Origin of the sequence: Neobacillus vireti (assembly GCF_036962345.1) — a bacterium.
GTDB lineage: Bacteria > Bacillota > Bacilli > Bacillales > Cytobacillaceae > Neobacillus > Neobacillus vireti_A.
In genome coordinates, this window is record NZ_JBALNB010000018.1 from 172,792 (window position 1) to 230,462 (window position 57,671).

The 57,671-nt window shown below is 37.2% G+C and carries 55 protein-coding genes, 2 pseudogenes and 1 riboswitch (2 of these 58 only partly in view); of the genes and pseudogenes, 25 read left to right on the forward strand and 32 right to left on the reverse strand.

What is annotated here, in order from left to right; genetic code table 11:
* From V7108_RS21600 to V7108_RS21610, 3 genes are all read left to right on the forward strand, one after another.
* Positions 1-1,306 carry the 3' portion of an aromatic amino acid hydroxylase gene (locus V7108_RS21600; protein ID WP_335569367.1) on the forward strand. It extends 422 nt beyond the left edge of the window, so the window shows 1,306 of its 1,728 coding nt (coding positions 423-1,728); the start codon falls outside the window, past its left edge; it ends in the stop codon at positions 1,304-1,306.
* 175 nt (positions 1,307-1,481) lie between these two features.
* A complete protein-coding gene (locus tag V7108_RS21605; RefSeq protein ID WP_335512126.1) occupies positions 1,482-2,396 on the forward strand; it encodes a CBASS cGAMP-activated phospholipase in 915 nt (304 codons plus the stop codon).
* Between the two features lie 111 nt (positions 2,397-2,507).
* On the forward strand, positions 2,508-3,683 hold the full coding sequence (locus V7108_RS21610; RefSeq protein WP_335569368.1) for a DHH family phosphoesterase: 1,176 nt from the start codon (positions 2,508-2,510) through the stop codon (positions 3,681-3,683).
* Positions 3,684-3,734: 51 nt separating this feature from the next.
* Here the strand turns inward: V7108_RS21610 and V7108_RS21615 are convergent, their stop codons facing one another.
* Positions 3,735-4,100 carry a carboxymuconolactone decarboxylase family protein gene (locus V7108_RS21615; protein ID WP_335512130.1) on the reverse strand — a complete coding sequence of 122 codons (366 nt, stop codon included), beginning with the start codon at positions 4,098-4,100 and terminating at the stop codon, positions 3,735-3,737.
* 168 nt (positions 4,101-4,268) lie between these two features.
* Between V7108_RS21615 and V7108_RS21620 the strand changes: the two genes are divergently transcribed.
* On the forward strand, positions 4,269-5,063 hold the full coding sequence (locus V7108_RS21620; RefSeq protein ID WP_335512132.1) for an alpha/beta fold hydrolase: 795 nt from the start codon (positions 4,269-4,271) through the stop codon (positions 5,061-5,063).
* Between the two features lie 32 nt (positions 5,064-5,095).
* Here V7108_RS21620 and V7108_RS21625 read toward each other — a convergent pair whose 3' ends face one another.
* Positions 5,096-5,350, reverse strand: coding sequence for a DUF2533 family protein (locus V7108_RS21625; RefSeq protein WP_335512134.1), 255 nt, complete (start codon positions 5,348-5,350; stop codon positions 5,096-5,098).
* Positions 5,351-5,420: 70 nt separating this feature from the next.
* Here V7108_RS21625 and V7108_RS21630 point away from each other — a divergent pair, with 70 nt between their 5' ends.
* Both V7108_RS21630 and V7108_RS21635 read left to right on the forward strand, forming a co-directional pair.
* Positions 5,421-5,705 carry a DUF3219 family protein gene (locus V7108_RS21630; RefSeq protein ID WP_335512135.1) on the forward strand — a complete coding sequence of 95 codons (285 nt, stop codon included), beginning with the start codon at positions 5,421-5,423 and terminating at the stop codon, positions 5,703-5,705.
* 21 nt (positions 5,706-5,726) lie between these two features.
* Complete coding sequence (locus V7108_RS21635; RefSeq protein ID WP_335512137.1) at positions 5,727-6,725, forward strand: LLM class flavin-dependent oxidoreductase; 999 nt, start codon at positions 5,727-5,729, stop codon at positions 6,723-6,725.
* A gap of 12 nt (positions 6,726-6,737) precedes the next feature.
* Here V7108_RS21635 and V7108_RS21640 read toward each other — a convergent pair.
* Both V7108_RS21640 and V7108_RS21645 read right to left on the reverse strand, forming a co-directional pair.
* A pseudogene (locus V7108_RS21640) lies at positions 6,738-6,822 on the reverse strand.
* A gap of 52 nt (positions 6,823-6,874) precedes the next feature.
* Positions 6,875-7,171 (reverse strand): hypothetical protein, encoded by a 297-nt coding sequence (locus V7108_RS21645; RefSeq protein WP_335512139.1) that lies wholly within the window; start codon positions 7,169-7,171, stop codon positions 6,875-6,877.
* Between the two features lie 235 nt (positions 7,172-7,406).
* Between V7108_RS21645 and V7108_RS21650 the strand changes: the two genes are divergently transcribed.
* Entirely contained in the window at positions 7,407-8,174 is a 768-nt protein-coding gene (locus V7108_RS21650; protein ID WP_335512141.1) for a hypothetical protein, read from the forward strand.
* Between the two features lie 507 nt (positions 8,175-8,681).
* Here V7108_RS21650 and V7108_RS21655 read toward each other — a convergent pair.
* A complete protein-coding gene (locus tag V7108_RS21655) occupies positions 8,682-9,689 on the reverse strand; it encodes a DUF3231 family protein (RefSeq protein WP_335569369.1) in 1,008 nt (335 codons plus the stop codon).
* Positions 9,690-10,349: 660 nt separating this feature from the next.
* Here V7108_RS21655 and V7108_RS21660 point away from each other — a divergent pair.
* On the forward strand, positions 10,350-11,093 hold the full coding sequence (locus tag V7108_RS21660) for an SDR family NAD(P)-dependent oxidoreductase (RefSeq protein ID WP_335519150.1): 744 nt from the start codon (positions 10,350-10,352) through the stop codon (positions 11,091-11,093).
* A 301-nt stretch (positions 11,094-11,394) separates the two neighbouring features.
* Here the strand turns inward: V7108_RS21660 and V7108_RS21665 are convergent, their stop codons facing one another.
* Complete coding sequence (locus V7108_RS21665) at positions 11,395-12,633, reverse strand: IS110 family transposase (RefSeq protein ID WP_335569370.1); 1,239 nt, start codon at positions 12,631-12,633, stop codon at positions 11,395-11,397.
* A 559-nt stretch (positions 12,634-13,192) separates the two neighbouring features.
* On the opposite strand from V7108_RS21665, the gene V7108_RS21670 reads away from it, so the two are divergent.
* Together V7108_RS21670 and xerS are read left to right on the forward strand one after the other, a co-directional pair.
* Positions 13,193-13,567: a VOC family protein gene (locus V7108_RS21670; protein ID WP_335569371.1), complete on the forward strand. Its 375-nt coding sequence runs from the start codon at positions 13,193-13,195 to the stop codon at positions 13,565-13,567.
* A gap of 346 nt (positions 13,568-13,913) precedes the next feature.
* The gene (xerS, locus tag V7108_RS21675) at positions 13,914-15,002 is read left to right on the forward strand and encodes a tyrosine recombinase XerS (RefSeq protein ID WP_335569372.1); all 1,089 of its coding nucleotides are present in this window, start codon (positions 13,914-13,916) and stop codon (positions 15,000-15,002) included.
* 209 nt (positions 15,003-15,211) lie between these two features.
* On the opposite strand, the gene V7108_RS21680 is transcribed toward xerS, so the two are convergent.
* The 7 genes from V7108_RS21680 to V7108_RS21710 form a co-directional block, all read right to left on the reverse strand.
* Complete coding sequence (locus V7108_RS21680) at positions 15,212-15,973, reverse strand: hypothetical protein (RefSeq protein ID WP_335569373.1); 762 nt, start codon at positions 15,971-15,973, stop codon at positions 15,212-15,214.
* A gap of 86 nt (positions 15,974-16,059) precedes the next feature.
* A complete protein-coding gene (gene parC / locus V7108_RS21685) occupies positions 16,060-18,501 on the reverse strand; it encodes a DNA topoisomerase IV subunit A (RefSeq protein WP_335569374.1) in 2,442 nt (813 codons plus the stop codon).
* Positions 18,498-20,477, reverse strand: coding sequence for a DNA topoisomerase IV subunit B (gene parE / locus V7108_RS21690; RefSeq protein ID WP_335569375.1), 1,980 nt, complete (start codon positions 20,475-20,477; stop codon positions 18,498-18,500). Before parE ends, parC begins: the two co-directional genes overlap by 4 nt.
* 278 nt (positions 20,478-20,755) lie before the next feature.
* A complete protein-coding gene (locus tag V7108_RS21695) occupies positions 20,756-21,169 on the reverse strand; it encodes a CoA-binding protein (protein ID WP_335510379.1) in 414 nt (137 codons plus the stop codon).
* Positions 21,170-21,278: 109 nt separating this feature from the next.
* On the reverse strand, positions 21,279-22,208 hold the full coding sequence (locus tag V7108_RS21700) for a sensor histidine kinase (RefSeq protein WP_335569376.1): 930 nt from the start codon (positions 22,206-22,208) through the stop codon (positions 21,279-21,281).
* Between the two features lie 12 nt (positions 22,209-22,220).
* The gene (locus V7108_RS21705) at positions 22,221-23,510 is read right to left on the reverse strand and encodes a GGDEF domain-containing response regulator (RefSeq protein ID WP_335569377.1); all 1,290 of its coding nucleotides are present in this window, start codon (positions 23,508-23,510) and stop codon (positions 22,221-22,223) included.
* A 253-nt stretch (positions 23,511-23,763) separates the two neighbouring features.
* Positions 23,764-25,503, reverse strand: a complete 1,740-nt coding sequence (locus V7108_RS21710) for a glycosyl hydrolase family 18 protein (protein WP_335569378.1) — start codon at positions 25,501-25,503, stop codon at positions 23,764-23,766.
* Between the two features lie 157 nt (positions 25,504-25,660).
* Between V7108_RS21710 and plsY the strand changes: the two genes are divergently transcribed.
* From plsY to V7108_RS21725, 3 genes are all read left to right on the forward strand, one after another.
* Positions 25,661-26,248, forward strand: a complete 588-nt coding sequence (plsY, locus tag V7108_RS21715; protein WP_335569379.1) for a glycerol-3-phosphate 1-O-acyltransferase PlsY — start codon at positions 25,661-25,663, stop codon at positions 26,246-26,248.
* A gap of 463 nt (positions 26,249-26,711) precedes the next feature.
* On the forward strand, positions 26,712-27,863 hold the full coding sequence (locus V7108_RS21720; protein WP_335569380.1) for a CapA family protein: 1,152 nt from the start codon (positions 26,712-26,714) through the stop codon (positions 27,861-27,863).
* Positions 27,864-27,902: 39 nt separating this feature from the next.
* The gene (locus V7108_RS21725) at positions 27,903-28,679 is read left to right on the forward strand and encodes a CPBP family intramembrane glutamic endopeptidase (protein WP_335569381.1); all 777 of its coding nucleotides are present in this window, start codon (positions 27,903-27,905) and stop codon (positions 28,677-28,679) included.
* A 68-nt stretch (positions 28,680-28,747) separates the two neighbouring features.
* On the opposite strand, the gene V7108_RS21730 is transcribed toward V7108_RS21725, so the two are convergent.
* The 11 genes from V7108_RS21730 to acnA form a co-directional block, all read right to left on the reverse strand.
* Entirely contained in the window at positions 28,748-29,038 is a 291-nt protein-coding gene (locus V7108_RS21730; protein ID WP_335569382.1) for a hypothetical protein, read from the reverse strand.
* Between the two features lie 26 nt (positions 29,039-29,064).
* A complete protein-coding gene (locus tag V7108_RS21735) occupies positions 29,065-29,493 on the reverse strand; it encodes an acyl-CoA thioesterase (RefSeq protein ID WP_335569383.1) in 429 nt (142 codons plus the stop codon).
* Positions 29,494-29,521: 28 nt separating this feature from the next.
* A complete protein-coding gene (locus V7108_RS21740; RefSeq protein ID WP_335569384.1) occupies positions 29,522-31,858 on the reverse strand; it encodes an AAA family ATPase in 2,337 nt (778 codons plus the stop codon).
* 112 nt (positions 31,859-31,970) lie between these two features.
* Positions 31,971-32,186, reverse strand: a complete 216-nt coding sequence (gene tlp, locus V7108_RS21745; RefSeq protein ID WP_335512957.1) for a small acid-soluble spore protein Tlp — start codon at positions 32,184-32,186, stop codon at positions 31,971-31,973.
* 136 nt (positions 32,187-32,322) lie between these two features.
* Positions 32,323-32,469, reverse strand: a complete 147-nt coding sequence (gene sspN, locus V7108_RS21750; protein ID WP_335512958.1) for a small acid-soluble spore protein N — start codon at positions 32,467-32,469, stop codon at positions 32,323-32,325.
* Between the two features lie 66 nt (positions 32,470-32,535).
* Positions 32,536-32,667, reverse strand: a complete 132-nt coding sequence (locus V7108_RS21755; RefSeq protein WP_335512959.1) for an FbpB family small basic protein — start codon at positions 32,665-32,667, stop codon at positions 32,536-32,538.
* A 143-nt stretch (positions 32,668-32,810) separates the two neighbouring features.
* Complete coding sequence (locus V7108_RS21760; protein WP_335512960.1) at positions 32,811-33,344, reverse strand: redoxin domain-containing protein; 534 nt, start codon at positions 33,342-33,344, stop codon at positions 32,811-32,813.
* A gap of 342 nt (positions 33,345-33,686) precedes the next feature.
* Complete coding sequence (gene abc-f, locus V7108_RS21765; protein WP_335569385.1) at positions 33,687-35,393, reverse strand: ribosomal protection-like ABC-F family protein; 1,707 nt, start codon at positions 35,391-35,393, stop codon at positions 33,687-33,689.
* Between the two features lie 256 nt (positions 35,394-35,649).
* Positions 35,650-36,615, reverse strand: coding sequence for a phosphotransferase enzyme family protein (locus V7108_RS21770; protein WP_335569386.1), 966 nt, complete (start codon positions 36,613-36,615; stop codon positions 35,650-35,652).
* A gap of 32 nt (positions 36,616-36,647) precedes the next feature.
* Positions 36,648-37,013 (reverse strand): DUF1992 domain-containing protein, encoded by a 366-nt coding sequence (locus V7108_RS21775; protein ID WP_335511323.1) that lies wholly within the window; start codon positions 37,011-37,013, stop codon positions 36,648-36,650.
* A gap of 103 nt (positions 37,014-37,116) precedes the next feature.
* Positions 37,117-39,828, reverse strand: a complete 2,712-nt coding sequence (gene acnA / locus V7108_RS21780) for an aconitate hydratase AcnA (protein ID WP_335569387.1) — start codon at positions 39,826-39,828, stop codon at positions 37,117-37,119.
* 354 nt (positions 39,829-40,182) lie between these two features.
* Here acnA and sspO point away from each other — a divergent pair, with 354 nt between their 5' ends.
* Entirely contained in the window at positions 40,183-40,332 is a 150-nt protein-coding gene (gene sspO / locus V7108_RS21785) for a small acid-soluble spore protein O (RefSeq protein ID WP_132086590.1), read from the forward strand.
* Between the two features lie 104 nt (positions 40,333-40,436).
* Here the strand turns inward: sspO and V7108_RS21790 are convergent, their stop codons facing one another.
* Complete coding sequence (locus V7108_RS21790; protein ID WP_335569388.1) at positions 40,437-40,715, reverse strand: hypothetical protein; 279 nt, start codon at positions 40,713-40,715, stop codon at positions 40,437-40,439.
* A 117-nt stretch (positions 40,716-40,832) separates the two neighbouring features.
* Between V7108_RS21790 and V7108_RS21795 the strand changes: the two genes are divergently transcribed.
* Positions 40,833-40,973: a small acid-soluble spore protein P gene (locus tag V7108_RS21795; RefSeq protein ID WP_179595556.1), complete on the forward strand. Its 141-nt coding sequence runs from the start codon at positions 40,833-40,835 to the stop codon at positions 40,971-40,973.
* A 59-nt stretch (positions 40,974-41,032) separates the two neighbouring features.
* Here V7108_RS21795 and selA read toward each other — a convergent pair whose 3' ends face one another.
* Positions 41,033-42,439, reverse strand: a complete 1,407-nt coding sequence (selA, locus tag V7108_RS21800; protein ID WP_335569389.1) for an L-seryl-tRNA(Sec) selenium transferase — start codon at positions 42,437-42,439, stop codon at positions 41,033-41,035.
* Positions 42,440-42,534: 95 nt separating this feature from the next.
* On the opposite strand from selA, the gene V7108_RS21805 reads away from it, so the two are divergent.
* Positions 42,535-42,927, forward strand: coding sequence for an Hsp20/alpha crystallin family protein (locus tag V7108_RS21805; protein WP_335569390.1), 393 nt, complete (start codon positions 42,535-42,537; stop codon positions 42,925-42,927).
* 96 nt (positions 42,928-43,023) lie between these two features.
* Here V7108_RS21805 and V7108_RS21810 read toward each other — a convergent pair.
* Positions 43,024-43,209: pseudogene (locus V7108_RS21810) on the reverse strand (Rdx family protein); the annotation flags it as partial.
* A 193-nt stretch (positions 43,210-43,402) separates the two neighbouring features.
* Here V7108_RS21810 and selD point away from each other — a divergent pair.
* Entirely contained in the window at positions 43,403-44,470 is a 1,068-nt protein-coding gene (selD, locus tag V7108_RS21815; RefSeq protein WP_335569391.1) for a selenide, water dikinase SelD, read from the forward strand.
* 213 nt (positions 44,471-44,683) lie between these two features.
* Here selD and V7108_RS21820 read toward each other — a convergent pair whose 3' ends face one another.
* The 3 genes from V7108_RS21820 to V7108_RS21830 all read right to left on the reverse strand — a co-directional run bounded on the left by V7108_RS21820 (position 44,684) and on the right by V7108_RS21830 (position 48,183).
* On the reverse strand, positions 44,684-45,652 hold the full coding sequence (locus tag V7108_RS21820) for an L-threonine 3-dehydrogenase (protein ID WP_335569392.1): 969 nt from the start codon (positions 45,650-45,652) through the stop codon (positions 44,684-44,686).
* 60 nt (positions 45,653-45,712) lie between these two features.
* Positions 45,713-46,903, reverse strand: coding sequence for a glycine C-acetyltransferase (locus V7108_RS21825; protein ID WP_335569393.1), 1,191 nt, complete (start codon positions 46,901-46,903; stop codon positions 45,713-45,715).
* 281 nt (positions 46,904-47,184) lie between these two features.
* A complete protein-coding gene (locus tag V7108_RS21830; protein WP_335569394.1) occupies positions 47,185-48,183 on the reverse strand; it encodes an NAD(P)H-dependent flavin oxidoreductase in 999 nt (332 codons plus the stop codon).
* A 215-nt stretch (positions 48,184-48,398) separates the two neighbouring features.
* A riboswitch (purine riboswitch) is annotated at positions 48,399-48,500 on the forward strand.
* 112 nt (positions 48,501-48,612) lie between these two features.
* On the opposite strand from V7108_RS21830, the gene V7108_RS21835 reads away from it, so the two are divergent.
* Both V7108_RS21835 and V7108_RS21840 read left to right on the forward strand, forming a co-directional pair.
* Entirely contained in the window at positions 48,613-49,209 is a 597-nt protein-coding gene (locus V7108_RS21835; RefSeq protein ID WP_335569395.1) for a xanthine phosphoribosyltransferase, read from the forward strand.
* Complete coding sequence (locus V7108_RS21840) at positions 49,206-50,507, forward strand: nucleobase:cation symporter-2 family protein (RefSeq protein ID WP_335569396.1); 1,302 nt, start codon at positions 49,206-49,208, stop codon at positions 50,505-50,507. Before V7108_RS21835 ends, V7108_RS21840 begins: the two co-directional genes overlap by 4 nt.
* Positions 50,508-50,654: 147 nt before the next feature.
* Here the strand turns inward: V7108_RS21840 and V7108_RS21845 are convergent, their stop codons facing one another.
* Entirely contained in the window at positions 50,655-50,831 is a 177-nt protein-coding gene (locus V7108_RS21845; RefSeq protein WP_335569397.1) for a spore germination protein, read from the reverse strand.
* A gap of 346 nt (positions 50,832-51,177) precedes the next feature.
* Positions 51,178-51,699, reverse strand: coding sequence for a methylated-DNA--[protein]-cysteine S-methyltransferase (locus tag V7108_RS21850; protein ID WP_335569398.1), 522 nt, complete (start codon positions 51,697-51,699; stop codon positions 51,178-51,180).
* Between the two features lie 365 nt (positions 51,700-52,064).
* On the opposite strand from V7108_RS21850, the gene V7108_RS21855 reads away from it, so the two are divergent.
* The 6 genes from V7108_RS21855 to cccB form a co-directional block, all read left to right on the forward strand.
* Complete coding sequence (locus tag V7108_RS21855) at positions 52,065-52,973, forward strand: putative selenate ABC transporter substrate-binding protein (protein ID WP_335569399.1); 909 nt, start codon at positions 52,065-52,067, stop codon at positions 52,971-52,973.
* Positions 52,974-52,986: 13 nt separating this feature from the next.
* Positions 52,987-53,739 carry a phosphonate ABC transporter ATP-binding protein gene (locus V7108_RS21860; protein ID WP_335569400.1) on the forward strand — a complete coding sequence of 251 codons (753 nt, stop codon included), beginning with the start codon at positions 52,987-52,989 and terminating at the stop codon, positions 53,737-53,739.
* A 1-nt stretch (position 53,740) separates the two neighbouring features.
* A complete protein-coding gene (locus V7108_RS21865) occupies positions 53,741-55,378 on the forward strand; it encodes a PhnE/PtxC family ABC transporter permease (RefSeq protein WP_335569401.1) in 1,638 nt (545 codons plus the stop codon).
* A 271-nt stretch (positions 55,379-55,649) separates the two neighbouring features.
* Entirely contained in the window at positions 55,650-56,816 is a 1,167-nt protein-coding gene (locus tag V7108_RS21870) for an MFS transporter (RefSeq protein WP_335569402.1), read from the forward strand.
* A 64-nt stretch (positions 56,817-56,880) separates the two neighbouring features.
* The gene (locus tag V7108_RS21875) at positions 56,881-57,270 is read left to right on the forward strand and encodes a hypothetical protein (RefSeq protein ID WP_335569403.1); all 390 of its coding nucleotides are present in this window, start codon (positions 56,881-56,883) and stop codon (positions 57,268-57,270) included.
* A gap of 69 nt (positions 57,271-57,339) precedes the next feature.
* Positions 57,340-57,671 carry the 5' portion of a cytochrome c551 gene (gene cccB / locus V7108_RS21880; protein WP_335569404.1) on the forward strand. Its footprint extends 28 nt past the window's final position, so the window shows 332 of its 360 coding nt (coding positions 1-332); the start codon lies at positions 57,340-57,342; the stop codon falls past the right edge of the window.

Below are 57,671 nucleotides of genomic sequence, written 5' to 3' on the forward strand. Positions count from 1 at the left end.
TGTAAAGCTATTTGGTCAAATTGGCTCAAAGGCATTGGCTATAAGCGAGGAGCATGAGTTATTTGAAGCTGTTCGCTCCTATTCCAATTTATTAGAAAGCGGAACAGCTACAAAAGCTGAAATCGAAGCAGCAAAAGCAAACTTTGAAGAAAAGCAAGCAGCTGTTACGGAACTGTCAGAAGCGGAACAAATTTCTCGGCTATATTGGTGGACAGTCGAGTATGGACTCATTGGGACAGTTGAAAAACCACAAATTTATGGTGCAGGTTTGCTGTCTTCTGTTGCAGAAGGCAGAAGCAGCCTAACAGCTTCTGTTAACAAGATTCCTTTTGAACTACAAAAAGTGATTGCTACGGGTTTTGATATTACCAAGCCGCAGCCACAGCTTTTTGTATGTGACAGCTTTGACCAATTAATTGATGCTGTGATTGAGTTTTCGAAAACCATGGCCTTTCATGTTGGAGGAACGCAAGGCTTGGATAAAGCACTTCGTTCCAATCATACTGCCACGATTCAATATAATTCCGGTCTGCAGCTGACGGGAACATTACGAAGAATCCTAAAGGATGAGGACGGGGTAGCAATTTACATTCAAACCGAAGGTCCTTCAGCCTTAGCATATGAAAATACAGAGTTGCTTGGTCATGGGAAAAACAGTCACCAAGATGGCTTTGGAGCCCCGATTGGAAGAATTAAAAATCTGAAAAATCCACTCGAGCTGCTTACAGATGAAGAACTCGAAGAAATCGGGATCTCATTCGGAAAGAATTGTACCTTCGAATATGAGAGTGGAGTTAAGGTAAAGGGTACTCCAGTTCAATTAATAAGAAAAGACGGCAAATTACTGCTTATCACCTTCAAAGATTGTACGGTTTCAATAAAAGAACAAATCTTATTCCAACCTGAGTGGGGTACTTACGATTTGGCGGTTGGTGAAAGTATAACATCGGTTTTTGCAGGTGCTGCGGATTCTGATCAATTTTATGCAGATATAGGTGAGGTTGAGACAAAACCTCTTGTTAAAAGGGACCTAACCAAGTTAGAAAAGTTATACGGGAAAATAAGATCTATCCGAGAATCAATGAGTAACGATATAGAAGCAGAGTTGGCAGAAGTGATTGATGTATTAACAAATGATTATAAAGATGATTGGTTATTACGAATTGAAATTATGGAGCTTCTAGTAAAATATAATCTTTTGCCAGATAAACAGCTATTGCTGAGAAAGCAATTTGACGAAATAAAAGATTTACACGACGGATATTCCGTGTTAATTGAAAGAGGGCTCAGGTTAACAAATTCCTAAGCAGCAATAAGTTCGTATCAATAACAACCTGCCGCCTATTGAACAACTTTACCAAAGGTTGAATTGATGGGCGGTATTTTTATGGAGCAGGAATGAAGACATTCAATAGCAAAACGTGATAAGTGTAACTCATAAAGGGCACACTTTATTAAAAGGTAAAATTAGGTGGAGACTAATGAAGTTACTATGTATAGATGGCGGTGGAATCCGGGGAATTTTCTCGATTGCGATTTTACAAGCACTAGAAGAAGAAGTGGGTTACCCTGTAGGGAAATTATTTGATGCTGTTGCAGGGACAAGTACGGGTGCCATCATTGCTGCTTCTGTTTCATTGGATAAAAAAATGAAAGAAGTTCATGAAAATTACATGTTGTATGGAGAGAAGATATTCAAAAGACAGGCAAAAGTAGGGATCTTTAAAAGTGTCTATAGTGATCGGTCACTCCGGAAACTATTAAAAAAGTCCTTTGGTGACCTCCAATTGGAGGATATTGAAAAACCTCTGCTTATCCCGGCTGTCGACATTACCCATGGAAAACCATTTATCCACCGCTCCAACTTTGGACACCCGGGAAATGATGATTTATCGATAAAGCTTTGGGATGCCGTTCTTTCCTCTTGCTCCGCACCTGTCTATTTCCCGCCCAACAACATTGGGAATGAATATTTATCAATTGATGGTGGTTTATGGGCAAATAATCCATCATTAGTAGGTTTAACGGAAAGTATTCATTATTTCCAAAAAGGAATGGAAGATATCCATATCTTATCACTTGGCACGGGACTGCAAAATATTGATTTTACGTATGATAAGGAAAAGTATTGGGGCATAAACGAATGGCTGCCTTTTCGTTTTCCCTCTATGAAGGTGACCCCGAAACTTCTCGATTTAGCCCTTCATTTATCTTCAGAATCGGTTACCTATCATTGTCAGCTTCTATTAAAGGATCAATATCTTCGAATTAATGAAGAGTTAGGGGAGGAAGTACCATTTGATGAAGTAAAGTACATGGATTTCCTTAGTGAACTTGGCCGAAGGACGTTTTACAAACAGAAAAATGAAATCATGGCCTTTTTAAAGAAGATATAACCAAAAACTCGGTTTATAAAGTACCGAGTTTTATTCTATTCAAAAAAGCTGCTATATCTTTGCCAATATTTTTGACCATTTGAACTCATACTATTTCATGAGGTGAAGAACATGTACAAACTGTTGTCTCACAATGATCTGGATGGTGTGGGGTGTGGAATTCTAGCAAAACTTGCTTTTGGAGAAGACGTGAAAGTCCGCTACAATTCTATTTCTGGTTTAAATCGCGAGGTTGAATGGTTTTTAGAAAATGATGATCGCAATACCTTTTTATTTATCACAGATTTGTCTGTAAATGAAAAAAATGAACAAAGTCTCAAAGAGTTTTATGATAATGGGGGCAAAGTACAGCTTATTGACCATCATAAAACCGCTTTACATTATAACGAATATGATTGGGGACATGTTGTCGTTGAGGATGAGGAAGGAAAATTAACATCAGCAACTTCCTTATTGTATGAATATCTTATTTCGCACCAATTGATTGTGCCTACAGACGTGATAACAGAATTTGTTGAGCTCGTTAGACAATATGATACATGGGAGTGGGAAAAAAACGATAACCAAGAAGCGCAGCGTCTGAATGCTCTATTTTTCCTTGTTTCGATCGATGAGTTTGAAGAAAAAATGATCGCCCGGCTTCAAACAAGCGAACATTTTCACTTTGATGAGTTCGAAAAGAGAATACTGGACATGGAAGAAGATAAAATTGATCGCTATATCCGCAGGAAAAGAAGAGAGCTTGTTCAGACACAGCTAGATGGACTTTATGCAGGTGTGGTTTATGCGGAATCGTATCACTCTGAACTTGGAAATGAACTTGGTAAGGAATACCCTCATCTGGATTACATAGCGATTTTAAATATTGGCGGTAAACGAATGGGCTTCCGTACTATTCATGACCATGTGGATGTATCCGCAGTGGCTGGACAATACGGAGGAGGCGGTCATGCAAAGGCATCAGGCTGCTCTCTAACCGAGGAAGCATATATAAACTTTGTAACGGAAACCTTTCATCTAGATCCAATTCCAGAGGACGCAAGGCGAAATCGCTATAACCTAAAACAGTCAACGTTTGGCACGCTGTATAAAAGCCGCAGGGAAGACGAGTTCCTTCTATACCAGTTAAATGAGGAAAAATGGATAATTAAACGAAATAACACAAGATTGGAGCAAACCTTTTCTAGTTTTGAAGATGGGGAGAGCTTTTTAAAAAGATATTATGAGGTTTGGCTCGTAAAGGACGAAGACTTTGTTCATTACCTAATGAAAAAGTTTGAAAAGTGATGTACGAAAACAAATCCACCCAAGAAGCCTGGGTGGATTTGTTCGTAATTGTTACTGTTTCAATTGATTTAAATCCTGAATGCATTCTTGCACAAGTGTAACCGCCTGGCTCATTGCTGCGCCGCCGCCAAATGCAGCAGTTACTCCTACTGCTTCTAAGATTTCCTGTTCCGAACATCCTTGGTCTAGGCAGCCTTTAGTATGATAGATGATACAATATTCATCTTGTGAGTATAGACTAATTCCTAACGCAATCAACTGCTTTTCGCGTTGTGATAATGCACCTTCTTTAAAGCATTCTTCTGTAAAAGCATTGAAGTGTTTAGCAAACTCCGGCATCTTTTGCGTAAAAACACCTAAACCAGATTTATACTCGTGAAGAGCAGCCTCAGTAGAATTTCTAGCTTCAAAATCCATTCTTCATTCAACCCCATTTCCAAAATTCATTAAACAAAATATAGTATAAGCAATATAAGAGTCACTTAACCAAACAAAATGAGGTAACTGATTTTTAATGTGAAAATAGGGTAGAGTATAGTGAAAGAGGGTATAAAAACTATATATAAAAGATTGGGAGGAGAAAACATGAAAAAAAATACTATAAATTTGAATGGAAAATCTGTCTGTTACAACGAAAAAGGGAAGGGAAGCCCAATTGTCCTTCTGCACGGCTTTTGTGGCAGCAATGGTTATTGGGATAATATATTAAGTAAGTTATCAGAAAATTATCGAGTGATTGCTCTAGACCTTCCAGGTCATGGTGAATCTGCTAACCTTGAGGGGGACGTTTCGATTGAAGACATTGCTGATCATATTAAGGATGTATTAGATTATTTGAATGTAGCTCAAGTAACAATGTTCGGGCATTCCCTAGGTGGGTATATTGCCCTTGCTTTTGCGGAGAAGTATAGTCAAATGGTAAACGGATTTTCACTGATTCATTCGACTGCTTACCCGGATTCAGAGGAAGCCAAGAAGGGAAGAGAGGCAGGTGTTGAAAAAGTTCGACAGGAAGGAGTACCGGCTTTTATTGATGGGCTGATACCAAAACTCTTCTCACCTGACAACATAGAGAAAAATCAAAATGAGATCACGACAGCTAAAGAAATAGGATATACCACCTCACCAAAAGGTGTCATGAAAACGCTTATTGCGATGAAAAACCGACCGGACCGTAATAGTGTGTTAGAGAGGGCAGAGATTCCAGTCCTATTAATTGCTGGTGAAAAGGATCAAATTATTCCTTCTGAAAAGACATTTTCAGTTAGTAAATCAAATATTAAACATGTCTTACTAAAAGATTCTGGGCATATGAGTATGTATGAGAATCCATCTGAGCTAGCCAAAAAGATGATTGAATTTTTGAGCACGGTTAAATAATAATAATCAAAAAATCCACCCTTTGGTGGATTTTATTTTTTAGAGTTTACAAACTCCTTGACCATTTCAACGGTAACATTTTTTCTCATTGATATAATTCTTAAGTTAATTTTATTCATTTTATTGGTTACATCATTAATTTTAGCAGTTGAAAAAGGTTTACCTTGTTTACATAATTCGATGGCTTCTTCAATATATTGTTCACGCAGCTGATCCCAAGCTAAAAACTGCTGATAACTCTTATTTTGATTTTCTGCATGTTTCATTAAATCCTTATGTACGCTCATGATTTCACTCCTCAAAATGTTAACTGATATAATAATACCATAAATCTATGGATATAAAGGAGATGCTTTTTTGGTAAAGAGTATTGTCTTAGATGAAACACCAATAAAAGTCTACAAGTATGAGGAAGAAATCGAGCATGGTTTAATTAAAATCTCCGTTCAGTTTAATGTATCAAGTGAGGAGTATCATGATATTACGACACTATTGTATAAAGGAACATTTAATGTAGAAGTTCCTGAGAGGGAGTTATCATTTAGAGCAAGTATTCATCAATACTCTACTTCATTTACAAATTTATATATTAAAGGCCAGGTTGGAGTATTTACATTAAGTTTGCTTGAAGTAAAAGAATAGGAAGGAAGGGGTGGTGTGAGAATGAGGTTAAGTATTTTGGATCAGGCGCCTATCTCTTCTAATCAGACTGCTGCTGAGGCACTAAGAGAATCGATGGAGTTAGCTCAAGCAGCGGAAGAGTTAGGCTACATACGGTATTGGATTGCGGAACATCATGATTTACCAGGACTAGCATGTTCTGCTCCTGAAGTAATGTTAGGTTATATTGGAGCGAATACAATTAAAATACGAATTGGCTCTGGGGCGGTATTATTACCGCATTATAAACCATATAAAGTTGCCGAGTTATACAATATGCTGGCTACTTTGTTTCCTGGCCGAATCGATGTCGGGATTGGCCGAGCACCTGGTGGATCTGCAGAAGCTACAAATGCTTTATCAGATAACTTTTTACAGCAGGTATGGAATATGCCGAGTTCCGTGAAAGATCTGCTCTATTTTTTAGACAATACGATTCCTCCTGAACATCCGCATGCGAAAGTATCTGCGTCTCCGGTTCCGACTGTGGCACCTATCCCATGGCTGCTTGGTACGAGTAAAAAGAGTGCATTACTTGCTGCAGAAAATGGACTATCGTACGCGTTTGGACAGTTTATGAGTGATCAAGACGGTTTCGAAATTATTCAACTATATAGAAATCACTTCAAACCTAGGAAACCAGATCAAGTTCCTGAAGTCATTCTCACAGTGTCAGCCATTTGTGCAGAAACATCTGAAAAAGCAATGGATGTTGCATTAAGCTCACTCGTATGGGGGTTACAAAGAAAAAGAGGAGAGGGACAGGAAGGGGTTCCATCGATTCAAAAGGCGAAGGAATATTTTCAAAACGAAAGAGAAGACCTCTTAGGAGAAATGAGGCAAGGTATTATTATAGGTAATCCGCATGAGGTAGCACAGAGCATTCAAGAACTTCAGGATAAATATAATGCAGATGAAATCATGATTGTTACCATAACACATTCACCATTAGACCGAATTCAATCTTATAAACTAATCTCAGAAGAAATTTTAAGTAAATGACTAATTAATAATAGGGCTTGGCGGGACTTTAACCCGCAAAATACGCGGCAGTTTACGGTTAAAACTGCTGGTTGCTCTACAGTTGAGCTACAAGCCCTGTTTTTATTTTTGTTCCAAAACCAAATATTATTCATTGTTTGTTCGGAAACTTATTTAATTTTAGCTATTTCCTCCGTCACAACAAATGCAAGATCATCGTTTCCAAACAAAGATAAGACACCAAGAAGGGTTTCGTGACCAATTTCTCCAGCTTCCTCTTTAGGGACCACTAATTCCATTGCTTCCATTAAAGCCATATTCGAGGCCTGATTAGGGTAGGCACGTAAATACAATTCCTCAGGATTTAGATCATGATTGATGCACCATTGAGCAAATACGAGGATCATCATTTTTTCCTCACCTTGATAGTGCTGAATAATTTTTTCTTCTAATTGTTTTTTATCCATAAGAATTCTCCTTTAAAACATCATCATTTTATTATATAGGATTCCAAGACTTAGCGAGTAAAAAGATAAATCAACTTTTCAAAAAGTAGGGGCTAGTCCAATCAAAAATTGCAAAAAATTAATATTATTTAGAATAAACTGGAATTTTCGTGAGGCGTTGAATCAAATGAAAAAAGCTACATGTAGGACTAATTAACCGAACAACAAAACGTTGAAAAGGAAAATGGTGAGGTAGTTGAAAAAAAACAAAAAGACTGAGAGTTCTGTAAAAAAAGAAAACTTCAATTCAATTTTAGTTGCGACTTCGATTGGACCTAATAGGATAGAAATACAAAGGAGTGCCATTAATACATGGATAACTGCAGGTTTAAATGTTGTTTCTTTGAATACGAAAGAAGAAGTAGACAAACTTAAACCATATTTCCCTGATATCGAGTTCCGTGTAGTAGAAAGAAATGCTAAAGAAAAATACGGAAAACCATATATTTATATCTATGATATTATGAGCTATCTAAAGAGTACAGATTATAAGGTTGTTGGGATAATCAATTCTGATATCCAATTTAGGGATCTAGAAAAAGGCCTCGTGAAGATTATTTACAAAGAAGCATTGGACAGTCTCGTTTACGGACATCGACTGGATGTCAAACATATTAACGATTCCTATGGCACTCTTAGTAATGGTGTTGACTATTTCTTTATTAATAAATATTTACTTCATATTTATCAGGATGATGGGCTCTGCATGGGACGACCTGCTTGGGACTGGTGGATGGTCTGTGTTCTAGCTTCTAAAAATATACCAACGAAACGAATATTAAACCCACTTGGATTTCATGTAACTCATCCTCAACAATGGAATGAAAACCTTAATCAAGATCTTATTGAAAGTATTGTTAAGAAAAAGTATCTAAGTAAAATGTATCCGGGCTTAAATTCTTATGAATTAAATAGTAAAATGTGGGAGATCGTCATTTCAAAAAATGGAATTATAATTAAATAATAAAATCCATTTACATTTGTTTAAAAAAGAATTGCTGTTTACAAGTAATATAAATTGAGTAAAAATCATAGTTCTTTCAATAAGAGAGAAGCCCATGTGGCTTTTTTTCTTTTTTTGAAATGTCTAATGACACAAACATTAATTCACTCAGGAAAGAAATCGACAACTTACGAGTGACACAAAAGTACTTAATACCTTGTTAAAATGCTAATGTATGTGTTTTTTTATTCTGTTCAATAAAGTATGGCCATCATTGTGAAAGTTTTCACTTAAACTAATGTGGCAGATTAGTTCAACTAGAAACTATACTAATTTATGGAAATATTTATTAACACTTTGCTAAAGTTGGATGGATATTTACAAGAATTGCTAAAATTTATGATTTAAGGTCGCCATATAACTGGTAGAGCTAATGAACATAATAATGTTCCGATCGTATCTTTATACACATCGATAAATCCTACTTTCTTTCATAGTTATAAAGTTGTATCACACCCCTTAAACACTTTAATCCTGAGCCAAACCTTTATGGTTTGGGGCCTGCGGAGGTTGTTCCAACCATTCGTTTTCAATCATTAAGTTTACACCATCTTTAGCGTATTGAGCATTTTCTGCTGTTAAACGAACATAAGATGCTGCAATATCCATTCTTAAACTTGCGGCTGAAGAAGTTGCATAGTTCGAAATACTTGAAGCAATTAACAATGTAATATGAAACATGATTAATTTATCAGAAAAAGGTGTGAAAGTTGAATCTGTGACTTCAAGGTCCCATGCTGCCGGTGCTGGAATGTCATCCTCAGTTAACATGGATGAAAATAGTTGAATATGTTTTTTAGCTATTTCTTTACCTCTATTACAATAATCACTAACCTTTTCAGACTTCGCTACTTGGGCAAAACCTTCTAAAAGAGCTCTACCAACTGCATTTGCCTCAATATTTGCTGCAATATGAGTAATTTCGATTACATTTAGAGGTCTATTATTTAAATTTAAAAAACCACCTAAATACTTCTTTTTATCAATGAAATCAACACTATTAGGAGTTGAAACATAAGGTGGTCTTACAAATAATCCCTTTGATAATAAAACGTTGGCTGTTTTATTATATAGTTCTATTGAGGATTGTATTGCTTGACTTAGGAAATCACGGACATCAGAATGTGCGGAAGTTGCCAAAGCCACACCATATATAGATAAACCAACTTTTGACATATTTTTAAGATAATATAAGTAAAAAGCATCTGAAAATAGACGTGGAGAACTTGGACTTACATCTTCGTCAGAAAAGCCAACTGGAATTGGTTGATTATCTTTTTTTAGTATTTCTTTACTCGTATTTAACATGTTTTGTGATATATTAAGTGCAAATTCTAAAATTGATTTTATATCTGGTTCATCCACATTAGCCAAAAAATATTCCATAATACATTTAGAAAAACTGTTGTTCACATAGCTACTCCACATAATTGATATTTCAGAAGATGTCAATCTTGGATTATGTTCTCCCTCCATTTTATACCCTCCCATAAATCGATAATTATAATATCCACTATTAACTGGTAGTATATTCAAATTCCAAGAAAATTATATTAACCGATTAAGTCTTTATAAAATCAGAGAATCATTGTTTTATTCACCTACCGATACAAAAGACCTGATTGAATTTCATTTTAACCATCATAGACATTTTGATCCGTTTAATGATAATCCAAATTCATTGTATTTACCTGATAATTGGATACCACATTGTACATTTGCTAATAGATTGACTTTAGAAAAACTATCCCAAGCCTTTAATTATTGTTCAGAAATAAACACTATATGCGGAAAGATAAAAGAAGTGGCTTTAATAGATATTTCCGATAAAGGTAAAGCACCAATAATTTACTGGAAAAGGATTAACAGAATAATGTGGTCTAATTATGCTAACGGGGAGTTTAGTTTAACAAGAAAAGAAAAATTTTCGAGAATTTTGGGAATTATAACCTTTGAGGATAAATCAAGAAGAAAGAGCTCCTTTGGTATATATCTTTGATTCAAGACTCTTTAATTGAAAGTAATTAACAGAAGGTTTATTATTAACTTGTTCACCAAAAGTACATAATAGAAATTGTACTGAAGTTGTTTTCTTAACTGAAAATGACTTGGAAATTTCGAAAGGAGAAATTCAAAATGGGAAAATTAGATGGAAAAGTAGCAATCATTACAGGGGCAGCACAAGGTATGGGTGCTATGCATGCTCGTAAATTCGTGGAAGAAGGCGCAAAAGTAGCGATTACTGATCTTAACTTTGAAGGTGCGCAAAAACTAGCCGATGAATTAGGAGAAAACGCAACCGCTCTTAAATTAGATGTTTCTAGTGAAATGAACTGGGTAGAAGTTGTAGCAAAAACAGAAGAAACATTTGGTCCTATCAACGTTTTAGTAAACAACGCAGGAATTGGTATCTTTAAAACATTAGAAGAATTAACTGTAAAAGACTTCGAATTAACATTTAAAGTAGACGAGCTTGGCGTATTCTTAGGAATGCAAAAAGTGCTTCCTTCTATGAAAAAGGCTGGGGTAGGTTCTATTGTTAACATTTCTTCTGTAGATGGTTTAGTAAGTGCGCCAACAGCAATTGCTTATAGTGCTTCTAAACATGCTGTAACTGGTATGACTAAAGGTGCGGCTGCTGAGCTTGGACAGCATAACATCCGTGTAAATTCTGTGCATCCAGGAATTATCAAAACGCCAATGGCTGACCAACCAGATGTTGAAGAATACCTAAAACAACTTGAGCAAGATATTCCACTAAGAAGAAGGGCAGAAGTAGAAGAAGTATCTAATTTAGTTGTATACCTTGCTTCTGACGATTCTAGTTATTCAACTGGAGCACAATTCGTTGTCGATGGCGGTATGATTTCAGATTTGTAATAAAAATAAACTTATATACCCCAACATTTGGTAGTTGGGGTATTATATTGTCATCATTAGACGCACAACTAAATAATGCTGATTATTTATTAAACTGCCCTTCTAACACAAATATTCAGAACGGAGTAATCATAGTGTTTAGTCATTCGCTTTTTTTATTCAAGTAAACCAGCTAATAGTTTGTCAACATTTTTCAATAAAAAGTTTAATAACCTCATGATATACTAAAAATGTTCATGCCAAATAACCTTCCTAAATTCTCTTATTGGAAGGTTTTGCTGTATTTAGTTAGATATAGGTCCTATGCTATATCTTGGAAAGGAGTTCTGCTTTTTAGTAAGGCGTAAATCCAATGTAAGAGTTTGTTTGCACATGCAATAATCGCTACTCTAAAGGGTTTTCCTTCGTCTCGTTTCTTATCGTAAAACTCTCGTAGTCTTCTATTGCGTGGAATGATCTCATCAGTCGTTTTCTTTTTACGGGAATCCCGAATACCACTTTGAACAGCCATATACAAGGCGTGGCGAAGCCTACACGAGCCACGTTTGGTTATACGGTTTACTGATGCAGTAAACTTTCCTGAAGAGTACACACTAGGATCTATTCCAGCGAATGCAACTAACTTCTTGGCACCATTAAACCGATCTATCTCCCCAATTTCAGAAAGAATCGTTGCAGCGATTTTTTCTCCGACTCCAGGGATAGATTGAAGGATTTCATATTCTTCAATTTCGCTAGCGAGGGCATCTATTTCATCCGCAATATTGGATAGATGCTCTTGATATTGAAGAACTATCTTAACCAAGATTTCAAGGTTAAAAATATGACTATCGTAGAGATTGTTTTGAAAAGGATCACGAAGGGCTGCTTCTCTTAACTTCTGTGCCTTTTCCTTTGCCCATGACTCCGAACGACTCATACATAATGAAGCTATTTTATCCGTTAACTCTCTTTCACTCACACTTAATACAGCCTTAGAAGTAGGGAACTCTAGTAAAGTAAGTAATGATACTTTCGAATACAGGCTTCCAAATACATCTCGATACTCAGGAAAAACCTGATCAATTAAAGAATGAAGCTGTATCTTTGTTTTAGCTGAAATTTCCGCAATACTCTCTTGCTGCCTTGTCAGATTACGAAGGTTTAATAGTTGAACACCACGCTTCTTGTAAGGCTCCAGTTCCTCTTTATAAAACAGTTCACAAAGGTGATAAGCATCAATTGCATCAGTTTTTACCTTTCGAAGGCTGGAGCTCTTGGCTCTATGAGAGATGAGAGGATTGACGATAATATAAACATAATTTTGTTCCTCTAGAAACTGAATAACGGGAATATGATAATGACCAGTTGATTCTAAAACAACCGAAGGTTGATGACTACCAGCAGCCTTTTCAACATCTTGAAGGAACTTTAATAAACATCCTAATCCTTTAAGATCGTGAGTAATAATAAAACTCTTACGATATGGTATACCTTTATCTAAAAACGCTTGAACCTGACTTTCTCCTTTTGATACATCCAGACCAATCACTGGATTCATTAATTTTCTCCTCCTTCTAGAAATACAAATTAGTCGGTAACCCCTAATGCTCCTTGTAATGTCATAGGTTCGCTTGTTAAACGGGATCATAGTCCCAACCAGCCTGAAACATGATTATACAAGTAGGGGGTGGACAGTTTACTTGACGGGATCAAAGTCCCACGGGTGCTACGTCCTCCCCCGACTACCGATATAATAAAACTATATAAAAAAAGGTCAACCAGAAAAATCTGGCTAACATTATATTACGAACGGGTGCAAGAGTGAGTTAAAGCAACGCAATTCGAAATGCGTTGCTTATTTATTTCTAAAAATACTTCCTATAAGACATACTCCCTAGAGTGTAAATTTTTCATTGTAGTTAAAATTGAAGATGGAGAAGCACCCGCTTTGTATCTATCTAAGCATTGAAGCTGAAATTGACTTTGATTTATATGCTAATCCTTATGAAAGTGATTATTAAACAAACGGGGCAGGCTAGTTCAATAAATCGGAAGGGAAAAGGGATATAAAAAGGGAATTACTTGATAAACCATACTAAATAAAGGAGAGGTAGTTTATGAGTAAATCATTTATTGACCAAGTACATTATATTAGAATTCCGGTAAAAAATTTAGAGCAGTCTGCACAATGGTATAGAGATATATTAGGGCTTCAATTATTAACCATTACTGAGGATCCATTTGCCATTATAAAAGTTAATGAGGGACCTTTTTTACTTATCTTAGTTCCTACTGAAGATGATACATTTGCACATTTTACAGTTGGTAATGTCCCAGCCTTTAGCATTGGTTTTACAAGTCCAGAATTATCTAAATTTCATACACACCTTATTGAAAATGGTGTTAAGGTTGAGGATATAAAAGGGGATAATGGACATGCCTATTTCCACTTTTTTGATTTAAATGGCAATAAACTCCAAGTACACTGGTAACAAATATATATAAAGGTATATTTAGTGAAAGGACACACTTAAACTAAAAGGGGCATTCTTTAATTAAGGTTTAGTTAAACTAATTTTTTAAAATATTATTAAAGGATTTAATCAATAAAAAAATGACACAAAAGTCCTGAATTTTAAGGACTTTTGTGTCATTTTAATTTTTTCCCAAAACACTAATCAAGTACAAATTGAAGAGTTAAGGACTTTTGTGTCGCACGTCAGTCGACAACAAATTCAAAGAATAATTTCAGCATAACGATAAAAAAACATAATTACGTAAAATATAAATTTGACGTAATTAACCTAGTTAGGTAAAATATAGAAGTGAGGTGATTTTATGGTAAATCAGTCAAAACAAGAAAATTTTAAAAAATTGCAGTCGCTCTTATCTGAGTTACCCTGGTATGTTGATGAATATATCAATTATAAATTAAGAAAGCTTTCGACGGCTTCTTTATTTAATTATTGCCATGATTATAAGATCTTTTTCAATTGGATGATTCGTGAGCAATTATATACTGGAGCTGCTAAAGATATCCCATTGGAACGTTTAGAGCAAATGACGGTTATTGAGATTGAAAGTTTCTTAAACTTTCTTCATTACGAATTAAATAATAAAGAATTAACCGTTAATCGGAAATTATCAGCTTTAAAGTCCCTGTTTAATTATTTGCAAAACATTGCCGAAACGCCTGATTTACAACCTTATTTGAACCGTAATGTATTAGCAAAAATTGAATTTAATGAAGTGAAAGAAAATCTGGAAACAAAAGCTGCTAAAATGGAAGGCAAAATCCTGCTTGGTGATGAATACGAAAAGTTCCGTTTATTTGTCGCAAATGACTATGGTGAATTAAACAAGGAAAATAAAAAACTCTATAACTTTCACCAATTAAATAAAGAGCGTGATACTGCCATCGTCTCATTAATTTTAGGTTCCGGCCTTCGTCTGTCTGAACTAATTGGCATTGAATTAGATGATATTGATTATAAAAAGTACTGTGTGAGAGTAATTCGCAAAGGAAATAAAGAACAATTCGTCTATTTTAGCCAAGTGGCAATGTCGGATCTTCAAGAATATCTTGCGGTAAGAACATCGAAATATAAAGTAGAAAAAACCAATAAAGCCTTGTTTATTGCTGCTTCGGTTGGTCCAAAAGGGAAATCCCGCAGACTGACAGCCAGAGCTGTTGAAAAATTAGTTGAAAAGTACGCTACGGCATTTGGAAAACCATCGTTATCCGTACATAAACTAAGACATTCATTTGCAACCAGGTACCATGCTGAGATTAACGATGTACCAAAATTACGAAGACAATTAGGTCATTCTTCCATTCAAACGACGATGATCTACACACATATTAAAAACGATGATTTAAAAATCGCTGTTGATAAAATGGATATGCCAAAAGAGCAACTTGAATAAATAAAATTTGTTCCGTCTCACTATCTTAAGTATACTTTGGATATGAGACGGAATGGATTTTTTGTTCTTTAATTAATTGTAATAATATTATGTAAACTATAAAATTTGTAAACAAATCTTCTCTACCATCATTACTGACAAAGAAAAACACAGGTTTCCCTGTGTTTTTCTTTGTTTTAAGGGCCCCGCTTGGTTTCCTCTTTCCTTCTCTACTTGCTTCTCGTGCTTGAGTGAACACTTGCATTATTGAGATTCCATTTGCCATCAACAAAATTCCATGTTGAATCTACGAAAGCAATTGTATCTGCATTTGCCACGCCGGTTATTCTTTGTGCCCCTTTTAAGATAAACTCTCCGCTTTTTAATTTCACTGGTTTAAGTGAGTGAAACGAATTCACCGTCAATTCCATCGGTTCATTTAATTTCCCTTTAGAGTATAAGCCTAGCTTCTTATAGTATTTTTTCCGATCCTTTAAATCAAATAAATAGGTGTTCCCTGTGAGTCCTATCTTTATTTTCGCTTTATATCCATCCTCAAAAGTGCTGTCTATTTCTAATGGTTCAGGAACCGCTAATTCCTTACTTATATAATCCTTAAACGAATATAAATAATTGAGTGTGATCCCTCCACTCCCTCCTGTTAATACATTTGCAAATAAGTCCTTTACTCCATCCTTGTTTAGATCAACCAACTTAAGTGAAGCCTTAGAACCACTTTCCAGAAGCATTTTGTACTGTTTTTCATCATTGGTAGAAATATCAATATAAATATCTTTTAAATAATCATCTTCATCATCATAAGGTACGCCTTTTAACTGGATATTTTCATTTATACCATCTCCAGTTATATCACTTTCATGTTTGGAAATCGTGACAATTTTCGCTTTATCCTCGAAGGCATGAGCACCAGTGATCGCCATGACAGAAATGAGAAAAAATGCAGATGCCGCTAGTAATCGTTCTTTTTTCATCCTATTCCCCTCCAAAATCTGATACATATAGTATGTCCTATTTTTGGTAAAAACATGAAAAAGACTCNNGAGTCTTTTTCATGTTTTTATGATTCATCTGTTTTTGCCTGGCCTGGTACCTTCCAAATATTCGTTACTTTACCATTTTCATCTTCATCGAGGATGAATGAGCCATTTGAATAACGGTCATTTAAACGAATATCAGCTGTCACGAGTGATTCGGTCGAACCTTTTTCACTTTGGATATAAACAAGATCTTCATCATTTGCCAAAGCAAAACCGACCACTCGGTGTGGATTTGCTTTAAGTTCTCTTAATATCACAACTCCACGCTTCGCTCGTGTTGTTTTTTCAAATTCTTTTAGTTTCATTCGCTTAACGGAACCTCGTTGAGTGGCAATCACAATAGTTTCTTTGCTGTCTGGAGAAATTATCTTACCGCCGACAAGTACATCGCCATCTTTTAAATTAATCCCTTTCACTCCGGCTGCACGCACACCAACGATACTAACTTCTTCTTCATGGAACCATAATGCATAGCCATATTGTGAGATTAGGAATAACTCTTTTGTACCATCTGTGAGATGAACATCAATTAGTTGATCATCTTCCTTCAGATTAACACCAACTAATGGCTTTGAATAACGTTGTGCTTTGTACTGCTTCAATTCCGTTTTCTTCACCATTCCATTTTTCGTAATGAATACTAGATATGCATCTATATCAAAGTCTTTTACAGGAATGACTTGAATAATATCTTCATTGAATTCAATTGGAATGATATTTGCAACATGCTGTCCAAGATCCTTCCAGCGGATATCCGGCAGCTCATGAACAGGACAGAATAAGTAATTGCCTTTATTCGTAAATAAGAGAAGGACATCTTTTGTATTCATGTCTAATTTTGCAAGTAAACGATCTGAATCCTTCATCGCGAAGTCTTGCCCATTGGAAGCAGCAAAGGATCGCTGGCTTGTCCGTTTGACATAACCCTCTTTTGTAACTGTAACAATGACATCTTCATTTGGAACGGTTACATCAAGATTAATTTTTAGTTCTTCAATTTCCGCCTCGATTTTAGAACGACGCGCATCAGCAAATCGCTTTTTTACGTCTTTTAATTCTTTTTTTATGGTCGAAATAAGCTTCTTTTCACTTAATAAAATGGATGTCCACTCTTCAATTTTCGAAGCTAATTCTTTTGCTTCGTTTTGTAAAGCTGTAATATCTGTATTGGTTAAGCGATAAAGCTGTAAGGAAACAATCGCTTCTGCTTGGGCTTCGGTAAACGAAAATTTTGCAATTAAATTGTCCTTTGCGTCCCGTTTATCTTTTGAAGCACGGATGGTGGTAATCACTTCATCTAAGATTGATAGTGCCTTCATTAACCCTTCAACAATATGCTGACGTTCCTTTGCTTTGTTTAGCTCGAATTGTGTTCTTCGTGTAACAACTTCCTTTTGATGCTCAATATACGCGTCAAGTAATTCACGAATCCCTAACAATTTTGGACGTTTTTGGCTAATAGCAACCATATTAAAGTTATAGGTTACTTGCAAGTCACTATTTTTATATAGGTAGTTTAGGACACCATGTGCGTCCGCATCCTTCTTTAATTCAATAACGATTCTTAGTCCGGTTCTGTCTGTTTCATCGCGGACCTCTGAGATTCCTTCTACTTTACGGTCAAAGCGCAGCTCATCAATTTTTTTAACAAGATTTGCTTTATTGATTTCGAAAGGGATCTCTGTAACAACAATTTGCTGCCTGCCGCCTCGCATTTCCTCTATCTCTGCTTTACTGCGGATAATGATTTTCCCTTTACCAGTTTCATAGGCCTTTTTAATCCCATCGATTCCTTGTATTATTCCCCCAGTTGGAAAATCTGGCCCCTTTATGACGTTCATGATATCATCAACCGATGAATCAGGGTGGTCCATTCTCAGAATAACACCATCAATGACTTCTCCGAGATGGTGAGGCGGGATATCCGTAGCATAGCCTGCTGATATTCCTGTTGAGCCGTTCACAAGCAAGTTAGGGAACATCGCTGGTAAAACAGTAGGCTCCTTCGACGTATCATCAAAGTTAGGAATAAAATCTACTGTTTGCTTTTCAATATCGCGAAGTAATTCAGCTGAAATGGCTGATAACCGTGCTTCTGTGTAACGCATAGCTGCTGGTGGATCTCCATCGACGCTTCCGTTGTTTCCATGCATTTGTATCAGGACATTTCTGACCTTCCAGTCCTGACTCATCCGCACCATTGCCTCATAAACGGAGGAATCCCCGTGTGGATGATAGTTACCAATTACGTTACCAACGGTTTTCGCTGCTTTTCTAAAACCTTTGTCAAAGGTATTACCCTCTACATGCATCGCATAGAGAATTCTTCGTTGTACTGGTTTTAATCCGTCCCTTGCATCGGGAAGGGCACGTTCTTGAATAATATACTTACTATATCTTCCAAAACGATCACCGATTACATCCTCTAGAGGTAAGTCACGGAATTTCTCATTTGTGCTCATTCTTCAGATTCCTCCTCGGTAACCGTAATATTTTCATTTTCAAGGATTGTGTCATCTTCCTCTAAGCCAAAGGCTACATTGCCTTCAATCCATTTTCTGCGCGGTTCAACTTTATCCCCCATTAATGTGGTTATCCGTCGTTCCGCTCTTGCCGCGTCATCAATTTTGACACGAATTAATGTCCGTGTTTCCGGATTCATGGTTGTATCCCATAACTGGTCTGCATTCATCTCACCAAGACCTTTATAGCGTTGAATGATATAGCCTCTGCCAACCTTGTTAATGGCCCCCTGTAATTCATCATCATTCCAGGCATACTCAACTATTTCCTTTTTACCAGATCCTTTACTTACTTTATATAAAGGCGGCAATGCGATAAATACTTTACCAGCTTCAATAAGCGGCTTCATATATCGATAGAAAAATGTTAAAAGTAACACTTGAATATGTGCACCGTCTGTATCCGCATCCGTCATAATAATCACTTTATCGTAATTGACATCCTCCACGATAAAATCAGAACCGACGCCTGCTCCAACAGTATGAATAATCGTATTGATTTCTTCATTCTTAAAAATATCTGCTAGCTTCGCTTTTTCAGTATTAATTACTTTACCGCGAAGTGGAAGGACTGCCTGAAAACGTCGGTCACGTCCTTGTTTTGCAGAGCCTCCTGCAGAGTCACCCTCAACCAAATAGATTTCATTTTTTTGTGGGTTCCTTGATTGCGCAGGTGTAAGTTTCCCAGAAAGAAGAGCATCCGAGCGCTTTCGTTTTTTACCGCTTCTTGCATCCTCACGTGCTTTCCGTGCAGCTTCACGCGCCTGAAAGGCTTTAATGGATTTTTTAATCAACAGCGAGCTAATATTGGGATTTTCTTCAAGAAAGTAAGTCAGATGTTCCGAAACAACCGCGTCAACTGCCGATCTTGCTTCACTCGTACCTAATTTACCCTTTGTTTGACCCTCAAACTGCAATAAGTCCTCTGGTATTCTTACGGATATGATTGCAGATAAACCTTCACGTATATCTGCTCCTTCAAGATTCTTTTCCTTTTCTTTTAAGAGGGAAACCTTACGTGCGTATTCATTGAAAACACGAGTCATTGCTGTCCTGGACCCAACTTCATGTGTTCCACCGTCTTTGGTACGGACATTGTTTACAAATGAAAGCATGTTTTCTGAATAGCCATCATTAAATTGGAAAGCGAAATCGACTTCAATTCCATTATGGCTTCCTTCAAAGCTTACGACTGGATGAAGGACTTCCTTATCCTCATTTAGGTAGGATACAAAGGCTTCAATCCCGTTTTCATAATGAAAAACTTCATGAAAATCATTACGCTCATCGATGATTTCAATCTTTAATCCTTTTAACAGGAAAGCAGATTCTCTTAACCTCTCACATATCGTTTCAAAATTATAGGTGGTGGCAGAGAAAATGGTTGTATCGGGTTTAAAGTGAATCGTTGTACCTGTCTGATTGGTTTTACCGATTTTCTCCAATGTGGTAACCGGTTTTCCTCCATTTTCGAAGCGTTGTTCATAAATAAACCCATCTCTTTTAATGGTTACCGTTAACCATTCTGATAAAGCATTAACAACGGAGGCACCAACACCATGTAAACCGCCACTGGTTTTGTATCCGCCTTGACCGAATTTACCTCCAGCATGGAGGATAGTTAAAATAACTTCAGGAGTCGGTTTCCCCATTTTATGCATGCCCGTTGGCATTCCGCGTCCTCTATCCATAACGCTTATCGAATTATCTTTGTGGATTTTAACAATGATTTGGTTTCCAAATCCTCCTAGAGCCTCATCGACAGAGTTATCTACAATCTCATATACAAGATGGTGTAAACCGCGTGTATCAGTGCTCCCGATGTACATTCCTGGTCGCTTTCTGACGGCCTCTAGTCCCTCTAGTACCTGTATGGCATCATCATTATATTCAAAAGCTTTCTGATTACTTGCCACTAAAATACCCCTTTCATTCCCTACAAAAAGAAAAAACACCTTCTGTTTGCTATCTTTATAAGTATATTAATCATTCGTGTAAAAGTTATTTCCATTATTTAGAACGAATGTTTGCCGCTTTAATTGTACCACATGTTTGCGGCGTCTATGCTTTATTTTAGCGATTTATTTCGTTTTGGCAAATGCCAGATATAAAACAACATACTTTTGTAACACTATTTTTAGTGAAAAAATGAAAAAAAAACTGCCATCATTTAGCAGCTTTTTTCACTATATTATTATTTTGTTAAAGCGTGAGCAACTTTTATACAAAGATCCATGATGACTGTATATCCTTTATCCTTTAAAAACGTATATGCTTCTTCGTTTACTAAGCCCTGCTGCGCCCAAAAAACATCCGCATCAATTTCATCGAATTCCTTTGCTACATCAAACAATTGCTCTGACCGGCGGAAAACATTGACGATGTCAATATGTCCCTCGATATCCTTTAACGAGGCAACCGCTTTCACTCCCAGGACTTGATCAACCGTTGGATTAACTGGAATGATTTCATATCCTGCTTTTTGCATAACCTCGGAAACCATATAGGAGGTTCTATCAGGTTTGTCACTAAGGCCAACAACAGCGATACGTTTTGATTTTTTTAAAATTGCTCCAATTTCTTCTAACGACGGATTTTCAACTGCCATGAAATAAACACTTCCTTTATTCCCTTAATTTTACTACCTTCTTTTACTATAACATAATTAAATTGTTTACAAAAAAATATAGTCCCAGGAACCGGAAGCCTTATGAAGGTTAACCATTTATCAGTGTTGTTTGGTTTTCTAAACCAACTTTAGGGACAGACAGAGTGAATCGTGCCCCACTTTCAGAATTATTGACTTGAACACTGCCATTCATATTCTCAATAATCATTTTTGTCATATATAGACCAATCCCTGTCCCATGCTGTTTGGTTGTAAAATATGGGTCGAACACTCTTGATAATAATGCAGATTCAATGCCGCCGCCATTATCCGTAATATCCAAAAATACAAAGTTATCTTTTGTACCTATCGAGATATCGAGCCTGCGATTTTTTACTCCGTTGGCAACAAATACGTCTTTTGTATTCATTAAGATATTTAGAATCACTTGACTGTATTCATTGGGATATCCATAGGCCATAGGTTGTTCCCGGTAGTTAAAATCTACATGGATTTTATGGTCTGTAAGATTGGAGGAAAAGATAGACAGTGCATCTTCAACACATTGTGCAACAGAAAAAGGACTTTTCTCTTTGTTTGGTTGATAAAATTTCTGATAATCATGGATCGTTTGTGACATATAGTTTATTTGACTCATGCTCTCTTTTGTAAAGATTTCAATATATTGATCATTGATTTCGCCAAATTGGAGAGCTTCTCGTACATCTTGAATTATGAGTGATAGGCGATTGAGCGGCTGCCGCCATTGGTGGCCAATGCTGCTGATTAATTCACCCTTCGCAGCAAGCCGGGAATGTTGGATAAGGAAAAGGTCCTTTTGTCTATTTTTCTCTCCTTCTTCCTTCACTCTTTCCTCTAAAGAATTAGTTATAATTTCATATTCTTCTGCTAGCTCTCGGCAGTTCACTTCACTTTCCTTTAGCTTTTTTATAAGCATTTTTTCCTTTAACATCGACCGTAATTGAAAAAGAATAAGTATACTGAAAGCTAAGATGATCCATAAGTTAAAATCAGACACGATTGACCACCCTCAACTTTTATTAACTGTTACACAGTTTCTTCCATTTTGTTTCGATATTTTTAGCGCTTCTCCTGCCTCCATAATAAGTTCTGTTTTCTTCTTACATGCTGAATATTCTGCTATACCAAAACTACAGGTTATAGAACCTATTTGAGGGAAAGTAAAGCTATTAATTATGGTACGGATTGACTCTGCCAAAACAACTGCACCATGACTATTTGTTTCTGGTGTTAACAATATGAGTTCATCGCCTCCCCAGCGTGCAAAAATATCACTCTCTCGTATCCTTTGTTGGACAATGGTGGAAATCGTTGCTAGTACCTCATCCCCTCTTTGATTGCCAAAATACTGATTAATATGATTAAAATGGTCAACGTCAAAAAGGATAATAGAAAAAGGGTGTTCATAACGTTTAGAACGTCTTATTTCACTCGATAAAATCTCTTCAAATCGTAAACGATTATAGCTTTTGGTTAAAGGATCCATCATGGCTAATCGATTATTCTGACTATGTTCTTCCTCTAAAACAGTAATTTCTGTACAGACAAATAATGTCTGTTTCCCTCCAGGGATTTGTGCTGCCTTCATGTAATAAATCGTTTCTTTCTCTTTTGGACCTTTCCATTTAACCTTTGCAGCATTTCTTCTGTTTTGAAAAAATTCTTCAATCCATTTTGATTTATTCTTAGGGTAAAAGTAATTCGGATCTTCAACAAATAGTTCTGAAATGCAAATAACTTTATGTAACTCCTGTCTTTTCTTAAGACCTGTAAAAAGGGAAAAAGCCTGGTTAAATTCAACGATATCATCTTGTTCAATTACGAATAGTAAATTATCCTGTGCATCTAGAATCGCATTTGCTAAATTTTTCTGATTTGACAATTCTCTTTCAAGTTGAATGTGATTTATAGATTTATGAATAGCTGATAGCAACTTTTCTAAATCAATAGGTTTTAGAATAAAATGATTGACGTTATATTCTATCGATTGGATAAAAATCTCTTGGTCATCATTCCCGGAGGTAACTATAAATTGCACTTTTTTATTGAGATTCCGAATGCTTTCGATCATTTCTAAACCGTTTATTTTGCTCATGTTGATATCCACAATGATGATATCAGGTTGAATCTGTTTAAATAGCTGAAAACCCTCTTCCCCGTCAATGGCTACATGGACATCTGAAAACCGGCGATTAAGGACACGTAATATTTTTTCACGTGAAAAAATTTCTTCATCAATATATAAAATTTTCACATCCTGATTTTGATAACGTTGGTATGGTGGTACACTTATGACCATGATTTTCACCTCTTTCAAAGTACTTAAATGGTATATGGCAAAACCGACCCGTAACACTATCGAATCGGTGGTTTTAATGGAAATTTTAAGAGTTAGTTAAATTATATTTCCTGTTATCAATGCTTTCAATCGACTACGAAATCGTTTGAAAATTCTCCATATCTTTGTAATAAAATTGACTCTAATTGTCCTCAACTTAGACAGAATATTTATTTGAAAGCGTAAATCAAAAAAATAGACCAGCAATGCTGGCCTATTTTTGTGTTACTGCTTTATTAGGATCCATATTGATAGCGGTCCATGCTGTCTGATCTCCAAATAGACGTGACCAAGAAGCAACTCCTGCTAGTTGATAGGCAGCTGCCAAGCTTGCTCGTTTATTTAAGGATAGTTCATCCTCAATCCATACTTTATAGGTTGCTTTCTCAGCTTCTGCATAGTATTCCGCATAGTTTTGACCAGTCACTTCATCATAAACTGGCTGCACTGCTTTTTCCGCCAGCCAATCTTTTATTTTTGCCATGGACAAGGCTTGAGAGCTTACCTCAATCGTTCCATCTTCCTTTTGCTGTTCTTTCCAAAGTCTTGTATATAAAGGAACCCCAAGGATGAGTTTCTCTTTTGGAACCTCTTTTAACAAAGCTTGGAGGTTCTTCTCTACCCAGGGAAGACTCGAAACACTGCCAGCAACAGGAGATGAGCCTGAATGTTCATCGTAAGCCATGATTATTAAATAATCGACAATCCCAGCAAGTTTACTTCTTTCGTAAAAAGAAGACCAATTATTGTTTTCGCCGGCATAAAAGGTAATGTCCATTGAAACCACTAATCCCGCTTCATGTAAGTACGGTGTTGCTTCCCTCATAAGCTGGGTAACAAGTGGTCCATCTTCCTGATATACATTTTCAATATCGAAATTAATCCCTTGCAATTGATACATTTGGCTAAAATGAAGCAACTGTCTAATAATGTATTGACGGGTTTCAAAGTCTTTTAAGGCCTCATGCGTTAGCACGGGATCGAATGAATTTGAAAATAACCCCCATACTTGATACCCCTTTGATTGGGCCCATTTACTATAATCTAAGGATGCTAGATTTTTTATAGAGCCATCGTTACCAATCAAGGAGAACCAAGTTGGTGATACCACATTTACACCCAACATTTCTGGTATTTGGGTATGATCTGGATTTTTTGTATAAACAGCTTCCCAGGTCAACTGCACCGGACCGTTTATTTTTGGAAGAGCTCCTGTTTTGCTTTGCTGTGTAATGTTAATAGGTACCTCTTTGTTTTTGTTAACATGTTTCTTGTTGATGTAACCACTTATTCCATTCTCTTTTCTTACTAAATAAAAATCTTCTTCTTCCGCCTCAATCATTACTGCTTCTTGTTTTGACAATTCTGCTGTATAAGGTACCTTCAACGATGGTTCAGTGCGTAATCTCAATATCTCAGGATGAACATCTTCTTCTGTAATTTCTCCTTGGACGTAGTGGTCCCCGTCTTTTTGAATCCAAACTGCTCCAGTTTCTTTTAGAATCTTATATTGTATAGGATAATAGTTTAGCAGCGGGTCTATTGCTACATAGATATTTTCTTCTTTCGAAATAATCGGTGATACTTGCAGATCAACGGGCTTTTGATTTACAAAGAAGGTTAAGGAGTCTGTAGGCATTTGAATCACTTTTTCTGAGGTAGTAATGATGATAGACTTAGACTTTTCATCAAAAATAATCGTTTCATCTATGTGTTCTTGCATAAATGTTAGCGGGAGAAAGATAGAGTCTCCTTCTAATATGCCATTTCCTTGCTGCTTCCCTTCAAAAAGGATTGGATGGTCCCCACTAAAATATGTGGCTTTTTCCTTAGAGGCAAACGGATAAAATAAAAAAAGAATTGAAGATGCAATTACTAACATTGCAAGAATCAATCCTCCTAGAATCCATTTAGGTGATAATGATTTCTTTTTCTGGTATTCAATATGTGCCATTTTTCTTCCTCCTCACTTCTATCCTACGGTATTAAAGGGAAATTTTGAAGGGCTTTTTTTAACACTTTTGGAATTAGTTTAATGCAGTAGTAGTGTTTTTTCACTATTACATGGTAAAATAATAGAACTTGCATTATTTATAGAAGGAGAAATCGTGATGGTTCAAATAATTTTAGTCCTGATCCTTGCCTACTTACTAGGTTCAATTCCGTCAGGTTTAATCATTGGTAAAGTTTTTTATAAAACAGACATACGTCAACATGGAAGTGGGAACCTAGGGGGAACGAATACATTTCGAACTTTAGGAGTAAAAGCTGGTTTAGCAGTAACGCTGGCAGATATTCTAAAAGGGACGTTAGCGGCTTCCTTACCTGTTATTTTTGGTCTAGATGATATTAACCCTTTACTGGCTGGAGTTTTTGCTGTTATTGGTCACACCTATCCAGTCTTTGCTGGATTTAGAGGCGGTAAGGCAGTAGCAACCTCTGGCGGCGTTTTATTGTTTTGTGCTCCTCTGATGTTCTTAATGATTTTCTTGGTCTTTTTTGCTAGTCTTTACTTTACAAAATATGTATCTTTATCATCGATGATCGCTGGTGTTTTTGCAGTGATTTATGCTTGTATTGATGGGGATATTCCTCTCCTTATTGCAGTCACGTTATTGGCCTCATTTGTCGTTTATCGACATCGCGCTAATATTAGGCGAATTATGAATAAAACAGAACCAAAAATAAAATGGCTTTAAGGAATTTACTTCCTTAAGCCATTTTTCATTAAAACCTATTTTTACTCATTTTTGATTAGTCTGAATGAATACTCACCTTTGTCATTCTTATTATAATCGAGCTTTGTGTTGTCAAAATGTACAAAATCCAGTTCATGAATCAGAATCTTGATCTCGCCAAATTCAAATAGGAGATCACCCGTTATTTTCCGCTCTTCCAGAGACAGATTAAGTTTTGGACCTCCTCAGCCAATCCCCATACTCAACCGGACTAATAATTCCTCATCAGCACTCTGCTTTTCTCTCTCGATTACTATAGATAATATACTGCCAGCACTCTCAGATATTTTGAACATACCTAACACGTCCTTAATTTTTTTCGAAAAATACGGAAATAAGTCGAAAAATAGCACATAAATATATTATAGTATTGGTAGACTTGTTTAAAGTATTATGCCTCAAAACAGATTATGAAGGAGAACCTATGAAAAAGAAATTTATATTGACGTCTGTATTTATCATTTCCGCGTGCATACTTCTGGCTTCAGTACTATTTATTCAACAACAAAACAATAACGAAACGGCGGCAAAATTACATCCTGTAAAGGAGCATTCTCTTAGAGATCAACTTGCAATGAGCAGGATCTTGACAGAAAAGTTGACCATTGGTGCAATTGGAGATATTCTCATTCATGATACTGTTTATCAAGATGTCTTTAATGGAGCGCAGTATGATTTCAATCCTATTTTTGCTAATGTGAAAGGAATATTAGAGTCACCGGATATTCTAACTGCCAACCAAGAAAGCATGCTAGGCGGAGTTGGAATTGGTGTATCAAGTTATCCCATGTTTAATAGTCCTCACGAAGTCGCAGATGCGCTCGTCAATACGGGGGTTGATATCGTCTCTCTTGCAAACAATCATACTCTGGATAAAGGTGAAAGAGGAATTGTTTCCGCTACGGATTATTTAAATAGCGTCGGACTTCCCCATGTCGGCAGCTCCCTAAATGAGGTAGACCGTCAACAACTAAGAATCATTACTAAAAATGGGATAAAAATAGCCTTTCTATCCTATACTTACGGTACAAACGGCATCCCAATTCCTGAGGGCAAAGACTTCCTTGTGAATCTTATTAATCGTGATATCATGAGTGATGAAATCGGGCGTGCTAAAAAAGAAGCAGATGTTGTGGTGATGAGTATCCATTGGGGGAATGAATATCAACGAATTCCTACAAACGAACAAAAGGATTTGGCTCATTTCCTTGCCAAAGAAGGCGTGGATATCATCTTTGGTTCTCACCCGCACGTGCTGCAGCCAATGGAATGGATTCAGACAGAGGATGGCCGAAAATCCTTCGTTATTTATTCATTGGGGAACATCATTTCTGGGCAGGTAAGGGACTATAAAGATATTGGCGGTATGGCTACAGTTGAAATAACCAAACAGGTTACTGAATCTGGAAAGACGATTGAACTAACAAATCCAGCGTTTTACCCTACCTTTGTTTCTAGCCAGAGATCAAGAAATTACCAAGTGGTGCCACTCGAAAATGCAGGTTCTTTCGGGCTTCAAAATGCACCAGTAAAATACCAGGAAATTCAAGAACATATGACCCAATGGCTCCGATAATCGGGGCCTTTTACCGGTTGTGCTGGAAGGATGTTCAGTATGAAAAAAAATAATAAACAAGGTTACTATTTATCAATTCTTTTTATCGTCTTACTCTATCTTTTTACGAGAAGTTTTTATACGCCATTCTTTTTGATTTTACTTTCCTTAATGCTCTATCTTGCTTTCTTGAAGGAAGAAAATCGTTTAGTTGCATGGATGATCATTTCCTTCTTTGGTGGGAATTTAATCCTCTTTTATCTTGATAAATTTATCGATGGAATTCAAATAGATCCATTCCATAGGGTTATCTTTCATCAACTTTTATTCATTATCCCAATCCTTTCAATCTGCTATGTAATCAATAGGTTCAATAAAAAAATCAGCTTGTTTTTTAGACGCCCAGAAACATGGATTCAAAGATCTTTGGCTTTAAAGAGAAAATATGTTTATATTATCGTTTTGCTTATATTTATCAGTTTCCTTTCAGTCGTTATGACTCTTGAGGCTACGTTCAATTTTCATCTTGTTATCTCACTGTCACTTTTCGTGTTTATTCATGCGGTCCTTCAGGAAATAATGTGGCGAGGAATTCTATTAACACAGTTCATGATGATTGCCAATGAGACTAGTGCTATTCTGTTTACAAGTCTGGCCTTCGCATTAAACACAACCATATTTGGTTTTACTCTTGTAGTTTTCATCCTGTATTTTATTTTTGGGTTATTACTAGGCTTTATAACAAGCAAATGTAAGAGTATTCTCCCATCAACGATTGCACATGCACTTGTGTTAATTCTCCTATTCATAAAAGGCTTTTTGCAGCTACCAATTTAATGCATTTATTTGTATACCAGTGTAAAAAAGCACACTAAAAGAATTAATCTTCAAGTGTGCTTATACTTTTACCAAATATGATTTTTCAGTCCTTCTTTTTGAAGAATTTCTTTTTGTCTGTCACCAATTAAATCAAAATGAGAATAGCCATCACGGCGATGGTGAATCCATTCTTTTTTCAATCCATATTTATTGCCCCATTCAGCCAATTTCTCTAGGTCATTACAGCCAACTTTAGTCACTGTTTTGCAGCCCGGAAAACGGTCATCCAGCCAATAATGGGTTAAGAATGCAATTTCACCATCATCAATTTTTTGTTTCCAGTCTTTTATTTCCTGTCTTTTAATCCCAAATGCCATTGCAATCACCCACCGCCATTGACATATTACTTCTTCTTTATATCCTCGTAGCGTAGGAACCATTCTGGGAACGCCTTTTTGAAGGCGATTGGTCGAAAGTTGTCCTTTTTGACAACGATATGAGTCGATGTTCCTTCTGCGCACACTTCATCTTCGCCATTTACAATCGAATACCCATAAATGGTTTTAATCCCATCATTTTTTTCAATCCAAGTTTTAACAAATCCCTTATCACCATAACGTAACGGCTTTTTATAGGTAGCTTGAATGTCATAAACAGGTGCAAAATAGCCTGCATTTTCCATGTCTAGATAGCTGTAGCCAAGGTCCTCAATCAAACCTGTTCTCCCTAGCTCAAAGTATTTTAAATAATTAGCATGATAGATGACTCCCATCATGTCGGTATCTGCATATAATAGTTGAATTTCTCTTACCGAAATAAATTCTTTGTCCAACTGTATGATTCCCCTTTTTACTCTGATGTTATGGTGCTATTTTTTTTAGTGCTGTTCCTACATCTTCCCTTTCAATATGAATGGCTTTTTCTAATAAATCCTCTTCTCCTGCTTCTCCCATCAACCTCATGGCTTGTGCCTGAATCATTTCATCCGCTAAATTGGTTGCGAATCTTCCATTTCCTTTGAAGCTGTTATTTTCAATACTTTGTTTCAACAATGCTCTGGCTCCCTCACTTATTTGATACTGGAAGCCGCCAACGTATGACTCGATAATCGAAAGAACCTCATCAGCTGAGTAATCAGGGAATAAGAAGAATTTCTTAAACCGTGAGCGCAGTCCTGGATTGCTTTCTAATAGCTGGTCCATTTCTTTTGGGTACCCAGCCAGGACCACAACAAGATTTTCATTATGTTTGGTCATCTCATCTACAAGGGTATCAACCACTTCTTTACCGAAATCACCCGCAGTTTGGCTTAAAAGCGAGTATGCCTCATCAATAAATAAAACGCCTCCAAGTGCTTCTCGAATCTTTTTCTTGGTTTTTCCTGCCGTTTGACCAACATATCCTGCTACAAAATCGGCTCTGCTTGCCACGATTAGATGACCTCTTTTTAACATACCGCACTCTCTTAGGAGCTCAGCATAGATGTTAGCAACTGTGGTTTTACCTGTGCCTGGATTTCCAGTGAAAACGGAATGAAGCTGAATCGGTACGGTTGGGAGTCCTTTTTCTTTTCTAAACTGCTGCATTTTAACAAAGGAGCTCAGCTTCTCCAATTCACTTTTTAGTTCAGTTAATCCAACCAAACGTTCTAATTTTTCAAAAGGTGATTCGCGGCTTTCATTCTTATCTACTTCAAAGTCGTCCTTATCTAAAATTGTATACGTGAAAATATCTTCATGGGAAATCGGATGGTCTGACCCTTTTTTAAATATAGCGTCTAATACGATATTACGGACTGATCGTGCATTACCAAAAGTATCATCCACTCGTTCCTGATCTAGACGATGATTAATTTCTAACTCTGCTTCCTCTGTAAGGATATAATCGTTTTCTGAAGCAATTTTTTTCGCAATTAAAATTAATTCTTCATTTGAATAGTTAGGTAAATGGATGAGATTTGATTGCGGGAATCTGCTCCTTAAACCTGGGTTGGCATCTAAAAAGATACGCATTTCGTCGGGGTATCCCGCTAAAATGACAGCAAATTTCCCGCCATATTCCTTTCCTGTCATAAGAGAAACGAGGGTATCTACGGCCGTTTGACCATAATCATTTCCTGATTGACCTTCACGTTTTAAACTGTAGGCTTCATCAATAAACAGAACGCCGCCAATCGCCTTCTCGACAACTGCTCTCACGTTTTCCTCCGTTTGGCCAACAAAGGCACCTACCAATTGTGATCGGTCCGTCTCAATCACCTCAGGACGCGGCAGCACCTCAAGTTCGTGATAGATTGTAGCTAATAGCCGGGCAATCGTTGTTTTCCCTGTTCCAGGATTCCCTGTTAAAACCATATTAAGGCTAAGTGCATCTTTAATTTGGAATCCAAGTTCTTTCCGTTCTTTTTGATATTTTAGGAATTGATAAAAATCATTGACTCGCTTCTTAACGACATCCATCCCAATCATTTCATTTAATTGGTCAAGTGCTTTTTCTGAATGTTGATTGAATTCCTCTTTGACCTCAAACAACTTCTGCCATTCTCTCTTTATTTCTTCAAGGCTAGACAAATGCAACTTTAAATCATCAAAATAGGTGGCAGTATGGAATACACCTGTTATTGATTTCTCATATTCTTCAGCAGCCTTTAGGAGATTACCCGTCACCTCAATGGATGTAATTAGCAAATCAGAGAGGTTCTTATATTGATCAAAAAGCTGTTTATTTTCCAATGCTTCAGCAAGATTCATTTTTTCGGTTAAATCCTCTTGATGCTCATCTGCTTCGGATAAAAAATTTTGGCAAATCTGTATGTATTGTTCAGCAACTTTCTTCTTTGCAGTCCGGTTATCTGTTTCCCGAATCGCTGGGAACGACAGAATATCCAGGGTTTCCTTTTTCTTAATCCAATCATACCGAATAAAATAAGACTTGGCTTTCTTATTAGCTGGATCTAATTCTAATGCTTTTGTTAGCCAAGCTTGGGCTAACGAATCTTGGTTTTTACGATTTAGACGTGATAAAGCGGCTAATGTTAACATTCTCGATAAGATAGCAGGGTTGGTTTGGTGACGCATAGCTGTTAGCAGCTCATTCTCGTCAGTGATAAAACCCAGTTCATCGAGTTCGGTTTCCCACTGTGTTAGCCTTTCGTTATTGTTGTTATAAGTACGTTGTTGTTGTATCAATAGGATCACTTCTTCTTCAAAATTTCCCCTTTATCTTACCATAACCTGACCAGTGTTACGAAATGAAAGGATTTAAAGAAAAAAAGGACCTGTATAATAGAACAGGTCCTGGTCTGTTGTTTTAGACTTCATCCTTAATTTCTGCACGATAACTTTCAATGCTTTCACGGCGTCGTTCGTTTTTAGCTTTAATTTGCTCACGCTGTGTTTCGCTATCTGTAAAGGCGAGTGATTCTTCAGCTGCCTCTATATTTTCAATCGTATCATGAATCATAGATTGCAGCTTTTCTACGTTATCACTTCGATCATCTGGTTTCGGTTTGTTATTATAGGTCATTAAGATTCCTCCTCGGGTGGTATCACGTACAAATATAGTTTGTATCGAAGCAAAAAAAATATCACAGAAAAATTTGCTAATCAGGAGGCATAAAAAAGACTCGCAAGCCATTGCCTGACGAGTCTTTACCATTTTATTATTCACCTTTTGTTTGCATGACTTGAGCATGCTTACCAGATGTATCTTGGTATTTTTTTCCTTTATTACCGCCGTATTTCTGTGATGTTTTATTTCCAAGCTCATCCGTACTAAATGCTTGCTGTCCTCTTTTTGGATTACTCATGTATTATCCCTCCTCCTTAACATTTTGTCCGTTTTAGGGGGAAACATGATTGGTAATCTATGTGAGTTATTCAGCTTTTTCCAAACGCTTTTCTTCTAAGCGCAATTCAATCTTTTCCATCGCAGCTCTATCTCTCAAAATTTGACTTTTATTTTCGGATACCAACTCTGCAAAGGAACGCTTTCTAGGCTTTCTCATGTATTTCACCTTCCTTATTTCTTATTCTAACAGTTATTATGCCCGGAAACGGTTTCAATTATTACAACTTTTTGAAAATTAAAAAGAAAAGTAGCAAATAATGATTTAAAGCGTAAAAAAGACATTGGAGTTCGTCCAATGTCTTACTTTAATTCCTTCGTGTATTGTTTCATCGTATCATGATTCATAGCACCGACGTATTTGAAGCCGATATTGCCCTTCGTATCGATAAAGTACGTGGTAGGAATAGATAGTACTTGGTACATTTCATTCACTTTATCTTCAGCGTCTAATGGAATAGGAAAAGTAATTTTATTTTCATCTATAAAGGATTGAACGTCTAAATGCGGGTCAATATTAACTGCTAAAATTACTACCTCATCACCGGATTCTTTATGAAACTCTTCCATTGCTGGCATTTCCGCTTTACAAGGAGGACACCAGGTTGCCCAGAAATTAAGCATTACCTTTTTCCCTTTTAAATCGGATAATTTGACAGTCTCCCCCGTTAAGGTTTTTAGTTCAAAATCAGGTGCTTTAGCACCAACTTTTAAACCTCCCATATTGGCAGCTTCTTGACTAAGATTATCGGGTTCAGACTTTTTTTCCATAGCCTGCACAATCGCAACTCCTAGTAGGGCAATTAACACTACGATAGCAATTACTTTTTTTACCATTACCCCGAACCCCCCTGTTCTATATGCTATTTCGATTTTACACTATAAACTCAGTTAAAACGAAGGTTGTATATGCCAATTTTGTGACAATATTAAGAACAGTTTATTAAAAGTATCCTGGAAAAGCAAATTTACCTTACTTTCTTTACAATACCATAATCTTATAAATATTTCTTAAAATATAACCACAGAAAGGATTAGGGGGATGTTCGCAGATAAAATTGAAGTAACGCAGATATATTAGATTTTAAGCAGATATATTTCAATTAACGCAGATATCTCTGATTTATCGCAGATATAATAAAATAGCCCCTCTCGAGGGGCTATTTTAAGGAGCAGGTTTTACATTAGTTTTCTTTTTTGCTTTAAAAGTTCGTTAAATTCATTATCTAATTCCATGTATTTAGGATTTTTTTGATCAATTAATGATAACTCACCCAAGATTGTAGCAATTCTGTTTTCGATGATCATTAATTTTTCTTTCATATCAATAGGCTCAGCACTAGTTTTATTTAAGTAATCTTTCGGCTTCATCTCTACACGCTTAATCACATGATTCTCAAAAACAAGGAGTTTATCGCAGAGCTTATTCAAGAAATAATAATCATGCGAAACAGTAATAATGGTTCCAGTAAATTCATTAAGTGTTTTTTCAAGCTGTTCTCTGCTGGGTAAATCGAGATGATTGGTTGGTTCATCTAAGATTAAAACATCATAATCTTTCAGCAGCATGTCAACGAATTTAACACGAGTCCTCTCGCCAAGACTTAATGTTGCAATTGGCTTCGTTATTAGCTGTTCCTTTAATCCGAGATTAGCAAATAGTGTTCTCGCCTTGAGGATGTTTTCTCTGTCAGTAAATCCTAATGCCTCTAAAGCTGTTTTTTCTGCAGGTAAGTTGTCTACATCCTGGCTTAAGTAAGCAACCTTTAACGATTCACTTTTCCATAGCTCGCCATGAGAAACGGATGTTTCCCTAAGGAGCATTTTTATCAAGGTGGTTTTTCCACAGCCATTTTCCCCCAATAAACCGATACGCTCTCCATGATTAATATAAAAGTGTGAATCGCGGAAAAGGGTTCTCTCACCAAAGCTTTTTGTTAAACTTGTCGCTTCAATAATTCTTTTTCCTCTATTCCCTTTCGTATCAAACTGAAATCTAACTTTTGTCTCCTCTAGAGGTTTGTCGACTTTATTTTTTTCAAGCTCGCTCTGAAGTCGTTTCATTTTAGATTTCACTTGAGAATCCCGTTTTTTCGCCTTAACTCGGTGATATTCCTTATTTCCATAATCTCTGCCTTGTTTAGTAGATGTTCTGTGAGCTGTCTCGGACCACGACGATAATTGGTCCATTTGCATTTCGATTTCTTCTTTTTTACGCTGCTGTACATCATAATGATGCATTTGAGTTTCCAGTCTGTGCTGTTTTTCCTTCTGATAATCGCTGTAATTACCATTGTAGAAATGAAGCTTGGTATTCTCAATTTCAAAGATCCGTGTGACTGTCTTATCTAAAAAATGGCGATCGTGAGAAATAATCAGCACTGGTCCTTTATATTTCGCCAACTCTTCAATCAACCATTCTATCCCCTTAAAATCTAGGTGGTTGGTCGGCTCATCGAGAATTAAGAATCCTGGCTTGGAAGCCCACACGTTGGATAATGAGAGTTTCAACTTCTCGCCGCCGCTTAGATGATTTAAACGCGTTTCCTCCCATTCATAAATCTTTTTCAGCCCTAACTCACTTGTGTGCTGCAAGATTTCTCCCTCAGATGATAGAGAATTTTGAAATTCACTGCCATCGTAATCCACGGATTGCGTCAGGTAACCAATCTTTAATTCCGGCGATTTTTCAATGAAACCCTTATCAGGTGTAAGTTTACCAGTAAGAATATTGGCCAATGTCGTTTTGCCGGTGCCATTATACCCTACAAGTCCAATTCTTTCACCATTCTTAATATCAAATGAAACATTGTCAAAGATTTTCCTTAGATTAAAGTTCATATCTAGTCCGGTTGCTTTTATAATAGATAAATTATCTTTGTTCATAAAAAAACTCCCTTCGATGGAACCTGAAGAGAGTAATTGAGTCATGTAGTTTACACAATCATAATAAGCATACGTTAATAAACCTAAAAAGGCCTTTATTAACAAGGTTTTGATTGAAATATAAACGTTCAGGACTAAAAAAGGATAGACTAATCCTATTCTTCAGGTTCACCATTTTTCGTTGTTCGAATAAATGTGCTGAAAAAATAAGATTATAACTTCATACCTCTTTACCATTCCTTTACGTTTGTTATATTTATTTTATTGTACCTAAACCGAAACTGTCAATGATTTCCGTAAAATTAACATCGGAATACGGCTTTCCACTCTCAATATTATCTTTTAAATGGGTAAGAGTATACCCCTGCCAATCCTCTAAATTATCCGAATTACACTTCTCCAAAAATAAAGTATATAAAAAAACCTCTCTTATTTTTAAAAAGATAGGAATTTGTTGAATAAGTTCCTTGCTGAGTGTGTGTACATGTTGATATCCTCTTAAGAAATGCTCCCAGAACTCACTGCTAAATTGGGTGTTTTCTGGTGTAAAGGATGAAGTTTGCCAATAGGCATGATAAAAGGCGGCGGCTAGATCATAAGCATACCAATGGTAAGCACAATCATCAAAATCAAAAACGGTTAGCCTTCCTTTATTTACAAAGATATTCCCTTGGTGAAAATCATTATGTATAAGTCCGAATAAGTTTGGAGTTAGTGGGAACTTCTTTAATTGATTTAATAGTTGTTTGTATTTTTCTGCTATAAGTTCGGAGGTGATTTTTGGAAGTAGATTTAATAAATCAGGCTGATTTTCTGACCAAATGGGCCGATCTACCTTTATTGTTTTTCCAGCCATGTGCATTTTCCCCATTAGATTGCCCCAATGATAATATAATTCTTTGTTCCATAAATCACGATTGGTGACATCAATTGAAGTTCCCTTTGCCTTTTCAAATGCTACTACAAAATGATGTTCTCCGATTGTTTCGACCAACTTCTTACTCACAGATTTTACTGGTAAAGAAACAGGTACACCATTCTCCCACAGCCCGTGAATATATGCCAATTCATTAATAATATCCAGTTGCTTTCGTCTACTGGAAGGTGAAACTCTAAATATAAGGTTACCATAGGAATAGACGGTATTATGAAAGCCGTCATTAATTGGAACGAGTTCACCTTCCTTATAGCCATATAAAGGTAAAATAATATCAGTAATCATTTTGATCTCAATCTCACTTTCTGAATGAGCACCTATTTTAATTTGTTATAAATTTTATCTGCATAGCTGCCAAAACGGGAATTTGTGGCTGTTCCTCTTTTTTCAAGCAGTCTATCCATTTCCAGCCTTTTTTTCATCAACTTTGCCCGGAGGCGTCCTTTTTCTTCTTCGTCCGTTGTCTCTTCTATCAATTCTTCAATTCTAAAGATTTCACTTTTAACATCCTCAGGCGAATATCCCGCATTTTTTAACACTCGATACGCCATTTTCCATTCGTTTGACATTCCGGGAAAGTCATCTTTTAATTCCAAAGGCTGCCCTATTCCAGGTAGATTTTCGAGATCATTCTTCTTTATGGCTTCCTTAATTTTATCTTCTGCTATTTTCGAAAAATCCATTTACATCGCACCCTTCGCTCTACAAGTAATAGTTTATTTTCTCTAGTATATATGTTATTACCCGTAAAAAGCCACCATGCATGGCTGCATGGTGGCTTGAATATTACGCTTCTTGTAATTTTTCACGAAGTACCATTGGAAGGATACCACCATGACGGTAGTAATCAACTTCAACTTCAGAATCAAAGCGAACAAGTACTTCAAATTCTTTCTTGTTACCAGCTTCATCAGTAGCAGTAACTTTTAGAAGGTCACGTGGTTTAACATTCTCATCCACTTGAACATCGATTGTTTCTTTACCAGTTAAGCCAAGTGTTTCAGCGCTTTCGCCATCTTTAAATTGAAGTGGAAGAACGCCCATTAACACTAGGTTAGAACGGTGAATACGCTCAAAGCTTTCAGCTAGAACTGTCTTAATGCCTAGAAGGTTAGTACCTTTTGCAGCCCAGTCACGTGAAGAGCCCATTCCGTAATCTTTACCAGCAAGAACAATAAGCCCAGTGCCATTTTCTTTGTACTTCATGCAAGCATCGTAGATGGATGTAACTTCGCCAGTCGGCCAGTATGTTGTGAAGCCGCCTTCAGTTCCTGGTGCGATTTGGTTACGAATACGGATGTTTGCAAATGTTCCACGCATCATAACTTCATGGTTACCACGGCGTGAACCATATGAGTTAAAGTCACGAGGCTGAACACCTTTTTCTAATAAATACTTTCCAGCTGGGGTATTTTTACCAATAGCACCTGCAGGAGAGATATGGTCAGTCGTAACAGAATCTCCGAACTTACCTACAACACGCAGGCCGTTTAATGGTTCAACGGTACCTGGCTCTGGTGATAAACCTTCAAAGAATGGAGGATTTGCAATGTAAGTAGAATCCTCATCCCAAGTATATAATGGCTCATTGCTTGTTTTGATTTGATTCCATAGTTCGTTGCTTTCAAAGACATTTTCATATTCTTTTCGGAATAATTCAGGTGTAACAGTCTTTTTGACAACATCATTTACTTCAGCAGTTGCTGGCCAGATGTCTTTGAAGAATACATCATTACCATTTTTATCTTTACCGATAGGTTCGTTAGCAAAGTCAATGTTTACTGTACCTGCAAGTGCGTAAGCAACAACTAACGGAGGTGAAGCCAGGTAGTTTGCTTTTACAAGCGGATGAATACGTCCTTCAAAGTTACGGTTACCTGAAAGAACAGATGTAACTAAAAGATCGTTTTCAGCAATTGTCTTCTCGATTTCTTCTTTTAATGGACCGGAGTTACCAATGCATGTGGTACAGCCGTAACCAACAAGGTTGAAACCGATTTGCTCTAGGTATGGAAGTAATCCAGAATCACGAAGATATCCAGTTACAACCTTAGATCCTGGTGCTAATGATGTTTTAACAAACTTAGGAACTTCCATTCCAAGTTCAACCGCTCTCTTCGCAACAAGTCCAGCTCCAACTAGAACGTATGGGTTTGAAGTATTTGTACAGCTTGTAATAGAAGCAATAGCTACTGCACCAGTTGTAATTTCAGTTTCTTCCCCATTGTTAAATTTAATAGTAGCAGTCTTGTTAAGTTCATCAGATTGTAAGCCGAATCCTTGGTTTCCTTGTGGTGCAGAAACTGCCTTTACAAACTCTTCTTTCATTTTTGAAAGTGGAATCAAATCTTGTGGACGCTTAGGACCTGAAAGATTTGCTTCAATAACTGAAAGGTCAATCTCAACAACATTAGTATAAACTGGCTCTAAAGCTGGATCAAAGAATAATCCGTTCGCTTTGCAGTATTGTTCTACTACATTGATTTGCTCTTCTTCACGGCCAGTTAAACGTAAATATACAAGTGATTCATCATCGATTGGGAAGAATCCGCAAGTTGCACCATATTCAGGAGCCATGTTTGCGATTGTTGCACGATCTGCTAGTGGCAGTTGGGATACTCCAGGACCGAAGAATTCAACAAATTTACCAACAACACCTTGGCTGCGAAGAACTTGAGTTACTTTTAAAGCTAAGTCTGTAGCAGTTGCTCCGTTTGGAAGCGCACCTGTTAACTTAACACCAACTACTTCAGGTACCGGGAAGTATGAAGGCTGTCCAAGCATTCCTGCTTCAGCTTCGATTCCGCCAACACCCCATCCAAGAACACCAAGACCGTTGATCATAGTTGTATGAGAGTCAGTACCAACTAATGTATCTGGATACGCTTCTAATTCACCATCAGAAGTTTCCGCTACATGTACAACATCAGCCAAATACTCTAGGTTAACTTGGTGTACGATACCTGTTGCAGGTGGAACCGCACGATAGTTATTGAATGATTTTTGAGCCCAGCTTAAGAACTGGTAACGCTCAGCATTACGTTCAAATTCTAAATCCATATTTACTCGTAATGAGTCAGCAGATCCATACGCATCAACTTGTACAGAGTGGTCGATTACAAGGTCAACTGTCTTCTCTGGATTAATTTTATCTGGGTCGCCGCCGAGGTCTGCCATTGCTTTTCTTAAAGAAGCAAGGTCAACTACTGCCGGTACACCAGTAAAGTCTTGTAGGATTACACGTGATGGCTTGAATGGAACGTCCACTTCTTTAAGCTCATCTGTTCCCCATTTTGCTAAGTTTTCAACGTGCTCTTTCGTGATTACACGGCCATCGTATTGGCGAAGCACAGATTCAAGTAAGACCTTTACAGAATATGGCAATTTAGAAACGTTGCCAATACCGGCCTCTTCAAGTGCACTTAAGCGGTAATAGTGATAACGTTTACCGTTTGCTTCAAAAGAAGTCCGTGCGTTAAATACATCTTTTTTCACCATTTTAAATCCCCCTCATTCGTCATCATTAGCTAAAATTAACGAAAAGTCGAAAAGTTTGAATATTCCTATCCATCCCTACTTTTCTCACAATTCTAATCTTAATACAACCTTCAATCTATGTAAATAACAAGAAAGTTATTGTGATTGATAAGTTTTTCTTATGATTTTTATGTATAATGTTCAAAATATTTAGATAAATATTGGAAGAACGTAAACTGAATAATCATAAAGATTAGAATTTGTCGTCTTATTTATTATCTCAAAAAACTTATTTGTTGTCATTATTTAAGTTTAAAAGGAAATATTAACATTATTAAAGAGAATTCTACAGAATTCTTTTAGGAGGTGATTACGTTGCAAAGAAGAAAATCAAATCATGTAATCCCAGGTGCTAATGCTGCAAAAGGACAGGGAATGGGTGCGGGATATAATGAGGAAATGTCGAACGAACCATTAACAATAAAAGAAAAAATGAACAATAAGAAACGTAAAAAGAATCAGTAATTATAAAAAGATAAGCCCCTATTTCGCGAAGTATACTGTGTCACTAGTTGCAGTAGCTGGATTCACACTAAAAGCAGGGTATCCCCTGCTTTTTCATGATGTCCTTATTCTGGAAGATTAACTTCAGCAATGATTGTTTGTAAATCTTGTTGAAATCGTTCAAGCTGAGCCCGTTGGTGTTCTGAAGCTACTTCTAGGGCATTTTCAATTTGCTGATATGCTTCATTTACTTCTTCCTTTAAATGCTTTAACTGATGTCCATAGCTTGCACTGTCGCTAATAATAGTGGCAGCAAGTCCTTGGGCTTCTTCATACCCCTGTTGGGCTGCCTGAAAAGCCTGCTGTTTATCCTTGTTATACGGAAATCGATCAATTTCTGGCATTGACTGTTTCACTCCCCTCTGTTTTCTATACCGTTAAATTGCACAGCACCCAAACAAATTATTCAGCATAAAAAGTCCTCAGCATTGCATCCTAACAATATAGGAGGAGGGATGAAAATGGTGAACAAAAACGACGGCAAGGATATGCGAAGAAACCAGCCAAAGACATCTGGTCAGCCTGAACCTTTAAGCGGTTCAAAAAAAGTAAAGAACCGTAACCATACACGTCAAAAAAGTAAGTCACATCATGATATGTAAACAAAAATAGGCACAAAAAAATAGTTCTAACCCCCTCTAGACCGCAGAGGGGGTTGCTTTTATAATTGAAGTAAGGCTTGCAGTAATAGCTGCTCTTCTTCCTTAGTGACGGTTCTTAAATCAATGATATATTCATCTTTTTGAATTCGTCCAACAATAGCAGGTTTATTTTCAATCCTTAGTTTCCTGCCGACTTGTTCCGCTGTAAGTGAATGATGTTTAAGTGAAATGACCCTAGTTGGAAGTAGTACGTCAGGCATCGTTCCGCCACCTACTTGACTTGTACCAGGGGAAATTTTTGCTTCAAAATGATCTGTTCCTTGTAACAAGTTTGTAACAAAAGTCTTCGTTCTTTCGTCTAATTCAACAGTAGAAATTAATAAGTCACGAATTGTGGGTATGTTTTTAACTCCCATTTCCCCTCGTGCATAATCAATTAGCGTGCCTTCTAGTGCTGCTAATGTCATTTTATCTACCCTGACCACACGTGCTAATTGATGTTTTTTTAGAACGTCAATAATCTTCTTTTTCCCAGCAATAATTCCTGCTTGAGGTCCTCCTAACAGTTTGTCGCCACTAAAGGTTATAATATCCGCACCCATTTCAATGACCTCTCTTACAACCGGTTCATCTCCGATTCCGTGTTTTCTAAAATCAAAAAGTGCACCACTTCCAAGGTCTTCGTAAAAAATAACGTTTTCAGTTTGTTGTGTCAACCCAATAAGCTCTTCCGTTTCCACAGATTTCGTAAAACCTATTACTTTAAAATTACTTGTATGTACTTTCATGACAATAGCCGTTTCAGGATTAAGAGCTTTTTCATAATCATATAAATGAGTTTTATTTGTAGTTCCAACTTCGACTAATTTTGCTCCGCTTTCTTCCATAATAGAAGAAATACGGAAAGAGCCGCCGATTTCTACCAGCTGACCACGTGAAACAATAACTTCTTTATTTTCTGCAAGCGCTCTTAATACAAGATAGACGGCTGCTGCATTATTATTCACAACCATGGCAGCTTCTGCACCAGTAATTTCTTTAATAAGGTTTTCTACATGACTATGTCTTGACCCTCGCTCTCCTTCTTGCAGCCTATATTCAAGGTTTGAGTAATTTTGCGCAGTTTCCACGACATGTTGGATCGCATTGTCGCTGAGTCTTGCTCTACCTAGATTTGTATGAAGGATGGTTCCTGTTGCATTAATCACTCTTTCAATCGTAAAAGAAAATTGATTCTTTACGTTTTCACCTACTAGCTGAAAGATTTCATCTATAAACTGATTTGTCCCTGGAATGGATCCATTCCAGTTATCCTTTACAATTGATGACCGTATTTGGTCAATTGCTTCTTTTACCTGTTTGGTTAACTGTGAAACATCTAGTTGATTGTTCCTAAGAAGAACTTCAAACTGTTCATGATTTTGAAGTTCATGAACTGCCGGAATTGAGCGTAGCCATTCTTTCACCAAAAAAACTCCTTTACGGTTCCAATTTATTCCTATTATAACATTACACCTTTTTAATCTGAATGAATAAAATACATCGAGCAAGGGGGATAGTTATGAAATCCAAAAAAAATGATCAGCCTATTGATTTTGAACTTGTGGAAAAGTGGTTGGAAAACTATTGCCTTGATCCTTTAACTACACAAGATGACTTGATACAATTTCGAATTGATCTCTACGAAACGGATCAAGAGTGGATTGTAGAGGCATTACTTAACGAGTATACAAGTTCGGAAATTAAGGTGTTTATAGAAGATAAAAATCTTGTTATTACAGCTGCAAAGTCTTCCCCACCCTCTAATGTACAAAAAAGAGTTCGCACGGTTCAATTCCCCTTTGAAGTGATCAATCAGAAAGTAACGGCAAACTATATAAATGGAATATTAGAGGTTTTGATATCAAAAACTGAAAAAGGATTAGGAAAAAGTTGCTATATAACATTGCCCTAAGTAAAACTTACGGCATTATTTTTTTATCATCAAATTAACATAATACAATTATTGGAACGAAACACCCTCATACCAATCTCTGATATGAGGGTGTTTTTATTTTTGTGAAATGATATTAATGATATCCTCTGTGTCTGGAAATACTCCAGTATCAAGCTTGGAATAGATCTTCTCTCCATTGAGTGTTACTTCAAATGCTCCACCAGAAACTGGGATCAATTCCATTTTTCCTATCTTGCGGTTAAAGTGTGTAAATAGCTCTTCCGCGAAACTCGCGGCCTTTGGTGCGTAGTTTCATTGCATGCAAAATTCAACGGTTATTTGATAAACGTTCATTTTTGATCCTCCATTATTCCCCTAAATCTAATTACCTACATCGGTATAGTAAAAACATTTTAACTTACTGCAATTGTTCAAGCAAATCTTTTGCTTCCCTAGTATGTGCGGTTTCATAAATTATAAGTTATACTAATTAATGGAGGTGGATCTATTGAGCGAGCAAGAGAAAATACGCCTAACTTCTTTATCAACGAAAGCTGGTTGAGGCTGCAAAATTGGTCCTGAGGACCTGGCGCAAGTGTTGCGTCATTTACCAAAACAAGAACAAGTTCCAGAACTATTAGTGGGACATGAAACATCAGATGATGCGGGTGTTTATCAGTTAACTGACTCAATTGCCCTTATTCAAACGGTCGATTTCTTTACGCCAATCGTAGACGACCCATATATGTTTGGACAAATAACAGCAGCAAATGCTTTAAGCGATGTTTATGCAATGGGTGGAGAACCGAAAACGGTTTTAAATATTGTCGCTTATCCAATCAAGAAGCTCGGTGCAGAGATACTTTCAGATATTCTTCGTGGCGCTGCAGATAAAGTTAAGGAAGCCGGAGCATTAACGGTTGGGGGTCATTCTATCGATGACCAAGAACCTAAATTTGGTCTATCCGTTACGGGAATTGTTCATCCAGAGAAGGTTTGGAAGAATGTTGGAGCAAAACCGGGAGATGTTTTGGTGTTAACAAAGCCAATTGGAGTAGGGATTATCACGACAGGGATTAAACGAAGTGTCGTTACACCACATCAAGAACAAACAGTCACGGATACAATGGCTGAATTAAATAAAACAGCAGCTGAATTGTTGACAAACTATCAACCACACGCAGTAACCGATGTAACTGGATTTGGATTGTTGGGACATAGCAGTGAAATGGCACGCGGAAGTAATGTCAGCTTTGAAATCTGCTACTCTAAGGTTCCGATCCTCGAGGGGGCATTAGAGTTAGCCAGGGACGGAGTGGTTCCAGGAGGATCCAAATCAAATCACAAATGGTTACTAGATGATGTCGCGTATGAAGATCTTTCCAACGAGGAGCAGCTAGTGTTATGTGATGCGATTACTTCAGGAGGACTTCTGATTTCCATTAGTGAAGAAGAAGCTGTTCAATATGTGGACAACCTCCGTGCAGCTGGGAAACACCATGCTGCTGTCGTTGGCAGGGTTACTGAGAAGAAAGACAAATTGATCTATGCAAAAAGATAACAGCGTGGTATGTGCCTCGCTGTTTTTATTTGTACTTTTTCGGGAATCAGAACAAATTTTTTGCTTCCGATGGGCACAGTTTCTACCTTAAAAGTGTACAGTTTTTACAAAAAACCGAACAGCTTCTACAAAAAAACATATATTTTATTACCTAAAATCACAAATAAAAAGATGACCCAAAATCTATTTAGGTCATCTTTTTTACAAACGCAACTAATTGGCTTTAGTTTTGTTTGCAGTTAATTTATGTGTAAGTCTATAAATCATATCTTCTGTCATTTTTGCTAAGTCATATTTAAATGTAAAGCCCCACTCTTCTTCTGCAGTGATGGCATCGATAGAATTAGGCCAGCTGTCGGCTATTTTTTGGCGGACCGGGTCGACATTATATCTTAGTAGAAAGTGCGGTATATGTTTTCTAATTTCATTTGCAAGTTCTTCTGGGTCAAAACTCATTGCGGTAACATTGAACGAATTCCGGTGGATCAGCCTGCATGGGTCTGCCTCCATCAAATCGATAATCGAATTAAGGGCATCTGGCATATACATCATGTCCATGTACGTCCCCTTATCGATATAGGAAGTATACAGACCATTTGTGATAGCTCCGTAGAAAATCTCTACAGCATAGTCTGTGGTACCCCCGCCAGGCAAGGCGACATATGAAATCAACCCTGGAAAACGTAATCCCCGTGTATCGACTCCAAATTTATGATAATAGTAATCGCTTAATAGCTCCCCGGCTACTTTATTTACACCATACATGGTCGTGGGCCGCATAATGGTATCTTGGGGTGTACTATTTTTTGGTGTAGACGGTCCAAATGCTCCGATTGAACTAGGCGTGAAAAATTGTGCTTTCAGCTCTCTAGCTGTTTCTAATGCATTCATTAATCCACCCATATTTAAATTCCAAGCTAGAACAGGTCTTGCCTCGGCAGTAGCAGACAGAAGTGCCGCCAAATGCATCACAGTATCTACTTTATATTTTTTTGCTACTTCCCCCATCTTGTTGAGGTCGGTAACATCCACGATTTCAAATGGCCCGCTTTGTGCCGCTTCACTTTCGTTCTTCTTAATATCAGTAGCGATTACATTGTCTGTACCATACGTTTCCCGCAACTTCATCGTAAGCTCAGAACCGATTTGTCCTAATGCACCTGTAATTAAAATTCGTTTCATTCTTCTCCGTCCCCTTAACATATGTCATGTAAACCCCCGCCCATCGAAGGGTTTCTATAATTAAATAATGCTCATTTCCCTGCCGACTTTCTCGTAAACAGCAATTGCCTGGTCAAGCATTTCTTTTGTGTGTGCTGCAGTTGGCATGTTGCGGACACGTCCAGTTCCCTTCGGAACAGTTGGGAAAACAATTGCCTTTGCATAGACGCCCTCCTCATTCAACCGTTTGCTAAATTGCTGTGCTAATGCTTCGTCTCCAATAATACATGGTGTGATCGGTGTCTCACTGTTTCCTATATTAAAACCTAAATCCTTCAAGCCCTTTTTTAAGTAATCCCCATTTTCCCAAAGCTTTTGATTTAGTTCGGTGCTTTCCATTAAGATTTCAATTGATCTTTTACTTGCCGCTACATCGGCTGGTGTTAAGGAAGTAGAAAAAAGGAACGGACGACTGCGTACTTTTAACCAATCAATTAAATTCTTTCTCCCTGCAACATATCCACCTACGACACCAATCGCTTTTGAAAGAGTTCCAATTTGAAAGTCAATTTTGTCAGAAAGGCCGAAATGTTTAACCGTACCAGCACCGTCACCAAGAACCCCAGAGCCATGTGCATCGTCTACATATGTAATGAGATCAAATTCTTCGGCAATTTTTACGATTTCTGGAAGTAGCGCGATATCTCCATCCATGGAGAAGACACCATCAGTAATGACCATAATTTTATTGTATTGACCCGATGCCTTTGCTTCTCTCGCTTTGTTACGTAAGTCCTCCATATCTGAATGATTGACTCGAATTATTTTTGCTTTAGACAGGCGGCAGCCATCAATAATGGAAGCATGGTTTAATTCATCGGATAAAATTGCGTCGTTTTTATCCATTACAGCCGAAATGGCAGCCATATTACAATTAAACCCAGATTGATAAGCGATTGCTGCTTCCGTATGTTTAAACTCAGCTAATTTCTCTTCTAATTCTACGTGGAGTTTAAGTGTTCCGTTAATCGTTCTTACTGCCCCTGCACCTACTCCATATGTTTCAAGTGCCTCCGCTGCTGCTTTCTTTAATCGTTCATCGGTCGCTAATCCTAAATAATTATTGGATGAAAGATTTACGAGTTGTTGACCATTTATTGTAATAATTGGGCCGTTAGGGCTTTCTAATGGATCGATGACATTATAGAGACCTTTACTTTTTAAATCTTCTAAATTCTCGTTTAAAAATTGCTCCAACATTTTACTGGACATATTTATTCCCCCTTATTGTCGGTTTCGGAAAAACAATTGTCCGCTCCAGGTGGACAATTAAAAAACCATTTAACCTTGGTATGAAAGTGTTTCTTTACTATACTTTATCATATTTCATTTAAGAATGTTCGTTCCAAATGGACATTTTTGATAAAAATTTTTTTGTATTTATAGGTTGTACAATTGGATATATTGCAAAGGGAGCTGAAAAGGTATTATGGATTACAAAGAAAGAACCTGCCCAAATTGGGACAGGTTCTTTTTAACGATTGTATACATGGTTACTTCACTTTTATTCCACTTAATTTTGCAGAGGATTTGTTCACATTTTCCAGTGCCTCTAAGTATTCGCTCTCTAATCGGTTTATGATATCAGCGGCAGACTCGATTTTATCTATAGCACCTACACCGTGCCCAGCGGACCAAATATCGCGCCAGGCTTTCACATCGGATTTACCCGCCATGTCATTAAAGTCAACTTTTTCTTTTTTAACCAACTTTTCTGGATCAAGACCAGCTTTTACAATACTAGGAATGAGCATGTTTGCTCGTACTCCGGAAAAAGCATCCGTTAAAAGTATATCTTCTTGAGTAGAAGTGACGAGCATTTCACGATAATCATCTTGTGCCATACTTTCCGTTGCAACGATAAATCTTGTTCCCATATAGGCAAGGTCAGCACCTGCTGCTTGTGCGGCTAATATCCCTTTACCAGTAGAAATAGATCCTGCAAGCACAATAATCCCATCCCAGAAAGATCGAACCATATCCACGAATGCAAAGCTATTAATCTGACCTGAGTGTCCACCTGCACCACTTGCTACTAAAATTAACCCGTCAACCCCTGCTTCTGCAGCTTTCTGAGCAAATTTTAAATTGCTTACGTCGGAGAAAACCAAGCCCCCATACTCATGTACAATCTCCACTACTTGTTTTGGACTACCTAATGAAGTAATCACCAATTGCGGCTTGTGTTTTTTTAGTAACTCAAGCTCGTCCTTAAGACGGCTATAGGTACTATGTACAACTATATTCATGGCCCATGGTGCGATTTTACGGTCAGGCTCTGCTGCCTTAGCTTCTGCTAATTCCTCATTTAAGTGACCCATCCATTGATCAAGGACCTCAATCGGTCTTGCATTTGGGGCTGGGAAAGATCCAATTACACCATTCAAGCAGCAATTTTTTACAAGTTCTGGACCGGACACTAAAAACATTGGTGCTGCGATAACTGGCAGTTGTAGCTGGTTCCACCAATTTTCAGGGATTGTTTTTTTCATATACATTTACACTCCTTGGTTTAGAATTTTCTGAATTAAACTTCTATTTATATAGTAACTGATAATGAATGGTTATTCAATCATGGAGTGAGGCCAATTATCATTATTAAGAAAGCGTTTTTCTAATACGAACGAAGGTTTTTAAAAATATCATATTGTTCGTCTTTTGAGAAAAAACGTATTGATTTCCGTTTCCATCATGTTTATAATGTGAATGAATTCAATAAGGCTTCACTCATATAATCGCAGGAATATGGCCTGCAAGTTTCTACCAGATTGCCGTTAACAATCTGACTATGAGTGGGTAATGTAAATGGAGCTTTTTTAAGCGTTCCATTATTGGTCTATAAGCCCAAATGCATTGCCTCACTCGAAAACTGATGTGAGCAATAGCATTTGGGTTTTTTATTTTTCCGAGGGGGTCAAACAATGAGATTATTAGAAGAGAAGATTAGAAAGGACGGCAAAGTCCTAAATGAAAATGTATTAAAGGTGGATTCATTCTTAAATCACCAAATAGATGCCAATTTAATGAATGAAGTTGGCAAAGAATTTGCTCAGCGTTTTGCTGGTGAAGGAATTACGAAAATCGTTACCATCGAGTCTTCAGGTATTGCCCCTGCTGTTATGGCTGGTTTATATATGAATGTCCCGGTGATTTTTGCGAGAAAAAGAAAATCTCTTACGTTGACAGATGATTTGCTGACCGCAAGAGTCCATTCATTTACAAAAAATGAAACAAATGAACTTGCAATCGCAAGAAAATATGTAAAGAAAAATGATAAAGTTCTTATAATTGATGATTTCCTTGCAAATGGTCAGGCTGCTCTTGCCTTAGTTGAGATGGTCCACAATGCTGGCGCGTCTGTTGCCGGCATTGGAATTGTTATTGAAAAATCCTTTCAGCCTGGTGCTCAAATATTAAAAGAGCAAGGTTTAAGAGTTGAGTCATTAGCAAGAATCGCTTCTCTTTCTAATGGAGAAGTAACATTTATTACTGATAAAATGGAGGAAGTCATCCAATGAAACAACATCCTTTTAAAATTGCCTCACTGGGTATTCAACATGTGTTAGCAATGTATGCAGGAGCTGTAATCGTACCGCTTATCGTAGGCGGTGCATTAAATCTGACAGGTGAGCAATTGACCTATTTGGTTTCCATAGATATTTTAATGTGTGGAATTGCGACAATTCTACAAGTTTGGCAAAATCGCTTTTTCGGAATCGGTTTACCAATCGTCTTAGGTTGTACGTTTACTGCGGTTGGTCCGATGATCGCCATTGGCGGTGAATATGGTATTTCAGCCATTTACGGTTCGATTCTTGTATCTGGATTAATCGTCATTGTCATTGCACAATTCTTTAGTAAATTAATAAAGTTCTTCCCTCCTGTCGTTACAGGATCTGTCGTTACAATTATTGGTATTACGCTAATTCCTGTGGCTATGAACAACATTGCCGGCGGTCAAGGAAGCCCTGATTTTGGCTCCTTATCAAATATCAGTCTAGCATTTGGAACTTTATTTTTCATTATTCTTCTCTATCGTTTTGCAAAAGGATTTATTCGTTCCGTTGCGATTCTATTAGGTCTTGCTGGTGGGACAATTGTAGCTGCATTGATGGGCAAGGTAAACTTTGCAGCCGTTGGGGAGGCTTCATGGTTCCATATGGTTAAGCCTTTTTATTTCGGTACTCCAACCTTTGAATGGACACCTGTTATTACTATGACTTTAGTTGCAATTGTAAGTTTAGTAGAATCCACAGGTGTGTATTTTGCCCTCAGTGATATCACTGGCAGAAAACTTAAGGAAAATGATCTAGCGAAAGGTTATCGTGCAGAAGGTCTAGCAATTATGTTGGGTGCAGTCTTTAATGCTTTCCCTTATACCACCTATTCTCAAAATGTCGGTCTAGTACAGCTTTCAGGTGTAAAAACGAAAAATGTTATCTATACTATGGGTGCGATGTTAGTCATTTTAGGATTTGTACCTAAAATAGGTGCCTTAACAACTGTTATTCCAACTCCTGTATTAGGCGGGGCGATGGTGGCAATGTTTGGAATGGTAATCGCGTACGGTATCAAAATGTTAAGTAAAGTAGAATTTGCTTCTCAGGAAAATCTTTTAATTATAGCTTGTTCAGTTGGAATGGGTCTTGGAGTGACAGCTGTCCCAGATTTATTTGCACAATTGCCAGAAAGCGTTAAAATCCTAACCAATAACGGGATTGTTGCTGGAAGCTTAACGGCTATCTTCTTAAATATTGTGTTTAATGTAGCGAGACCTGTAAAAGCTCAAAAAACAATTAGTCAAAGTGCTGATTAAAAATGATCCAATAAAAATCAGGTAATCCCCAAACCGATAAAATGCCCCGTATAGGTTAGACACCAATCTAGCATTTACGGGGTAATTTTTTGATTAAACTCGCTAAAAAACCTCGTGCTCTTCCACAAAAAATAAAGCGGTGCTCACTTAGCAGCGCTTTTGGAAATTCACCATTAACTCATTTTCAGGAGTCGGACTTGTATTATCCTCACCAGAGCTAGAGTTTGTTTTGGTGATGGAGATGGGTGAAATGTAAACCGCACCGCCAAAGTTAACAATACCGCCAGAAATTGTCCCGATCGAAACATTATTAGGGTTCGTCACCAATGTACCCCCTCCTTTATGTTACTGCTATGATATGTAAGGATGTGGTTAGGGTTCATACAATAGTCGTCCAAATTTTGTACAAGATCTGGTTAATGGTCAACCGAAACTCTTCAATTTAGAAAAATGATTTAAACATTTCTTGGTGGTCATTACATTCCTTACAGATATACTCTATTTCCAGTGGATCTTCTCTTACCATATGGACAGTTTCTCTACTGCAATTTTCACAAAATCTAACTTCCTGGATTTCTTCCATAAAGCTCACCTCTTCTTCTTAATAAAAAGTATCCTAAGAATATCATTCCTTTTTCTAGAGCTTCTAAACCGTTTTTGTTTTCTCTTATTATTTTTTATTTCCAATGTTTCCCTGCTCCAGCTGCAAAAGCGCTGACTTCATATCCAATCCACCGCGAAACCCGGTTAGTTTTCCATTCTTTCCGATCACTCGATGACAAGGTACAATTAATAGATTTGGATTTGCCCCGATAGCTGTACCTACTGCACGAACCGCAGCAGGTCTTTGTATAGCGTTTGCTATATCCGAATAGGTCCACGTTTCTCCATATGGAATGGAACACAATGCATTCCATACCTCAGTTTGAAACGGTGTTCCTTTTAAATCCTGAGGTATTGAAAAAGAATCTCGTTTTCCTTGAAAAAATTCAATAAACTCCACCACATAAGGCTGCATGGCCTCGTCATTTTTGATCAGTTTCCTTCCGGGATATCGCTTTTGAACCCATTCTTCCAATTCCTCAAAAGCTTTACCTTGTGAACCTACATAACAAAGTCCCTTAGAAGTTGCTGCCATATATAGTTCCCAATTTCCATAATCCAATTTTGTCCAATAAACGTCGGTTTTCATTTTAAATCCCTTCTATCCTTTTAATTTCTTGACCTCTCTATTAGTATACCGATTTCAAGAGATGTATTTAAGTACGTATTATATGGTGATTTAAGATTGATTAACAAAAAGTTTGGAATGTCGGAGAATGATCACAAACGGTCATCGCATAAAAAAACACTAAATTCCTGCGTAAAAGGCAGGAGTTTAGTGTTTATTCTTAAGGATTACTATCTGATCCATATTTTCTTATCGGTAATTCCGATAAGTATCAATACGTTATATAGATAAAATGAATTTAATAGAGATAATCAATTCATTATAATCATAATGGCAAGGACAAAACTACTGTGTTAAACAACAAACATTATGAGGTGGATCGTTTTATGAAAAAATGGGTATCAGGAATTATTTTGTTTATGCTCGTACTTACATTAGCAGCTTGTGGGCAAAATGATGATAAAGCAACAGTAGGAAAGAAAGAAAGTAAAGAAACAAAAACAGAAGAAGTATTTAAAATCGGTGCGATTCCCGATCAAAATGCAGCATTCCTTCAAACAGGAATGGATGCGGTCGCTAAGCAATTAAGTGAAGAAACAGGAATGAAGGTTGAATTTGTCCCTTCCGTTGATTATGCAGCATTAGTTACAGGTTTTCAGCGCGGAGAAATCCATTTAGCATGGTTTGGCGGCTTAACAAGTGTTCAAGCTAGGAACCTTGTGCCAGATGCTGAGTCGATTGTTCAACGTCCACGTGACGCAGAATTCAAATCTGTATTTATTACCCAAGAAGGCTCAGGAATTAACACACTAGCTGATTTAAAAGGAAAATCTTTTACTTTTGGCAGTGAAAGCTCGACATCAGGACATTTAATGCCGCGTTATTTCTTATCTGAAGAAGGCATTGATCCGAATACAGACTTTAATGGAAAGCCAAATTTCTCAGGCTCCCATGATACAACGTATAAGTTAGTTGAATCTGGTTCTTTCCAAGCAGGTGCGTTAAATATATCCGTTTGGGAAGCTGCAGTAAAAGAAGGCAAAGTAGACTCTAGCAAAGTAAAGGTTTTCTACACTACTCCAGATTATTACGACTATAACTGGACAATCAATAGTAATGTTGAAGAAGTGTTCGGAAAAGGATCTAAGCAAAAAATAAAAGACTCGCTTCTTTCAATGCCCGGCGATTCAAAAGAAATTGCTGATTTATTCCAAACAGACAAGTTTATCGAAACAAAGAATGATAACTATGAAAAAATTGAAACAGTAGCAAAAGAATTAGAGATAATTAAGTAGTAGGTGTTGTTACATGTCTTCAAAAACTATAATTGAAGCGAAAAATATCACAAAACAGTTTGAGCGGAAGATAGCCCTATCTTCCCTTTCTTTTTCTATTAAAAAAGGTGAATTGGTTGCCTTAATTGGTCCTAGTGGTGCTGGAAAAACAACCCTTTTAAACTCAATTGCCGGCCTTGTTCCGCTGCACAGCGGAGAGCTCATGATTGATAGTCAGCCTCTGGGCACCTATAAACGCGGCAGACGATTTGCTAAAAAGATAGGCGTCATTCGCCAGCAATTCGATTTAATTGGTCCTCTGGCCGTGATTCATAATGTTCTGGCAGGTAAATTATCTGAGTGGGGATTTATCAAATCAATCTTTTCTCTGCTCATTCCACAAGAAAAAGAAGTGGCGATTAGAGCACTAGAACGAGTTGGACTGAAAGATAAAGCATATGAAATTACAGCGACACTTTCAGGTGGAGAACAACAGCGTGTTGCAATGGCTAGATTATTGGTGCAAAAACCGGAGATTATTCTAGCAGATGAACCAGTCGCTTCTCTTGATCCCGCTCGGGCAGATGATGTGCTGGCGATGTTGACCAACATCGTTACAGAGGAAAAACAAACATTATTGGCAAGCTTGCATTCTGTAGAATACGCCCGTAAATACTTTACTAGAATCATCTCACTCAAAAATGGGGAGATATTTTTTGATTTGCCAACGGAAAAAGTAACCGATGAACTTTTAAATGAATTATACCGATTGAAGGAGCAGGTTTAAGATGATGAAACTTATCCCCTCTCTTCGGCTTCATAAAAGATTCATCCTTACATTACTGTTCCTTTTCGTTTTTATTTGGAGTCTTTCCTCGGTTCGTTGGAACGCTGAGCTATATCATGCCGGCGGGATTCCAACCATGCTGCAAATAGTGGAAGGATTGATCCAGCCAAATTTAGATCCTGGCATCTTATTGGTTGGTTTGGAATCTGCATGGATAACTCTCGCATATGCAGTTGCAGGGATGTCGTTAGCCATTATCTATGCATTTATTGCTGGTGTCCTTGCATCAGGGACATTAACCTCCAGTAAGTTTTCTAGAATATTCTCGAAAGTGGTATTTAGAGGAATTCTAGGTTTTACTCGCTCGATTCATGAATTAATCTGGGCATGGCTTTTTGTTGCTGCGGTGGGTCTTTCCCCTTTTGCTGCAATCTTTGCTCTTGCAATCCCTTATGGCGGGATTCTCGGACGGATATTTGCAGATATGTTAACAGATGTCCCAGAACAACCCATTATGGCACTTAAATCTGCAGGGTCCTCTCGCCTCCAGACATTGATTTATGGTTACCTGCCATTGGTCTGGGCTGATTTCATTAGTTACACGATGTACAGGTTTGAATGTGCGATTCGATCTTCAGCGATTATGAGCTTTGTTGGTCTTGGGGGATTAGGTTTCCAAATCCAATTAGCTCTTGCGGACTTGAAATATAATTCCGTATGGACATATGTTTTTTTTCTCATTGCCCTCGTTATTTTTGTAGATAGCTGGAGCAACTTTGTTCGTGGAGGATTAACCGATCATAAAAGGCGAAAAGGTTTTGGAAATGGCTGGTTTTCCGTTCTGTTTTCCTTAGTTTTAATCGTTAGTTCGTGGGTGTATATTACTTTGGCGGAAAAGGCTAATTTATTTGAGCTATTATCTGAAAGAAATTTGGAGTATGCAAAAAAGTTTTTCGGCGGACTCTTTGGTGTCGATCAAGAAAATCCAGCTTTTCTTAATGGTGAGAGTTGGACTGCGGCCTTAAAGTTAACGTTAGAAACGCTTGAAATGAGTATTATGGCAATAGGATTTGCAACTGTTGTTGCCTTTATTACCGTTATTCCTGCAGCAAGAAACATCGCGAATGGCAGTCTTACTTTGAAAAAAAGTTGGTTGAATTGGATTCTTTTCGGCTTTATTCGACTGACATATATCTTTTCTAGAGCGGTTCCAGAACTCGTTTGGGCGATGATGATCATTTTTATTTTTAAACCTGGCATTTTGCCTGGTGCTTTAGCTCTTGCTCTTCATAACTTTGGTATTTTAGGAAAGCTTTGGGCAGAAGTAATTGAGGATATGGACCCTAGGCCAATCCGAAATTTATCCACATCTGGTGCTTCAAAAATCGAAATTATGTTTTATGGAATACTGCCGATTGTTCTCCCAAGATTTCTCACATATATTTTATATCGCTGGGAAGTGATTATGAGAACTACAATCGTTGTTGGGTTTGTTGGTGCAGGCGGGCTGGGGATGGATTTTAAACTCGCAATGAGCTATTTTGATTATACTCAAATCACGTTACTGTTACTTTGTTATATGATCCTCGTTATCCTTGCAGACCTTGCGTCTGAAACAACTCGAAAGGCAGTTAAATAGAGAGTACATATCCATTCAAAGGGTGTGTGCTCTTTTTTTATCTGTCACCCTCCCTGCTACACATTTGCTAGCAACTGATATATGATTGCTATCTGAGTGATGGACCCGCTATTTTAAAAAATCTTTGAGGTTTGTAAAATAATATATAAATAAAACTTGAAATACTTGTATTCATTTCATGTTTTCTATTATCCTAAGCATAGCGGTCAAAATTTGTATCAACCGAGACATAGAGATTTGATCTGTTTAAATTATTTAGGAGTTGGAGTTATTGGAAACAAAGAGAGCTTTACCTATTTTATTTTTAGTGATGTTTTTAGTCATGATAGGTTTTGGGATTATCATTCCCGTTCTTCCTTTTTATGCTGAAGAAATGGGTGCCTCCCCTACACAGCTAGGATTACTAATGGCCGTTTATTCATTAATGCAACTGATCTTTGCGCCATTTTGGGGTAAATTGTCTGATCGGATTGGACGTAAACCAATCATGATGATTGGTATTGCCGGATTATCCTTATCATTTTTTATTCAAGCAATGTCTACTGAACTTTGGATGTTGTTTGCGGCCCGAATTATCGGTGGAATTCTTTCTTCTGCTAATATGCCAACCGCAATGGCTTATGTCGCAGATATAACAACCCCAGAAAATCGTGGAAAAGGTATGGGAATTATTGGAGCGGCAGTTGGTTTAGGATTTGTATTTGGACCAGCGATTGGCGGTATATTTTCAAAAGCAAGCATGAGCATGCCTTTCTATTTAGCTGGAGCTTCTTCGTTAATCACATTAGTGATCATTTTCTTTCTATTAAAAGAATCTTTACAAACAAATAATCAAGAGATTCAGCAAAGTAAAATTTCATCGAGATGGAAAGCATTTTCAGGACCTGCGGCCGTATTGTTCTTATTACAGCTATTGATTTCTTTATCACTGTCTGGTCTTGAAGCAACATTTGCTTATTTTGCTGCCAAAAAAGCTGGCTTAGGAGCCACTCAGCTAGGGTATATTTTTATGATCATGGGCTTTGCAGGTGCGTTAGTACAAGGCGGTTTGGTTGGAAAGTTAACAAAGAAATATGGTGAAGGGAAAGTTATACAAGGCGGAATCATTGTATCCGCGATAGGTTTCGGTTTAATCCTGCTTGTAGACAGTTTTGCAACGGCAGCAATATTTTTATCTATTTTTGGTATCGGTAACGGCGTCATTCGTCCAAGTGTCTCTTCCCTGCTTACGAAAACAACAGATGCTGGACATGGAAGTGCCACAGGTCTGCTTTCTTCCTTTGATTCATTAGGAAGAATTATTGGTCCTCCATTAGGAGGCTGGTTATTCTCGCTATCGATTGGATTACCCTATATATCAGGTGCAATCATTTCGATTCTGGCTTTAGTTCTTTATCAATTTTATCGTTCAAAGGCTTTAATTTTAAAAACAAACTAGCATATGTTAAAAGGACATGCATAAGATAGGTTACGAGGATGTATTGTTAAAGGAGTCGAGATAAATGAAACTGCTCTCTCATTTCACAACGTTTATAATCCTGTGTATACTTGTTGCTTTGGTAGCCTATCTTGATTCACCCTATTCCTTTATTCATAGTGGCTATTCCTATTCAACCAGTGAACCAGCAGTGGCACAGCCGGTAGAAATAAAGCCTTCAACCGAAATACCGGTTTTGGAAAATAGGCTGGACAGTGTTGAAAAAATGGACGGATATTACGTTGAAATTTATCAGGAATACGAAGTATTTTACGATGGAGAAGGTAATGTGGCCAAAAAGAACCAACTGGCAAGACGGAAAGTGTCAGGTATTGGGATGAAAGTAAAAAAATCAAACGGTAAAAGCTGTCGAAAGCATTTCGACAGCTATTTTGTTTTTATAGCGATTTTATAGGTATTCATTCGAATATTTAGAAGCGATATTTGAAAGCCTACTAGTAGTTGGTAGTTGGAGGTGAATATGATGAAAAAATGGCTTTATGGAATCATATGTGTTGCATTTCTTGGCCTTATTACTGCTTGTGGCGGTGGGAATGATGAAACAAAAGAAGACACAAATAATACTCAGGAACAAACTACAGATGAACAAGAACAAACAGCTGACGCAGGTGATGGAGATGCTTTATTTCAACAAAGCTGTTCTTCATGTCATGGTGGTGACTTAGTCAGCGGCGGAGCACCGGATCTTGATAAGATTGGCTCAAAGTACTCTAAAGATGAAATCGAACAAATTATTTTAAAGGGACAAGGCGGTATGCCTGGGGGACTTCTTAAAGGTGAAGATGCTGATGCAGT

What these genes read in the sequence shown, in the direction of transcription:
- V7108_RS21645 (WP_335512139.1), bottom strand. Translation starts at nt 7,171, where the DNA reads ATGGATAAAAAACAATTAGAAGAAAAAATTATTCAGCACTATCAAGGT.
- parC (WP_335569374.1), bottom strand. Translation starts at nt 18,501, where the DNA reads ATGAGCACAAATGAGAAATTCCGTGACTTACCTCTAGAGGATGTAATC.
- V7108_RS21705 (WP_335569377.1), bottom strand. Translation starts at nt 23,510, where the DNA reads ATGGTCATAAGTGTACCACCATACCAACGTTATCAAAATCAGGATGTG.
- V7108_RS21660 (WP_335519150.1), top strand. Translation starts at nt 10,350, where the DNA reads ATGGGAAAATTAGATGGAAAAGTAGCAATCATTACAGGGGCAGCACAA.
- V7108_RS21820 (WP_335569392.1), bottom strand. Translation starts at nt 45,652, where the DNA reads ATGAAACGAATTTTAATTACAGGTGCATTAGGACAAATCGGTTCTGAG.
- V7108_RS21775 (WP_335511323.1), bottom strand. Translation starts at nt 37,013, where the DNA reads ATGGATTTTTCGAAAATAGCAGAAGATAAAATTAAGGAAGCCATAAAG.
- V7108_RS21615 (WP_335512130.1), bottom strand. Translation starts at nt 4,100, where the DNA reads ATGGATTTTGAAGCTAGAAATTCTACTGAGGCTGCTCTTCACGAGTAT.
- xerS (WP_335569372.1), top strand. Translation starts at nt 13,914, where the DNA reads ATGGTAAATCAGTCAAAACAAGAAAATTTTAAAAAATTGCAGTCGCTC.
- V7108_RS21730 (WP_335569382.1), bottom strand. Translation starts at nt 29,038, where the DNA reads ATGGCATTTGGGATTAAAAGACAGGAAATAAAAGACTGGAAACAAAAA.
- V7108_RS21635 (WP_335512137.1), top strand. Translation starts at nt 5,727, where the DNA reads ATGAGGTTAAGTATTTTGGATCAGGCGCCTATCTCTTCTAATCAGACT.
- abc-f (WP_335569385.1), bottom strand. Translation starts at nt 35,393, where the DNA reads ATGAACAAAGATAATTTATCTATTATAAAAGCAACCGGACTAGATATG.
- V7108_RS21680 (WP_335569373.1), bottom strand. Translation starts at nt 15,973, where the DNA reads ATGAAAAAAGAACGATTACTAGCGGCATCTGCATTTTTTCTCATTTCT.
- V7108_RS21825 (WP_335569393.1), bottom strand. Translation starts at nt 46,903, where the DNA reads ATGTCCAGTAAAATGTTGGAGCAATTTTTAAACGAGAATTTAGAAGAT.
- V7108_RS21620 (WP_335512132.1), top strand. Translation starts at nt 4,269, where the DNA reads ATGAAAAAAAATACTATAAATTTGAATGGAAAATCTGTCTGTTACAAC.
- V7108_RS21605 (WP_335512126.1), top strand. Translation starts at nt 1,482, where the DNA reads ATGAAGTTACTATGTATAGATGGCGGTGGAATCCGGGGAATTTTCTCG.
- plsY (WP_335569379.1), top strand. Translation starts at nt 25,661, where the DNA reads ATGGTTCAAATAATTTTAGTCCTGATCCTTGCCTACTTACTAGGTTCA.
- tlp (WP_335512957.1), bottom strand. Translation starts at nt 32,186, where the DNA reads ATGACCTATAATAACAAACCGAAACCAGATGATCGAAGTGATAACGTA.
- V7108_RS21875 (WP_335569403.1), top strand. Translation starts at nt 56,881, where the DNA reads ATGAAACTGCTCTCTCATTTCACAACGTTTATAATCCTGTGTATACTT.
- V7108_RS21790 (WP_335569388.1), bottom strand. Translation starts at nt 40,715, where the DNA reads ATGCCAGAAATTGATCGATTTCCGTATAACAAGGATAAACAGCAGGCT.
- V7108_RS21855 (WP_335569399.1), top strand. Translation starts at nt 52,065, where the DNA reads ATGAAAAAATGGGTATCAGGAATTATTTTGTTTATGCTCGTACTTACA.
- V7108_RS21720 (WP_335569380.1), top strand. Translation starts at nt 26,712, where the DNA reads ATGAAAAAGAAATTTATATTGACGTCTGTATTTATCATTTCCGCGTGC.
- V7108_RS21710 (WP_335569378.1), bottom strand. Translation starts at nt 25,503, where the DNA reads ATGGCACATATTGAATACCAGAAAAAGAAATCATTATCACCTAAATGG.
- V7108_RS21760 (WP_335512960.1), bottom strand. Translation starts at nt 33,344, where the DNA reads ATGGTAAAAAAAGTAATTGCTATCGTAGTGTTAATTGCCCTACTAGGA.
- V7108_RS21865 (WP_335569401.1), top strand. Translation starts at nt 53,741, where the DNA reads ATGATGAAACTTATCCCCTCTCTTCGGCTTCATAAAAGATTCATCCTT.
- V7108_RS21860 (WP_335569400.1), top strand. Translation starts at nt 52,987, where the DNA reads ATGTCTTCAAAAACTATAATTGAAGCGAAAAATATCACAAAACAGTTT.
- V7108_RS21655 (WP_335569369.1), bottom strand. Translation starts at nt 9,689, where the DNA reads ATGGAGGGAGAACATAATCCAAGATTGACATCTTCTGAAATATCAATT.
- V7108_RS21665 (WP_335569370.1), bottom strand. Translation starts at nt 12,633, where the DNA reads ATGAATCCAGTGATTGGTCTGGATGTATCAAAAGGAGAAAGTCAGGTT.
- V7108_RS21835 (WP_335569395.1), top strand. Translation starts at nt 48,613, where the DNA reads ATGAGATTATTAGAAGAGAAGATTAGAAAGGACGGCAAAGTCCTAAAT.
- V7108_RS21625 (WP_335512134.1), bottom strand. Translation starts at nt 5,350, where the DNA reads ATGAGCGTACATAAGGATTTAATGAAACATGCAGAAAATCAAAATAAG.
- acnA (WP_335569387.1), bottom strand. Translation starts at nt 39,828, where the DNA reads ATGGTGAAAAAAGATGTATTTAACGCACGGACTTCTTTTGAAGCAAAC.
- V7108_RS21795 (WP_179595556.1), top strand. Translation starts at nt 40,833, where the DNA reads ATGGTGAACAAAAACGACGGCAAGGATATGCGAAGAAACCAGCCAAAG.
- V7108_RS21805 (WP_335569390.1), top strand. Translation starts at nt 42,535, where the DNA reads ATGAAATCCAAAAAAAATGATCAGCCTATTGATTTTGAACTTGTGGAA.
- V7108_RS21695 (WP_335510379.1), bottom strand. Translation starts at nt 21,169, where the DNA reads ATGGCAGTTGAAAATCCGTCGTTAGAAGAAATTGGAGCAATTTTAAAA.
- V7108_RS21725 (WP_335569381.1), top strand. Translation starts at nt 27,903, where the DNA reads ATGAAAAAAAATAATAAACAAGGTTACTATTTATCAATTCTTTTTATC.
- V7108_RS21770 (WP_335569386.1), bottom strand. Translation starts at nt 36,615, where the DNA reads ATGATTACTGATATTATTTTACCTTTATATGGCTATAAGGAAGGTGAA.
- V7108_RS21850 (WP_335569398.1), bottom strand. Translation starts at nt 51,699, where the DNA reads ATGAAAACCGACGTTTATTGGACAAAATTGGATTATGGAAATTGGGAA.
- V7108_RS21610 (WP_335569368.1), top strand. Translation starts at nt 2,508, where the DNA reads ATGTACAAACTGTTGTCTCACAATGATCTGGATGGTGTGGGGTGTGGA.
- V7108_RS21670 (WP_335569371.1), top strand. Translation starts at nt 13,193, where the DNA reads ATGAGTAAATCATTTATTGACCAAGTACATTATATTAGAATTCCGGTA.
- sspN (WP_335512958.1), bottom strand. Translation starts at nt 32,469, where the DNA reads ATGAGTAATCCAAAAAGAGGACAGCAAGCATTTAGTACGGATGAGCTT.
- V7108_RS21755 (WP_335512959.1), bottom strand. Translation starts at nt 32,667, where the DNA reads ATGAGAAAGCCTAGAAAGCGTTCCTTTGCAGAGTTGGTATCCGAAAAT.
- V7108_RS21830 (WP_335569394.1), bottom strand. Translation starts at nt 48,183, where the DNA reads ATGAAAAAAACAATCCCTGAAAATTGGTGGAACCAGCTACAACTGCCA.
- V7108_RS21840 (WP_335569396.1), top strand. Translation starts at nt 49,206, where the DNA reads ATGAAACAACATCCTTTTAAAATTGCCTCACTGGGTATTCAACATGTG.